Here is a 57671-nt window from a genome sequence, read left to right on the forward strand (position 1 = left end):
GCTTCGCTGCCAGGTTGAACGGCTGGAAGCGGAAATCGCCTACTTAAAAAAATTGCGGGACTTGAGGAACCAGGGACACGCCTAAAAGCCCAGGCGATCGTCATCCTCAAGTCACACCACCGCTTGGAGTACCTCCTGGATGCGGCCGACATGGCACGCTCGACTTTCTTCTACCACCAGAAACGACTCACCGCACCGGATAAACATGCCGAGCTCAAACAGGCGATCCGGGACAGTTTTAAGCGCAACAAACACCGCTACGGCTACCGGCGGGTACTGCTCGACCTTCGGAACCAAGGTTGGATAGTCAACCACAAACTTGTCTTAAAGCTCATGCGCGAGATGGGCTTGAAGGCCAAGATCCGCCTGCGCAGGCCCTACGTCTCCTACGCAGGCACAACCAGTCACATCGCCGAGAACACACTCGAGCGCAACTTCACCCCGGATAAGCCCAACTCTGTTTTCGTCAGCGACGTCACCGAGTTCAAGGTCGCCGGCCGCAAGGTGTATCTCTCACCGGTGATGGACCTGTTCGACCGCTCAATCGTCGCCCACACAGTGGCCACATCGCCGACTACAGCGTTGACCTCGGCCTCGTTGGCGCAGGCGATCGAAGCGTGTGCTCCAGAGCCGGGCTGGATGATCCACACCGATCAAGGATTTGTCAAGCCCCGAGTTTTGTAGAGGGTTTTATTGTTGTCGATTAGGCCGCTTGGGTGTTCGCGGCGGTGTATTCCTGATGGGCCTGGCGGGGCGGGCGGTACCCTAGCGCCGAGTGCACACGACGGTTGTTGTACCAGCCGACCCATGTCGACGTCGCGACGAGAACATCTCGCAGCCCCGGCCAGGTCCTACGGTCGATGAGTTCAGCGCTTCTGCCATTGCGTTGTCTCAGGAGTCTCCCTGCGAGCCAACCGAGGCGATAACCTGCGACTGGGCCAAGGTCTCTCCGTAGACGACCGACCTGTACTGCACGCCCCTGTCTAAAGTGATGGATCAGACCGGAGACATCTTCACCGGCGCGCAGGCGCGCTGACAAGGCCATGTCAAGTGCGTCTTTAGCCAGCGATGTGCGCATGTGGTTGGTGATCTGCCAGCCAACAATCTCCCGGGTATACGCGTCGAGGACGAACGAGGCGTACACCCACCCGACACGCGTGGGGATGTATGTGATATCCGCGACCCACAGCCGGTTCGGCGCATCGACACAAAAGTCGCGTGTGACCACATCGGATGGGCAGTTATCGGGGGCAGCGCTCACGGGTGGAGGGCTTTTTCTTCCGGCGCCGGATACCACGGATGCCTTCGAGTGCCATGAGGCGCTCAACGGTGCACCGGGCGAGGTGACCGAAGTCGCCTCGGCGATTGACCTCGGCCCATAGTTTGCGCGCTCCATAGCAGGAGTAGTTGTCGTCGTAGATGGCACGCAAAGCTTTGCGTAGTTGTCGGTCGCGGATAGATCGAGATGATTCAGGCCGGGATTTGTGGGCGTAGTAGGTGCTCAGGGCGATTGTCGCGTTGGTTGCTGAAAGGGCGCGAATAATCGGCTCGACCCCGAATTCCTCCCGGTTGTCGTCGATGAACCGGACGACTGCGTGTGTGGGCGCTCGCACGCGGGCGCGAAAAAAGCTGATGCTCTTTTCAAAATCTCGTTGGCGCGCTTCGCTTCAATCAGTTCAGCTCGCAGTCTGCGGTTTTCTGCTGCAAGATCCATAGATTCAGCCGGGGTTGCCGCGCCGGATTGTTTATGAGCGCGGACCCAGCCGCGCAGAGTTTCCTTGCTCATTCCGAGCTCGACAGCGATGCGGGATATCGCACCACGAGACGTGTCAGGGTCAGCTTGCGCGTGCAGCACCAGTTCGATGGCGCGCTGCCTCAACTCAGGCGTGTACTTCGAGGGCATGTGTAGGGCTCCTTTTCCAAATTCCTACCCTCCATTAAACCCGGGGCGAACCATGTGCACGCCTGACCGCAACATCAACCCCGAGCAAGTCAGCAGACTCGCTCACGGACAATGGTGCCACCTGGGCCAAAACATCGTCATCCTGGGCAAATCCTCAGTTGGTAAAACCTACCTCGCCCAAGCACTCATCACCGCAGCATGCCGCAACGACTACTCCGCACGGTTCTACCGCACCGACATGCTCGCCGCCGAACTGGCAGTCCTCCAACCCGATAACCCCACACGGCTGAAGTTCATCCAGCAACTCCACGACGTCGATGTCCTAGTCCTGGATGACTTTCTCACCACACCTGTTGATGCCGCGACCGCGCACCAGCTACTCAATATCCTCGCCGGGCGGGAACGCAAAGTCTCAACCATTGTGACCTCACAGTTCACCCCACACGAGTGGTACAAGTCCATCCCCGACGCCGTGATCTCCGAGTCAATCCTCAACCGACTCGTCTCCGGCGCCGAAATCATCACACTCGAAGGACCAAACATGCGCCTGACCACCAACGCATAACAACCGGAAACGCCTGAGTGAGATACCGCTACCGGGTACCCACTCAGGCGCTACCAGATACTCACCACACCGCTACCATTTCGGTCTTCTGAACAGTTGGCGTTTACGAATGCGCCGAAAGCGGTGTGGACGAAGGTGTGGTCAAACAACCCCACCGAAAGGCTCAACCGGGAGATCAGACGCCGCACCGACGTCGTGGGGATTGTCCCCAACCGCGACGCCGTCGTGCGTCTGGTCGGGGCGGTACTCGCCGAGCAACACGAGTGAGAGGGATCCAACAGAAACGCTACATGTCGCTCACCAGCCTGGAACAGACCAAGACGATGATGACAGCCACCGTCATTGATGCCGGCGAATCCACTCAGGAGGTTGCATGAGCCCACGCCAGCACAGAGCTCGTGACGGCCCCTGACACCGTCACCCTGCTTGTTCTTATCGAAAGGCAGATACACCACCACCGTGGACTTGACCCTCGAAGCCGCACGCCAGACGGGACGTCTTCGCCTGGTGTGTGCGCTACAACCAGAAACGCAGACACTCATGGTGCGATTATCTCTCGCCCATCGAGTACGAAAACCGCACCTGCGGTAAACTCACCCTGACCGCATAAGTTCAATTCCCTGTGTCCACTTTCCAGGGGTCGGGCCCCCTGGGCTTGACACGAAGGACCAAACATGCGCCTGACCACCAACGCATAACAACCGGAAACGCCTGAGTGAGATACCGCTACCGCGTACCCACTCAGGCGCTACCAGATACTCACCACACCGCTACCATTTCGGTCTTCTGAACACACCAACAAGGGCTCAGGTCCGACCGGGCATCGTTGCTGCCAGCACGATCGATACCGCCCCAGCAAAAGGAAACGAAACCGCCGCATGATCGCACCCCACCCCAGCCCCGAGACGGGCCCTGACAACAAGCCCCCCAGAACAGAACCGAAATTCGAAACCAGATACACCGCCACCCAGGACTTGACCTAGGGGGCAAAAATATCATCGACTCTCGTGACCAAAAGTTCCTAGTACCACTCGTTCCAAGCCGAGCGCGTTCTTATTCGGGCACGGAAATTAAAGGGATTAAGTTGAAAAGGCCGAGGTGCCAAAACGAAATCCCGAAAACCTTCCAATTGACTAGGTGGAAAACAAGACCGGCTGTCGAAACCCCTTTCAGCCCCAAACGGCCAGACCACGCAAGAGGTAACGCAAAGACTTCAAAAAGTAAACATAAACGAGAAAGAATAGACGCATAACGTTTGATAAAGCGCGCGTAGTTCGTTGACTCGCCGTAAAGATCGACGGCATTACGCAGTATATGTCCCCTAGTTAGCCAGTCCCTTGAATCTCGTAGCTTGGACAACCCACTGGCACTGTAAATGGAAGCTGGCACAAATTGAAGGTAGCGCGACGTCCTATCTGAATGCAGTGCGGCGAATGAATAGCAACCAGTTAGGAAATATAAATGCTGGTAAAAAGGGTTAAAACCGTAAACGGCGTTGGATAATAAACAATCTGTATACCAGAACGTAAGAACAGTAAAAGAAGAAAGGCGACGTCTTTTTAAATCGCGAAGAAGTAAACAAAAGGACGCGCCTTTTGCTCTTTCATACCCGTTCATCTGCTGGTCGCGGTCTTCGAACTCTTGGCACGTGCTAACCCCTTCTAGCCCCACTACCCAGGAGGGGGGAAATTGGATGAATCGCGTGCACAGCGCTGCTAAAGAAACAATTTGTCCCACCACTGCAGGGTCTCTAGAGCACCTCAAGGCAATCACTTTCTCTTATCTCGAAGGAGACAGAAGCGATAGGGGAACCACTTAAAGAGCGAAGAGACGACGGTACCTGATAGAAACCGCGCCAACCTCGCCTATGGGCGTGGATTAGAGAGCGGGCAAGGCGGTCAGAATGGCCACGCCGCATGGCTTCTAGAACAACCGAACCGTTCCGCGGGAATTCTAGGGGTAGAATTCGATGCGCGGGAAGTTCCGTGCAGCTGCCATCGTGTAGTTTCACTACAGCTACTACTCGCCGGGGTGGGCGAGGTACAGGACGAGCAAACATGTCGTAGCGCGGTATCCGCTTTCCTAGCTGAGGGAACAAAGCTGAGAATAGAACCAATGCGCAGAAGAACAGCGCTGTAAAGTCGATAGCTCTTACAGTCGATTTACCATGTTTCTTACTCATTTACTGCCCCCTGTTCCCACTGCACCTTTTCACCCGACAGGGAAATAGATTGCGCAGCAAGAATTAGAATCATCTGCGAAAGCAGGTGAGTAGAAAGAATATTCTCAGACGGGTAAAAAGCTTGAGCGTTTTCCTCGAAAAGAAAAAATGACAGAAAGTTATAATACTTCCCACTCTTTGTAATGTCCATGGCGTCTAACTGATCCATTAAAACTTCGGTGTATTCTAATCCAAGCGCTGTTGCCCAACTTGGATCGCGAACTACGTCTAGAAAAATCTGTCTCTCCCGGTTTCTGCGCTGATTGCCCTTTATGCCTACGGATCCAGGGAATTCGTTACGTCGAAGTAAGAAGCGCTGCTTGTCCCCCTGGTTAATTACATAGAACTCCCCCGTCATACGGGGGGAACTCCCACTCCCTTCTGCCCGGTCTTGGACGCTGCCCATGGTTGGACTTTCGTGGATGGATGAAACACTTAGAATCAACGTCTTTACCCTATCGTAGGTTATCTTTACATTTATTGTAGTATCGTACTCGGTATTGGTTGAAGCTGGGAATTCGTCTAGTGGAAGGTCTGTATCAAACACGCTATTATTGCAGGTGGCTCGCGAGAAACGCTGCAATAGATACTCTCGGCAAGAACGGGCCAACGCGGAGACTTCGATCGAATTGACTCGATCCCAGTCGTGGATACCACTAAGCCATGCGGCCACGTCCACGGGATGGTAAGTGGAATGGTTCAGTCCGCCGTAGCCATGGCAAAAGGGATGGTTTTCCTGATATAGGACACCGTCGATGTCTCGGACTTCGCCATCGGCATAAAAGACTGTAATAAATGTGACCTCTTGCCTGCTATCTTTTCTGCACCGATCAATTTCCTTTTTTAGGATCCCGAATTCTTCGTTGTATCTGCGCGAAGAATTAACTGTGATCATGGCGGATGAAGCTTCTCTCGTGGCAAAGCCAATGAAATCTTCTAGCGCTCGTTTCGGCACCTGACTATCAACACTAATCTGAGGTCGGCAAACTATGGGCTTGTCGACCAAAATGGGAACCTTCAAATTAGAAAAAATCTTTAGATATGCCAGGTGTGAACTTGGTTCAGAAGCAATAATGACTCGGTTGATATTAAGCTCTTCCGCCTTGCGCAAGAGCTGGATCTCGTAATTTTCAAGGTCGGTTCCCATCTCAATCCCTTTGAAGGAGATGATGTTCGGATTTTCCTTTCGCAGTCGAGGCACTTGGCGATCTAACACCTCCGGAAGATCGACCACAAGATCGAGTGACCAATCCATCCCTGCAGTTTGGGCAGCCAGCTTAATCATGGGCATATGGAAGTCCCGAAACTGTTTGCCCAAGCCAATAACGCAAACGTGAAAGTGCATCTTATTTACCTTCCTGTCGAAATGTGTCGGGCATTGACCCATAGCGAGATAACAGATAGAGGAGAAAAGACAAGCCAATTATGATCCACATTGCTGCCGGAATCGGCACGCCAGATAACCGATAGTTTGAAATCATTGAAGCCGAGATCACTAAACCGCCAAGGCTGTTAGCGACCTGGAGCGAAGAAGACGAAAGGATATCGGTAAACGTATAGAAGGCCAAGCGATGGTCTTTGCGGATAACGTCCACGGAGAAATGAGAAACCATAATTGAATAAAGCGCTTTAGCCCCGAACATTAGCGGCACCAAGATGACGGGAGCTAAGTTCCTGGCCAACTGATTTAATGTACCGCCAGAAAAGAGCGTAAGAACCAGCCATCCGGTTAGAGATACCGCTACTAGTGAACCGGAAATTAGGATTGTTCTAACCAGCTGCAGCTCCGCTCCCTTTTTAGCGACGAAAATCATCACTAAAATGGAGGTGACGGGTTGCAATAGTAATGCAAGCGAAACAAACCTAAGTTCGGTGCCGATTAGTTGGGTCATAAAGACTGCAATTAGAGGAACACCGATAAAGAGTTGGACAGAGGAATCTAGGGCCAACGTTCGATACCGGGGATTCGCGGTCGACGTCCTAATATCGCGAAGTATGCTTATCAGGGTTGAAGATAAATTTGTATGCGCCTCCCGCTGCTCCTTTACCGCCGGTAGGCCCTTAACCGCCATCAGTGAGCTAACCACGTACAGAATAGTGGTTAAGGTCACTAGCGAGTAAAAAACCTTAGATACGTGGCCATGGAAGACGGTGGCCTGAAGCGCAAAAGCTAGAATCATGGAACTTTGGGAAAGGATCCTGGTCAATGCCATTAGTGTTGGCCGCGTTTGCCGGGGGACAATCTCACTAACCCAGGTGCTCCACACTGTGCCGAACGAAAGGGAATAAGCAATTTCCACTGTCACCGCGCAGATCCCTAGCAAGAGCAGTTGGCTTATCCTCGCCGTGACGAACCATACGGAAAAGAGAATGATTATGAGACAAACGAGCATAGCGGCGATGCCGGTGGTCATCATGTTCCTGTAGCCGACTCGCCGTGCGAGGCTCGGCCCAAGCAATTGAATGGGTATACTGGTTAGCATAAAAAAATAGATGATTGATAGTTTTGCACTGTCCCAACCCAATTCGTTTACTATAAAAAGATTGAATAGATCACCCGAGAGACCGCCAGTTAAACTGCCCAAGAGCATAGTTCCGCTCGCGGGCAATATAACTCGCCAGTAATTGAACCAATTCTGGCCCAGCTCCATCACCCGTTTCGTTGCCTCGGATCCTGCCCAAACGTTTCTGCATATCTTTCCAGCATCGTTTCAAAAGCGTCAGTCAAGCGCGCTTGTTCTTCCGGTGAATCGCCTCCAAAATAGGGATTATGGTGGAGATAGTAGCCGAAAATGTGCTCACATGCCTCATGGTATGCATAAGTATCTAACACGTGCGCATGCCACATCATGTCAATCTCTGGATTGGGTGGGAGGATTTCGCCTTCATATTTGCGCTGAAGGTACAACCACCTCCTATACTCAAATTCGCATAGTTTGGCATGCGGATCCGTGATCGGGGTCTGATTGGGAATTAGCGGCTCGACCAGCGACCCTCGGACCCGTGAGAGGTCCAGGGAAGAAATGTATCCCGCGACCTGTTCTAAAGGCTCGATGCGCTTCTTGCTCGGCTGAATTTGTCGAGTTTCACCGCGGCTATTCTTTAGGCGAATCATAAATCTTTCCGGTTAGAAGTGGAACCTTGGCGGATGACAGTCAGCCGCCAAGGTATTCGGTTACTAGCACGAGCAACGCATCGGCTCCCAGTTTGCTTCTTCAAGCTCCTGCGGTTCTGCGAAGATATCCATTTTCCCTCCTTTCGAATTGCTTGGGTTGGGTCACAGTATATGCGCAGTTGTTCGGTTTGTCTTCAAAAGCTAACAAATATTTCGGTTGCTTCTGTCAGCGTGGTGTATCTGTGACTGACGACGAGGGCCTTATGATTGTGTGAGGCGGCCACCGCAATACCTTTGTTAGCGACGGTCGAAAAATAGCCCACCAACAAGATTGGATGGGTGATTTCCGTGGAAGAGTGGGCCGAGATAAGGTATCTGCGTCGGAAGGGCCTGTCGATCAGGAGAATCCCGGCCGAAATAGGCTGCGCGAATAAGACGGTGGAAAGGGCGCTGGCCTTAGATGTGGTGTGGGCTGAGGATTGGGACCGTGTGGCTTGAGTGGCTGCGGTGGTGTTTTCTTTCCTCCATTGCGCCGCGAGTCGATTCGGGCTCATGTAGCCCAGCGATGAATGAGGATGGGTGTCATTGTACCGCTTCGACCAGAACCCGATGATCTGCCGGGCCTGCTCGACGTCATCGAACAGATTGTCTTCCAAGACCTCGTCGCGCATCCGGTTGTGAAGCGATTCCACAAAACCGTTATGCCACGGCTGACTAGGAGGAATGAATGCCTGCGCACACTTGTGCTCTTCGGCCCAATCTTGCAGTTTAGGAGCAATAAATTCAGGACAATTGTCCATCCTGAGCACTTTCGGCGCCCCGCGGTCAAGCACGGCAAGATCCAACAGCTCCACCACGGATGCCGCATCAATGAACCTGTCCACCGCGAAAGTCACATGTTGCGCGGTCGTATCTAGTAACACCGTGGTGAGCATCGAGTAACGCATTGGTGAGTATCCAGTAACAGTTCGGGGGAGGATTCTGGTGACCGCGTGACTTCAGGGCACGCGGCGTTACCAGAGGGGTCGGGCCCAACCAATTTTCCGCGCTGAAACGGGCCAAAACAGGCCGACAACACGGCCTACTTCCCAAGCCGAACCGGACCAACTGAGGGTGTCAGGTGTTTTGTGTGTGAGGCTCTGATCCAGAAGGAGTTTCACTGATAATGACTACCGTGTCACCGAAGAAAGGCCATGACCCGAGCAGGGTCAACGAGATCAGCGCGAAGCTGATGGAAAACCCGGAAATCGCCGCACTGATCGGCGAGCTATCGACCTCCGTCGACGATGCCAGCGACCTGGTCAAAGGTCTTTTGCAAGCCTCGATCAACGCAGTGTTGCGACCGGCTATTTGGTAGCAGCGTCGTGACTTTCCGGTAGCGCTTCAGTGAGTATCCGGTAGCAGCTCACAGCGCTCAAGGTGATACTTCCGGTAGCCGCACCACTCGGGTGCGGCTCGTACTGGAAGGAGTCCGCTTATGACGGATTACCGTGCGGTGATGACGCTGCTGATTCGGCAGCGTTCTTACCGCCAGATTGAACACCAGCTCGGATGCTCGCACCGCGCGATTTCACGAGCGAACCAAGCACTGCGAAGCCTTGGTCTGACCACTGTTGAACAGGTCGCGGCGTTGACTGCCGTTTCCGTGTAGTAGGTAGGGGCAATCCGCGTAGTTGGTAGGTGGTTTGCCCCAGGTTTAATGGAGGGTGGGAATGTGGAAAAGGAGCCCTACACATGCCCTCGAAGTACACGCCTTAAGTTGAAGCAGCGCGCCATCGAACTGGTGCTGCACGCGCAAGCTGACCCTGACACGTCTCGCGGTACGATCACCCGCATCGCTGTCGAGCTCGGATTCAGTCAAGGAAACTCTGCGCGGCTGGGTCCGCGCTCATAAACAATCCGGCGCGGCAACCCCGGCTGAATCGGTGGATTGTGCAGCGGAGAACCGCAGACTGCGAGCTGAACTGATTGAAGCGAAGCGCGCCAACGAGATTTTGAAAAGAGCATCAGCTTTTTTCGCGCCCGCGTGCGAGCGCCCACACACGTAGTCGTCCGGTTCATCGACGACAACCGGGAGGAGTTCGGGGTCGAGCCGATTATTCGCGCCTTGGCGGCAACCGAAGCGAAAATCGCCCTGAGCACCTACTACGCCTACAAATCCCGGCCTGAATCATCTCGATCTATCCGCGACCGACAACTACGCAAAGCGTTGCGTGCCATCTACGACGACAACTACTCCTGCTATGGAGCGCGCAAACTATGGGCTGAGATCAATCGCCGAGGCGACGTCGGTCACGTCGCCCGGTGCACCGTTGAGCGCCTCATGGCACTCGAAGGCATCCGTGGTATCCGGCGCCGGAAGAAAAAGCCCTCCACCCGTGAGCGCTGCCCCCGATAACTGCCCATCCGATGTGGTCACACGCGACTTTTGTGTCGATGCGCCGAACCGGCTGTGGGTCGCGGATATCACATACATCCCCACGCGTGTCGGGTGGGTGTACGCCTCGTTCGTCCTCGACGCGTATACCCGGGAGATTGTTGGCTGGCAGATCACCAACCACATGCGCACATCGCTGGCTAAAGACGCACTTGACATGGCCTTGTCAGCGCGCCTGCGCGCCGGTGAAGATGTCTCCGGTCTGATCCATCACTTTAGACAGGGGCGTGCAGTACAGGTCGGTCGTCTACGGAGAGACCTTGGCCCAGTCGCAGGTTATCGCCTCGGTTGGCTCGCAGGGAGACTCCTGAGACAACGCAATGGCAGAAGCGCTGAACTCATCGACCGTAGGACCTGGCCGGGGCTGCGAGATGTTCTCGTCGCGACGTCGACATGGGTCGGCTGGCACAACAACCGTCGTGTGCACTCGGCGCTAGGGTACCGCCCGCCCCGCCAGGCCCATCAGGAATACACCGCCGCGAACACCCAAGCGGCCTAATCGACAACAATAGGACCCTCTACAAAACTCGGGGCTTGACAAAGCCAAACATGCGCCTGACCACCATCGCATAACAACCGGCAACGCCTGAGTGAGATACCGCTACCGGGTACCCACTCAGGCGCTACCAGATACTCACCACACCGCTACCATTTCGGTCTTCTGAACAGATGACGGTCAGAACCATGCTGGGCCATGAACTTGGGCGTCTCAACCCTCTAATCCACCTTAACCCTCAGCAACTGGGAGCCCGCGCGCGTCAACACCGCAAAAATGGGCGCTCTGTGCACGAGATCTGGCGTGAGAAGTTCAAGAATGCAGTGAAAAACTCCAAGGAAGATTTCGTCGCGCATCACCAACGCAAGTACGGCGGTGCTATGCCGATCTGGGCTGCCGTGGAAGTCATGGACTGGGGAATGCTGTCCTACTTGTATGGGATGTCACCGACCCCGGCACGGAACCGCATCGCCGACCAATGCGCGCTGAGCGCTCCTCAACTTGAGTCCTGGCTAAAGTCACTGAATATTCTGCGCAACCTTGCCGCTCACCATGCCCGCATGTTCAATCGTGTCTATGACATCAAACCCAAACTCAATAATGATCCCCGGCTCGTTGCTGTGGCGGGGCAGATGAATCGCGCTTTCGGTCAACTCTCGCTCGTCCAATACCTTCACCGCCAACTGGGATTATCCCCAGCCGATAAGCTACCCACGCTGTTCGACACGTACCCGCACAATCCCATCGTTCCGCTCTTGCGCACCGGAGCACCCGCTGACTGGCAAGACCTTGATCTCTGGCGAAGCTAACTCACGCGCTACGAGGCCAGTGATCACGTCGACGCAGATGGTCGTGTGTCCGTAGGGGGTTGAAGTTCCGCCGGGACGGTTCCCCTTTACCCAGGGTTTGTGGCGGGCGTCCCGCGGCGGCACCTACTGGGGCTGGGAACGATCGTTGATCGCAACCTTGTGGATAGGGTATAGGTTCTCTCCTGCCACAGGTGTGCGGTGGTTGGCCGCGTCCTGCTTCGCGGCAACGACCATCCACGCCAAGGCCTGGAGGGATGTGTCGAGGTTGTCCGGATCGGCGGTGACGGCTGTGGCGTAGTCGGCCCCGCAGACGCTGTCTGCTTGGGTGGACAAGGATCTGGTTGATGAAGTCCTGCAGCATCTGACGCATCAGTTCCGGGGATGTGTGGGCGAGCAGCTCATCAAGGTAGGCGGTCGGGTCGATATGATTGGGTCCAGCGCCCACTCGCGTTGGTTCCTTTCGAGGATAGGTACGAATTGATTCGAAAGGTACTGCGGTGGCCGCCTCACACGTTCATGAGGTCCCTCACCGACAGTCACAGGTACACCACGCTAGCGGACGCAACCAATTTTCCGCGCTGAAACGGGCCAAAACAGGCCGCCAACACGGCCTACTTCCCAAGCCGAACCGGACCAACTACATCAGATCAGACACATCACTTATGAGGCGCAAGCCATCAGGGTCTCATATAACGCCGGAATCCACGACTCCGCTCCGGCACCAGCGGTAGCTCAGTGAATGACACGAGAAGGGTGAACCCCGTTTCGACCCCCACATACGCCAGAAATGCGGGAAGGAGTAAAGCGAGGGAAAAGCTGACGTCAACGCAATTGTTGGTCTGAGCCGAAAAGGTGTAAAACGTACAGCACCCTGTCAGATAGCTGCTTAGTCTGAGAGTGCACTGCACAAAGGCGTTGTGTTTGCTACACTGTGTTATAACGGAGCCGCTCATAACGTGGAAAAACCCACGAACTCTCAGTGGTACGGGTGTTTCTACGCTGTACCCGCAACAGGTTGACCCGGCTTCGTTCGTTCAGGTTTAGTTTCGATAGGGTATGGAGGAAAAGTGATTAATACCCGCAGAGTTTTTGGTTCTTTGGCTACCGCTTCACTTATTGTGTCGTCTCTTTTCACCCCGGCGTTTGCACAAGCAGAGTCCGAAGTGGCTGGACAAACAGCAGAAGGCAGCACGGTTGCCGACGGCACGGAAGCAGATTTTTGGTTTAGATCTGCAGAAGGAACGCGCACGTTCGATGTTGAGAAGAATGTGCTTGTCCCCCATCTGTTGGAGGGAGATACCGTCAAAATTGAGGGAGATGTGATCAACGCGTACAACGCGAAGGGCGAGCTCGTCGCCAGTATCAAGGCGAACCTGCCGCAAGGGATCACTCTTGAATATGACGGCGAGGTCATCTCCGCCTCATCGGCTGACGGCGTTGCGAACCGGTGCATCGAGAATAAGTGGGTGAGCCTTGGAATCAACGTGGCCGCTGACGTGCTTGTTTGCGGGCCTGTCGGACTGGCAACAGGCGGGGTCGGCGGCGCGGCTTGCGGCGCGGCAACCGGTCTAGGCGTAACCGCCGCCAGCTGCTAAAGGAGTACACTACACACGAGCCCAAAAGGATGTGATGCTAAATGAGTTCCTCATCCTCACGCAACGTAGTGAGCGTTACTGAGGGGTGGAGAATCCCTATTGTCGTCTACGCCGTCTATATGGCCTCGGTCATTACCGCGGCGTCGGCACTCGTTAGCTGGTCATTAGAAATTCCGTGGTGGGGTTGGCTGGGCGAGTGGGTCGTGCTCGTTGTCGGCAGCTACGCGTGGATCAAGGTCGCGTCGGAGCCCGGAGACGACGGAACACTCTTCCTCAAGAAGAAGACACTCATCACCTCTGCAGCTATCTTTGCGGCTTTGCTCGTCGCGCTGGTTATCCTCTGGGTTGTGTAGGCGCCGAGGGCGACGTACTGGCAGCATAATGTGGGTGGACCCGAAGTCACGGGCCCACCCACATTTTAGTGTGAAGAATAAAAGATGAATGTGGTGCGGGAGACGCAGAAGCTCTCCACGCTGCTGCTCGCCGGCCGGTTTCCTCGTGCAACAGTGCGCGAAGAAGATTCTGGCCTTTTTCTCCCGCCTCCCTTCGTCCGTTGTGCTAGCGCGCGCGGGCTTCGACCGCTTGCTTTCCGTAGGGGGAGGGAATGGAGGTCTAGGTTGTGGCGGTGTTTTCGTGGGCCAGGAAGTGGTGGTTCTCATTGACAGCATCAACGAAAAAACGCGGGTGAAACGCGTAGCGGACATGAATGCGCACATCGGAGTCTCCCGAGATGAAAGTCATGGTAGAGCCGCCGATGCGCCTAGATGGTGTACTGCCGGCGAACATTCAGTTTGCCGACTGGGTCGCGGCATACGTTACCAGGGCTATTGGGCGGCAGCTGATTGAAGATTCGAGGTATAGGTGGATCTCGTCGGGCCAGCTGAATGAAACCGTCTATGGGTCGTTTACCCATGAGTCCAAGCTCCACTCCCACAGCCGATCTGTCCCAGATCTTCCCCACAGCGAAATCTGTACCCTTCCCAGTCTGGTGTGTCTCTACAGAAACGTAGTGCGCCGGATCAAAGCTGCTGCGGGCCGTCACCACGGGGGCGGAAACCGAGAGTGGTGATTCGAAACGGTGTAACGAGGCGGCATGGACCGTTTCAATTACCCGGCTCGCCGAGGGATTTCTATCCCGGGAGTAAGACCGATACTCCGGCGAGAAATTCGTCTGCGATCGCGTGACAAGCCCGTTCCACGGAATGTGCCAGAGGGTCAGCTGACGCGAAAGGATGCGGCCCAGCGCGAGCCCCATGCTTGCGCGTATGACGTGCAGGCTTTTCGACGCTCGTTCTTGCCGTAACCGCAGCTAAATGCGCAGCATTTCCCACGAACCTCACTCCCCGCCAAAAAACTTCCCCGCCACCCGCCGCGCGGCGGCAGACAGCCGCTCCACCACCTCGGCGCGCTGCGCGTCGTCGCGGCTGCCGGCCTCGAAGGTGGCGGCAAGCGCTGCGGCGGGCCGGCCCAGGTGGTCGACGAGCGCCACGGCGAGCGATTCCTGGCCGCGCGAGACCTCCTCGCGCTCCTCCTCCCACCCGCGCTCGCGGGCCAGCGCGAGGCGCCCGGTGAGGGCGCGGTAGGAACGCTGCTCGCCGGAGGTGGAGAAGATCGCCTTGACCTCCGGTTCCGGCAGGTGGGCGACCATGACGCGCCCTGAGGCCGTCGATAAGGCGGGGAGGCGAACGCCGACCTCGGTGACCAGCGAGACGGCGCGGGGCGCGCGGGCCTCGTGGAGGTAGACGACCTCGGAGCCCGCCAGGCGCGACAGGTGCGTGGAGCCGCCCACGAGAACGGCGATGGTCTCGAGGTCCTTCGCCGCGAAGCGCACGAGCGGCTGCTGCGTGGTGTAGGCGCTGGCCATGCGGTAGGCGGCCAGGCCGAGGCCGTAGGTGCCGGGGCCGGGCAGGTGCACCACAAAGCCGGAGTCTTGCAGCTCCGCGAGCAGGTGGTACGTGGATGAGCGAGGCAGGTCGAGCGCGCGCTGGATACGCGCGGCGGACAGGGGCGCGTCGCTGGAGGAGAGCAGCGTGAGGATGCGCAGGACGTTGTGCGCGGCGGGGACCTGGGGAGTGCTCACACCCTCCCTTGTACATCCCCGGGGCGGCGGTGTGTGAGACTTAGCCGTGTGACACACGGAAGGATGGACAGACGTTGAGTACCGCACGCACGCCCCGCCGCACCGGTTTTTCGGCCCGCCACCTGCACTTTATCGCGCTCGGGTCGGCGATTGGCACGGGCCTGTTCTACGGCTCCGCGGGCGCGATCCAGGCGGCGGGGCCCTCGGTGCTGCTGGTCTACCTGCTCGGCGGGGCGGTGGTGTACTTCATGCTGCGCGCGCTCGGCGAGATGGCGGTGCGCCACCCCGTCACCGGTTCCTTCGCCGAGTACACGCGCGCTCATCTCGGCGGGGCGGCCGGCTACCTGACGGGTTGGATGTTCGCCTTCGAGATGGTCATCGTCGCGCTGGCGGACCTCACCGCCATCGGCATCTACATGGGGTTCTGGTTCCCCGACGTCTCGCGGTGGGTGTGGGTCGTGGTCGCGCTGCTCATCGTGGGCGCGGCCAATCTGGCGTCGACACGCGTGTTCGGCGAGCTGGAGTTCTGGTTCACCATCGTGAAGGTCGGCGCGGTGATCGCGATGATCGTCGCCGGCGCCGCCGTGCTCGTTTTCGGGCTGGCGGGCACGGAGAGCACCGGCCCGCAGAACCTGGTCAACGACGGCGGCTTCTTCCCCAACGGCGTCGGCGGCATGGTCTCGGCGTTCATCCTCGTGCTTTTCGCCTTCGGCGGCACCGAGATCATCGGCGTGGCGGGCGCGGAGGCGCAGGACCCGGACCGCGCGATCCCCAAGGCGATCAACACCGTGCCCGTGCGCATCCTGCTCTTCTACGTGCTCGCGATCCTGGTGATCCTCATGATCAACCCGTGGCGCACCATCACGGGCGAGGAGTCGCCCTTCGTGCAAATCTTCTCCGCCCTCGGCGTGAACTGGGCCGCCGGCCTGCTCAACGTCGTGGTGATCACCGCGGCGCTGTCCGCCATCAACGCCGACACCTTCGGCGCCGGGCGCGTGCTCACCGGCCTGGCCCGGCAGCAGCTCGCCCCGCGGGTCATGGCCACGACGGTGCGCGGCGTGCCGGTGATGACCACCGTTATCCTGCTCGCCGTCATGGCCATCGGCGTCGTGCTCAACGCGCTCATCCCCGAGTCGGTTTTTGCCATCGTCGCCTCGCTGGCCACCTTCGCCACGATCTTCGTCTGGCTCATGATCCTGCTCGCGCACCTTGCTTCTCGACGCCACATGGGCCGCGCCGAAGCCTCCGAGCTGACCTACCGCGTCCCGTTGTGGCCCTGGGGCCAGTACTTCTCCGTCGCCTTCATCCTGTTCACCTTCGGCATCATGGCGTGGCTGCCCGAATACCGCCTCTCCCTCGCGGTGGGGGTGGCCTTCAGCGTGATTTGCGTGGCGGCCTACTACGCCACCGGCCGCCACCGCATCGACGGGATCAACGACCCGACCCCGGGTGCGCGGGCGGAGGTACTCTAGCGCCATGGCAGAACTCTTTACCCCCGCCACCGCCTGGTCGGGCCGCGACGACGGCCCCGGCCCACAGCACGCGAGGTGGCACAGCGTCATCGACACATCGAATGCCGGGCGCTGGCGCGACGCCGTCGCGCTGCTCGGCTTCGCGAGCGACGAGGGCGTGGCCCGCAACGGCGGCCGCCCGGGCGCGGCGGCCGGACCGGAGGCGCTGCGCGCGGCGCTCGGCGGGCTCGCGGTCCACCACCCCTGGCCGCTTGTCGACGCCGGCACGGTGACCACCCAGGGCGAGGACCTCGAGGGCGCGCAGGCCGAGGTGAGCGCCCGGGTGCGCGAACTCGCGGTCGGCGGCAACCTCGTAGTCGTGCTCGGTGGCGGGCACGAGACCTCCTTTGCCACCCACCGCGGCGTTGTCGAGGCCCTCGGGCCGCTGCAGGTGATCAACTTCGACGCGCATTTCGACCTGCGCCAGGCGGACCGGCCGACCTCGGGCACGCCGTTTCGCCAGATCGCGGAGCTGGTGGGGGACGACTTCGACTACTCCGTCTTCGGCATCTCCGAGCCGAACAACACGCCCGTGCTGTTCGACGCCGCCCGCGACCTCGGCGTGCGCACTGTCCTCGACGTGGAGCTCGCCGAGCTGAGCCCCCGCGAGTGCGCCCGCGCCGCCGCCTCCGCGGTGGCGGGCAGCGCGCCGATCCACCTGAGCATCGACCTCGACGTGCTCCCCGCCGCGGTCGCGCCGGGGGTTTCAGCCCCGGCGGGTTTTGGCGTCGCGGCGGAAAAGCTGCGCGCCATGGTCACCGCCGTCGCCGCCACGGGCCGGGTCGCGCTCGTCGACGTCGTCGAGCTCAACCCGCAGTACGACGTGGACAACCGCACGGCGAAAGTGGCGGCGCGCCTCATCCACGACATCGTCGACGCGCATGTGAGGGCAGTGGCTGCCGGCTAGGTCTGTGATGGCGGGCACAAAATTTGTGCCGAAAACGCCCCGGCGGCCTGGGCGGAAGAATATATTGAGGGGCAATCTTCCAGCGATTGCCCCTTTCCCTTCCCCTAAGGAGGTCCCGTGGACGGGATTCTTTCTACCCTCAACGACCTGATCTGGTCGAACTGGCTGGTGTACTTGTGCCTCGGCGCGGGCGCGTACTTCACCCTCGCTACTGTCTTCCTGCAGATCCGCTGCCTGCCCGACATGATCAAGCAACTCGCGCAGGGCGAGAAGTCCGAGTCGGGCATCTCCTCCTTCCAGTCGCTCATGATCTCGCTCGCCGGCCGCGTCGGCGTGGGCAACATCGCGGGCGTGGCCACGGCCATCGCCTTCGGCGGGCCCGGCGCCGTGTTCTGGATGTGGCTCGTGGCGCTGCTCGGCTCGTCGACCTCCTTCGTCGAGTGCACCCTGGCGCAGATTTACAAGGAGAGGGACCAGGACACCGGCGAGTACCGCGGCGGGCCCGCCTACTACATTGAGAAGGCCTACCGCCACACCGCGGCGCGCCCCTTCGCTGTGGTCTACGCGATCGTCTTCGCCGTGGCGATGATCCTGGCCACCTCCTACTTCCTGCCGGGCATCCAGGCCAACGGCGTCTCCGCCGCGCTGACGAACGCTTGGTCAGTGCCCGCGTGGGTGTCCGCGACCGTCATGGCCGTGCTGCTCGGCGTCATCATCGTCGGCGGCGTCAAGCGCATTGCTACCTTCGCCTCGTTGGTGGTCCCGTTCATGGCGCTGATCTACATCATCGTCGCCATCGTCGTCCTCTTCGCCAACGCCTCCCAGATCCCGGAGGTCTTCGGGCTGATCTTCAACGCCGCCTTCGACCGCGAGGCCGTCTTCTCCGGCATGCTCGGCGTGGCCATCATGTGGGGCGTCAAGCGCGGCATCTACTCCAACGAGGCAGGCCAGGGCACCGGCCCGCAGTCCGCCGCCGCCGAGGTCTCGCACCCGGCGAAGCAGGGCTTCGTTCAGGCCTTCGCGGTCTACGTGGACACCCTCTTCGTCTGCTCCGCGACCGCCTTCATCATCATCTCCACCGACATGTACAAGGTCTTCGAGGGCGAGTCTGAGGACGGAGCTGTGCGCTACGCCGGTTCGCTTCCCGACGGCATCCCCGTCGGCCCGGGCTTCGTCCAGGCGGGCCTGGACTCCTTCGCCTCGGGTATCGGTCCCTCCTTCGTGGCCCTGGCCATCATGTTCTTCGCCTTCACCACCGTGCTGGCCTACTACTACATGGCCGAGGTGAACTTCACGTACCTCAACCGGTGGGTGCGCAACGAGACGGCGCGTCGCGTGCTCATCTGGGCGCTGCGCGTGCTCATCGTGGTCTCCGTGTTCGTCGGCGCGACGAGCACCCCGGGCGCGGCCTGGATGCTCGGCGACATCGGCGTCGGCTCCACCGCGTGGCTGAACATCGTGGCCATCCTGGTCCTCCAGGTCCCTGCCCTGAAGTGCCTGTGGGACTACCGCCGGCAGAAGAAGGCGGGCCTGGACCCGCAGTTCGACCCGGAGGCGCTGGGCATCAAGAACGCCGACTTCTGGGTGGCGCGCAAGGCCGAGATGGTCGCCAACGGCACCTGGCCCACCGCGGGTGATCCCACTGTGAAGGAAGCCGTCTAGCGCAGCGCGCTAAACAGCGCCTCAGCGGCAGCGTCGTCCCACAGGATGACGCTGCCGACTTCTGTGTCGGCGAAGCCGCCGACGGGCACCGTCTCGGTGGTCAGCCCGCCGCGCAGCGCGAGGGGGATGCGCGCGAGGTTCCAGATGTGGTCGTCGGTATTGACGGTGACCACCCGCGGCGCCGCCGAGACCAGCCGCACGAGGTGGAGCGGGTTGAGCAGGACGGCGGGGGAGAACACCCGGTCGATCAGCGCCGCCATGAACTCGCGCTGGCGCTGCACCCGGTCGAGGTCGCCGAGCGCGGTGGCGCGGGTGCGCACGTAGCCAAGCGCGGTGGGCCCGTCCATGCGCTGGCAGCCCGGCTGGAGGGAGATGTTGGCCAGCGGGTCGTCGATCGGCTCGGCGACGCAGATGTCGACCCCGCCGACGGCGTCGACCACCCCGGCGAGCCCGCCCATGCCGATCTCCGCGTAGCGGTCGACGCGCAGGCCCGTGGCCTGCTCGACCGTGGCGGTGAGCAGCGCCGGACCGCCGTAGGAAAACGCGGCGTTGATCTTGTCGTAGCCGTAGCCGGGGACCTCGACGTAGGAGTCGCGCGGGATGGACACGAGCGTCGGCTGGCCGCGCAACGGCAGGTGCAGCAGCATGATCGTGTCGGTGCGGGTGCTGCCGATGTCGCCGCCGGTGCCCAGGCGTGCGGCGTCCTCCTCGCTGAGGCCCACGCGCGAGTCCGAGCCGACGAGCAGCCAGTTCGTCCCCGCGGTGTTGGCGATGCGCTCCTGCGGTAGCGCGTTGACGCGGGTGAGGCGGGCGTCGGTCAGCAACACCCCGGCGACGATGAGCGCGAGGATGAGCGCGAGGGAGGCGACGCACCCCGGCAGGGCGCTGCGGCGGCGCCGCGGCCGCCTGCGCGGCGGGGGAGGCGCGGCCGGCCGGGAGCGGGCCACCCGCATGGGCGCCTCGGGGGGCCGGCGCGGCTCGTAGCGGGTCTGCTCTGGCGGCATGTGCTGCTGGGGCCGGCGCCGGGGTTCCGGCCGGGGCGCGCTTTCCCGGCGGCGCACCGGCCGGCCGTAGCGGTCGACGACGGGCCGGCCGTCCTTACCCACGACGTAGTCCCCGAGGTTGTCCCGGGGGTCGTTGGAGCGGGGCGTATGTGACATGCGCTTAGCCTAAACCACCCCTCACAACCCGAGCCAGGACAGGTCGAGCAGTTGGTAGCCGAGGTAGGCGACGGCGTCGATGAGGAAGTGGCCGAGCACGAGCGGCCAGATCCGGCCGGTTTTCTGGAAGTAGGCGGCGTAGACGACGCCCATGACGATGTTGCCGAGCCCGGCGGATACGCCCTGGTAGAGGTGGTAGCTGCCGCGCAGCACCGCGGACGCCGCGATGGCTCCAGCGGGCGCCCACCCGAGCTGTTTCAGCCGCGTCACCAGCCACAGCACCACCACGACCTCCTCGCTGAAGGCGTTGGCCGCCGACCAGAGCAGAAGGGTGGGCAGCTGAGCGGCGTCGGTGGCGACGACAACCTCGCGCGTCCACCCGAACTGCAGCGCGGCGACGTACAGGGCGAGCCCGGGCAGCCCGATCACCGCCGCCAGGGCGGCCCCGCGGGGCCAGTCGCGTAGCGACGGCACACCGATCCGCCTTTTCAGTAAGTAAAGCGCGAGCGCTCCCCAGGCGGCGAGGGTGATCGCGCTCGTGGCCTGGAGGGCGAGGTCGAGCCAGGAAACGCTCGATTGGGCGTCGTTGAGCGTGACGGCCTGCTCGTTGAGAGGGGCGGGGGCGAGGAGGCCGTCGATAAGCCGCAGCGCGGCGCGTAGGCCGGAGGTGCCGAAGGTGATCGCGAGGACGATGAGGATCTCGATGATGATCTCTGCGCGCAGCCGGCGGTCGGTGGTCATGCGCTAACTTTAAGCCATGACGCGGATCAGCTACCTGGGGCCAGCGGGGACGTTCACGGAGCAGGCGGTGTGGGCCTTCGGCATCGCAGACGCGGAGGCGGTACCCGTGGACTCGCCCGCCGCGGCGCTGGACGCTGTGCGCTCCGGCGCGTCGGAGTACGCCGTCGCCGCCATCGAAAGCTCGGTCGACGGCACGGTGACCACCACCTCGGATGCGCTTGTCGCGGCGCCGGGGGTGCAGATCTACGCGGAGACGGAGCTCGACATCGCCTTCGCCATCATGACCCGCCCCGGCGAGCCGCTCGGCGCGGCGCGGCGCCTGGCCTCGCACCCCGTGGCGTACCAGCAGGTCAAGGGCTGGGTCGCCGAACACATCCCCGGGGTGGAGTTCCTTCCGGCGCCCTCGAACGGGGCCGGGGCGCGCATGGTCGCCGACGGCGAGGCCGACGTGGCGGCGGCGCCGCGCCGGGCCGCCGAGCTGCTCGGGCTGAAGGTGCACGCCGACGGCGTCGCCGACCTCGAGACGGCGCGCACCCGCTTCCTGCTCGCGGGCCGGCCCGGGGCGCCCGCCGCGCGCACGGGAAACGACCGCACCAGCATTGTCGTGCAGATGCCCAACGAGCCGGGCACCCTCGTTGCGGTCTTGCAGGAGTTCGCCTCCCGGGGCGTGGACTTAAGCCGCATCGAATCGCGACCGACCCGGAAGGTGCGCAACACCTACGACTTCCACGTGGACATCGTGGGCCACATCGACGACGAGCCGGTCGCGGAGGCGCTGCGGGCGGTGTACCTTCGGGCCTCGAAGATTGTGTACCTCGGGTCCTGGCCCCGAGCCAGCGGCGCCGGGACGCCGGTTGACCAGCGCCGCCTCGACGACGCCCGCGCGTGGGTCGAGCGCGCGCGGAAGGGACAATAGATGCTTATCCTGCTGCGCCACGGCCAGACCTTTTCCAACGTGGACCGCAAGCTCGACACGCTCGTGCCCGGGGCCGAGCTCACCGAGCTGGGCCGCGAGCAGGCGCGCGCCGCCGGGGCGGAGATCCTCCGGGAGTACGCCGTGGACCGCGTGATCACCTCCGAGGCGCTGCGCGCGCGGCAGACCGGGGCCATCGGCTTCGGCGAGGCCTTCGCCGACATCCCCGCGGTGCCCGGCCTGCAGGAGGTCCACGCCGGGCGCTGGGAAATGATGAACACCCGGGAGGCCCACGAGGCCTACCACGGCGCCTTCCGCGGGTTCTACCGCCGCGAGATGAGCTCGCTGATCGACGACGGCGATTCCCTCGATTCCTTCCTCACCCGCTACCGGGCCGGCCTGGAGCCGTGGGTGGACCGTGACACCACCACCGTGGTGGTCAGCCACGGCGGAGCCATCCGCGCGTTCGCGGCCAACGCCGCCACGATCGACCCGGGCTTCGCCGAGGAGTCCTACCTGCCGAACTGCACCTACGTGGTGCTCGACCCGGTGGGGGAGTTCGGCTCCTGGCGGGTGGACAAGTGGGCGGAGTACCCGCTGGGGTAGCGCTAGCCCCACCCCAGCTCGTGGAGGGCGTCCTCCTCCATGCCGAAGTAATGCCCGACCTCGTGGAACACCGTGACTTTCACCTGCTCGCGCAGCTCCTCGGCGTCGCGGCACATGGCCTCGAGGGCGTCCTTGTAGATGAACACGGCGCTGGGCAAAAAGCCGGCGTGGTTCGCGTGCTGCTCGGGCAGCGGCACGCCCTCGAAAAGGCCAAGCAGCGAGGGGACCTCCTCGTTGGCCGGGCGGGCCAACACGACCAGGTTGGTCATGGCGCTGGCGAAGGGCTCGGGGATCTCGTCGAGGGCGTCGTCGATGAAACCCTCGAACTCCGCGTCGCTGACCGGCCGCATCACGGCGCGGGCTCCGTCGACGGCGCGGGAGACGGCAACGGCGAGGCGTCCGAGTCGGAGCGCAGGGGGCGGCGCTCGGGCCGTTCGGGTGGCGGGTTGCCGTCGATACGCAGCGTCTCGCGCCCGCCCTGGGCGGAGCCGGTGAGCGTGGCAAACTCCCCGTCGCGGGAGAACACGAGAGCGCAGTTCACGCTGCGGGAGCCGCCTTCCCAACTGGCGGCCGTCAGCGTCGTCCAAAACGGCTGCAAGGCGACCTGGTACAGGTTCTCCTCCCCACCGAGGTAGTCGTGCGCGGCGTCCGTGCAGACGTCGCCGAGGTAGGTATCTTGCTCCTCGACGCTCGGCGTGTGGTCGGGGAAGACCTCGTTGAGGCTGGCCACGGAGGTGATCTCCAGGTGGTGCGGCTCGGCACAGTCGACCGGGGCGACGGAGTTCGAGGCGTCGATCGCGGCGCACTGCCCGGCGGGAAGGACGCGGGCCTGGTCCTGGGCGGCGGCGTTGCCGCTCGTCAGCAACGGCGCGCCGGAGGCGTCGGGCACCTGCAGGCCGCACAGCATCGTGCGGTCCCCGTCCGCCCAGGAATCGGCCGGGGGCAGGATCGAGGCGATGGTGTAGCGCCCGTTCGGGTCGTAGACGCCGTCGAGGTAGCGCACCGTGGCCGCCCCGCAGAGCTCCTCGCGCAGCTGCGCCTGCCGCGTCGGGTTCGGCGGCTCTGCCTCGGGGCCGAACTCGGAGGAGGGGAAGGTGGCCAGATCCTCGCGGGCGGAGACCTCGAAGCGGTGCTCGCTGGCGCACGGGGTCTGTTCGAAGCCCGTGATGCTGCCGTCCTCGGCGACGCCCCAGGTCAGGCACGTTCCGGCGTCGGCGGTGGTGAAAGGCGCAGCCGGCTGCACGCCCGACGACGGAGGAGCTGATTCTTGTGCTGGTCCTGTCGCGCCTGGCTCGGCGGGCGAGTCGGACACGGCGGCATAAGAAGCCGCCCCCACGGCCCCCGCGAGGAGGGCGAGGAGGGCGGCCCGGGCACCGGTCGTTGCAGAAGCCATGCGCCCATTCTGCCTTACGGCCTGCCCACCCGGGCGTTGAGGCGGTAGCGGTCGGTGCGGTAGACGGAGGCGCACAGCTCGATGTTGTGGGGGCCGCTGCGGGCGTGGCGCAGGATGTGTAAGAGGGCGGCGCCGGGGGGGACGTCGAGAAGCGGCGCGTCGGACTCGCCGGCGTTGACGGCGGTCACGGTCTGGTCGGCCTCGGTGACGCCCAGCCCGTAGTCCTGCTCAAGGAGCGTGTACACGGAGGTGTCCACGTCGTGGTCCAGCAGGTCGGGCACGAGCGTGGCGTTGTACCAGGCGTCGTCGATGGCGTAGGGCTCGCCGTCGCCCAGGCGCAGCCGCCGCAGGTGGATGTGCGGCGTGCCGGGGTCGGTGCCAAAGAAGTCCGAGACCTGCGCGGGCGCGGGCGCGCGCTCGGCGAGCAGGATCGTGGACGACGCCTGCACCTTCTGCGCCTCCATCTCGTCGGAGAAGCTGGCCAGGTGGAGGTGGCTGACCAGCGGGCTCGGGGCGACAAAGGTGCCTTTGCCGCGGATGCGACGCAGCTTGCCCGCGGCCACGAGGTCGCCGATGGCGCGGCGCACGGTGATGCGGCTGACACCGTAGGTCTCCTCCAGGGCGCGCTCGCCGGGGATGGGGTCGCCGGGGGAGAGCTCCTCGTCGCACATCTGCTCCAGGATGAGGCGCAGCTGGGCGTGCTTGGGCACAGGTCCGTCGGAGATCCGCATGGCCCCATCCTACTCCGGTGGTTATGACCAGCCCAGCGGGCGAGGGAACCGCTAGAGTGTGAAGGCGTGATTGATCTGAAGTTTCTGCGTGATAACCCCGACATCGTCCGCGACTCCCAGCGGGCGCGCGGCGAGGACCCGAACCTCGTCGATCAGCTGATTGCCGCGGACGAGGTGCGCCGCACCTCTATCCAGGCCGCGGACGAGCTGCGGGCGGAGCAGAAAGCCTTCGGCAAGAAGATCGGGCAGGCCGCCCCCGAAGACCGCCCCGCCCTGCTCGAGGGCTCCAACGAGCTGAAGGAGCGTGTCAAAGCCGCCGAGGCGGCGCGGGAGGAGGCCGAGGAGCAGGTCCGGCGCCTGCAGTACTCCCTTCCGAACGTGGTGGAGGGCGCCCCCGCCGGCGGCGAGGAGGACTTCGTCGTCCTCGAGCACGTCGGCGAGGTGCCCGAGTTCGACTTCGAGGTCAAGGACCACCTCGACCTCGGCGAGGCCCTCGGCATTATCGACGTCAAGCGCGGCACGAAGGTCGGAGGCGCGCGCTTTTACTACCTCGTCGGCGACGGGGCCTGGATGCAGCTGGGCATGCTCATGCTCGCCGCGCAGAAGGCCCGCGAGGCCGGGTTCACGGTGATGGTCCCGCCGGTGCTCGTGCGCCCGGAGATCATGCAGGGCACCGGCTTCCTCGACCAGCACGACGAGGAGATCTACTACCTCGAGCGCGACGATCTCTACCTCGTGGGCACCTCCGAGGTCGCGCTGGCCGGCTACCACCGCGACGAGATCATCGACCTGAGCGACGGGCCTATCCTCTACGCGGGGTGGTCCTCCTGCTTCCGCCGCGAGGCCGGCTCCTACGGCAAGGACACGAAGGGCATTTTGCGCGTGCACCAGTTCGACAAGCTGGAGATGTTCGTCTACTGCGAACCGCAGCAGGCGAAGGAGATGCACCAGAAGCTGCTCGGCCTCGAGCGCGAGATGCTCGACGCCATCCAGGTGCCGTACCGCATCATCGACATCGCCGCCGGCGACCTCGGCTCCTCCGCGGCCCGCAAGTTCGACACCGAGGCGTGGGTGCCCTCCCAGAACACCTACCGGGAGCTCACCTCCACCTCGAACTGCACGACGTTCCAGGGGCGCCGCTTAGCGACACGCTACCGCGACGCCGAGGGCAAGACCCAGCCCGTGGCCACCCTCAACGGCACCCTGGCTACGACGCGCTGGCTGGTGGCCATCCTGGAAAACAACCAGAACGCCGACGGCTCCGTCACGGTGCCCGAAGCGCTGCGCCCGTGGGTGGGCAAGGAAGTGTTGGTGCCCTGATGCCTCGCCGCGAAGGAATCTTCGTCGTCGACCCCGACTACGCGGCGGCGCCCGACCACCCCGTCGAGTCCACGGAGCGCTTCTACCAGCGCGTTGTCCGGGCCGCCAAGGCCGTCTTCCGCGCTCAGGGGACCACGACCACGCTGCACGGCACCGACAACCTCCCCCTCGAGGGTGGCGCCCTGCTGGCCATCAACCACACCGGCTGGTTCGATTTCATCTTCGCCGGGATGGGGCCGCACCTGCGGGGCCGGCGCCTCGTGCGCTTCATGGCGAAGGCCGAGGTCTTCCCCATGCCGGTGATCGGCTGGCTCATGCGCGGCATGAAGCACGTGCCGGTGGACCGCTCCGCGGGCGCGAGCGCTGTGGACGCGGCGGTGGAGTGCCTCGAGGACGGCGGCCTCGTGGGCATTTTCCCGGAGGGCACTATCTCGCGCTCCTTCGAGCTGTCCGACTTCAAAACAGGCGGCGCCCGCATCGCCCAGCGCGCGGGTGTCCCGCTCATCCCCTGCGTCATCTGGGGTTCCCAGCGGATTTGGACGAAGGACCTGCCCCGGCGCCTAGGCCGCACGCACACCCCGGTGATCGTGCGCTACGGCGCCCCGGTGTCCACCGAGGGCACGCCGGAGGAGGTCACCGCCCGACTCAAGCGGGCGATGAGCGAGCTGCTCGACGCCTCCCGCGAGGAGTACGCGCGGGAGTTTGGCCCCTTCCCGAGCGGCGAGCGGTGGATGCCGACCTCCCTCGGCGGCTCCGCCCCCACGCCCGAGGAGGCGGAAGAGATCTACGCCCGCGAGAAAGAAGCCCGCGCGAGCAAGAAAAAGAAGAAGGCGTGATGCACCCGTGGCCCCACGGCTGATCATCAGCGACATCGACGGCACGTTTCTCACCAGCAGCGGCCGCGTGACCCCGCGGCTGCGCGACGTGGTCACGCGCGCCGTGCGCGCGGGCGCCTATTTCGGGCTCGCCACGGGCCGACCGCACCGCTGGCTCATGCCGGTGCTGGACCAGCTTCCGTTGGCGCCGGTGTGCGTCTGCGCCAACGGCGCCGTGGTGTACGACCCGAGCTCGGACACGATCCTGCACTCGTTCGAGCTCGAGCCCGCGGTGATGCGCGATCTCGTGGACGCGGTCGACTCCGTCATGGACCCGCTGGGCCTGCCTCACGGCTACGCGGTCGAGCGCGTCGGCCAGTCCGCGCTCGACCCGGAGGAGGAGGTCTTTGTGGTGACCCCGAGCTACAACCCGAACTCGGAGAAGATCGGTTTCGGGGTCGCGCCCATCGCCGAGCTTATCGACGTCCCCGCGGCCAAACTCCTCGTCCGCTGCCCGCAGCTCTCCGCCGCGGAAATGTTCGACCTGCTCGCCCCGGTCATCGACCCGGAGGCGGCCCACCTCACTTACTCCATGAACGAGGGCCTCATCGAGCTGTCCTGCCCGGGAGTGACTAAGGCAACCGGCGTGTCCATCTTGGCCGCCCGCTACGGGGTGGAGGCGCACGAGGTGATCAGCTTCGGCGACATGCCCAACGACTGCGAGATGCTCGCCTGGTCCGGCATGGGTGTGGCGATGGGCAACGCCGCCCCCGCGGCGGTGGAGGCCGCCGACCACGTCACCGCCACCAATGACGAGGACGGCGTGGCGCAGGTGCTGGAGCGGTGGTTTTAGGGCGTCCCACGGGTCACCGACGCGGGGATGGTGCGGAAAAAGCGAGGGGTGCCTGCGCATAACTACTGAGTGGCTGCGTCTGAGTGGCTCCGTCGTGAGGTAACTCAGGTGAGCGAGAGCCGTCAAGGCTGGGCACAATGGACAGCGCCACATGAGGAAGCGAGAGGGTGACGGCGCAGCCCCCAGAAAACCGCGACAGATCCTGCGGCAGGTGTGTGAAAAATGTAGGACCGCGATTTCCGGATTGAGGAGTTGGGGCTAACGCGTCTGCGCACTTCGGCCATTGCAGCTCCATCAGGACGACAGGCTGCCCGCGCACAGGAGCCGGGGAGACCAACGCCTTTGCCCGTTTGGCCTCACCCCGGCACTCCCGAGGCGATCCAAACGAACGATTCGGGTCGATCACAAGATGTGCAGCCTCTCGCCAGTACTCGGGCGTGAACTTCTTTCGCGATCGACTCACAATAAATGTCCACTCCTTCGGCACGACATCTGCACAACCCGGGCGACCGCCAGACGTGGGCGACCCCGCTGATGAGTCTCGTCCCGTGTGGCTGCGACCGCGAGGCGTCCCTCTAACTCAGAGTGCCCCACTTGTACGTTTCCTCCAGCACCTGGCCGTATCTAATGTTATCTATCTGTTTCAGTCGGGTCATGCGCATAACGTCGTAGACACCTTCGTCGAAATGGCCCGCGTACAGGACAACAACGGAAAACCTCTTATCGATGACCATCTCATGCCATCGTCCAATACGGACGAAATCGTCATCGCTGTAACTGATGATGCGAAGGTAACGATCCTGCGCCACCGTGAACGAACGGGGATAGAAATACGAACGATGATCGTTCCAGCTTTCTCCCCAGAATTCCGGGAAGGAATCAGGAAGTAGAAGCGAGTGTGGATCTGTCGGCCCGGGAGTAAGTGCTCTTACAGGAACGATTCTGCCGTCCTCAACCGTGGGGCCGAGATGTCGCAGGAACACGCCATTGAGGTAGATCGAGTAGTCCGATTGTCCCGGGTGCGCTTCGACGTGGAAGCGTTCTGCGGGGTGATCCGGTGGATCTGTGTACACGCAGTCGAAGGAAACGATCGAACTCGTGTTTCTCGTAAGCAGAGTACGCAGGACTCCCTCTCTTAGAGGGTCGGCGTACTCGTGGAAAGATGAGATCTCTTGGCTGGTGCAAAAATCATCCCAAAATGGGCTATAGAACATGGACCCTTCCGTTCATCAAGGTCGGTCAATTTTAGTTTGGTCCTCTACTACTTCGGGGAAAGTACACAGGTCTGAAAAGTATGTGTACTGGGGACATTTGTAGCGACCCAAAGCGAATCTCAGGCCACCATACTGTCCCTCATGGGTTGCGTCCGTTGGCGTGGTGTATCTGTGACTGTCGGTGAGGGGCCTCATGAATGTGTGAGGCGGCCACCGCCGTACCTTTCGAATCAATTCCAATATCTCCTCGAAAGGAATAACCGCGAGTGGGCGCTGGACCCGATCATATCGACCCGACCGCTTACCTTGATGAGCTGCTCGCCCACACATCCCCGGATCTGATGCGTCAGATGCTGCAGGATGTCATCAACCAGATCCTTGTCCACCCAGGCCGACAGCGTCTGCGGGGCTGACTACGCCACCGTCAGCGACACCCGCACCAACCACCGAAACGGCTACCGCTACCGCGACCTGGACCTTCGTGTGGGCACCATCGACGCGAGAATTCCGAAACTTCGCCACGGATCATTCTTCCCTTCACTGGCTGCCCTCGCGCCGCTTAAGGGCAGAACGCGCCCTGGCCACCGTCTTAGCCACCTGCTACCTCACAGGGGTCTCTACCCAGGACTTGACCACGTCCTGCGGCCGGGGTTTCCTAAACTATCGGCTATGCCGTACATCGCCGCCATTGACCAGGGGACGACCACGACGCGGGTTGTCGTGACCACCACCGCGGGCCGGGTCGTCTCCCAGGCCCAGTTCGAGCACGCCCAGATCATGCCGCGGCGGGGCTGGGTGGAGCACGACCCAGTAGAAATCTGGCGCAACACCCGCCGCGCGCTCGCCCAAGCACTGGCGGACAAAGACATTGACGAAAGCGACATCGCCGCGCTCGGCATCACCAACCAGCGCGAAACGGCGGTTGTGTGGGACAAGGCGACCGGCACACCGGTCTACAACGCGATCGTCTGGCAGGACACCCGCACCAACCACGACGGCGACGTTACCCGCTACCTCAAGAAGACGGGCCTTTTGCACAACTCGTACCCGGCGGGCCCGAAGTGGGCGTGGATCTTGGACAACGTCGAGGGCGCGCGCGAGCGGGCGGAGCGCGGCGAGCTGCTCGCGGGCACGATCGACACCTGGCTGATCTGGAACCTCACCGGCGGGGCGAAGGAGCCGGACACGGCGGTGCACTTCACGGACGTGACCAACGCTAGCCGCACGCTGTTGATGGACCTGAACACCCTGGACTGGGACGAGGCGCTGTGCTCCGAGATTGGGGTGCCGCGGGCGATTCTGCCGGAGATTCGGGCGTCGATAGGCGAGTTCGCGCGCGTGCGTCACCGCGGCCCCTTCGCAAACACGCCGATCACGGGGGTGCTCGGCGACCAGCAGGCGGCGCTCTACGGGCAGGGGTGCCTGGGCGAGGGCGATGCGAAGATGACGTACGGAACGGGTCTGTTCATGCTGCTCAACACGGGTGGCGAGGTGCAGTACAGCGACAACGGGATGCTCAGCACCGTGGCCTACCAGCGCGCCGGTCAGGCGCCGGTGTACGCGTTGGAGGGCTCGGTGGCCGTGGGTGGCTCGCTCATCCAGTGGCTGCGCGACCAGCTGGGCATCCTGCGCACGGCGGCCGAGTCGGAGACGCTCTCCCGCCAGGTCGACGACAGCGCCGGGGTGGTCATCGTCCCGGCGTTTTCCGGCCTGTTCGCCCCGCGTTGGCGGCCGGACGCGCGCGGGGTCATCACCGGGCTGACGCGCTTTACCGACAGGCGCCACATCGCCCGCGCCGCGCTGGAGGCCACGTGCCTGCAAACGCTCGAGGTGGTCAGGGCGATGGAGCAGGACGCGGGGATGGGCATCGACGAGTTGCGCGTCGACGGCGGCATGACCGACAACGACCTGCTCATGCAGATGCAGGCGGACGTTCTCGGTGCGCTCGTGGTGCGCCCGGGAAACATCGAGACGACGGTGATGGGCGCGGCCTCGGCGGCGGGGGTTGGGGCATCGCTTATCGAGGCCCCCCTGCCCCTCGGGGAGTCCACCCGCTGGGAGCCCGCGATGGACGGCACCGAGCGCGATGGCCTCGTTGCGGCGTGGCAGGACGCGGTGCAGCGTTCTTACGGGTTGGGGTAGGCGATGCGGGCATACGACACGGTGATGGCGTGGGTGACGTCGCGCCTGCGCAGCGGTGAGCTCAGCATCGGCGACCACCTGCCCAGCGAGCGCGCGCTCGCTGAGGAGCTGGGCGTGTCGCGCAACTCTCTGCGCGAGGCGTTGCGCGTACTCGAGGCAATGGGGATGTTGCAGTCCGCCACCGGCTCCGGCCCGCGCTCGGGCACGGTGCTCACCGCCGCGCCGGAGCAGGCCCTCGGCCTCGCGCTGAGCCTGCAGCTGGCCAGCAGCCAGGTCGCGCCAGAGCACGTCTTCCGCGTCCGGCTGCTGCTCGAGTGCGCAGCGATGCGCAGCAGCGACCCCGCCACGCTCGACCTGGAGCATGTGCGGGGCATCCTCGAGCAGATGGATCAGCCCGACCTGAGCATCGAGGGCTTTTTGCTTCTCGACGCCCAGTTCCACGTCGCCCTCTCCCGCGCCGCCTCGAACCCCCTCCTGAGCGCACTCATGGGCGCGCTGCGCCGGGCGATTTCAGATCACACCGTGGAGCTCTCGCGCTCCCTGCCCGACTGGCCAGCGACGGCGCGACGGCTGCGCCGCGAGCACGCCGAGATTCTTGAGGCGCTGCTCTCCGCCGGCGGCGACGAGGCTGCTGGCCTCCTGGAACGCCACATCGTCGGCTACTACGAGGAGACTCACCGGCCCAGGCCGGAAATGTGACGGATCTCCCGTTGACTTTCTCGCCGACGGGAAGTATTGACAGCGAAACCTCCGTTCGCTACGTTCTGTGGTTCAACCACATGGTAGGGCCACATCGTGACGAGCGACACGCCCTGGCGTGTGGTGTCTTCGCCCCACTGATCCCGACACAAGGAGAATGCAATGGTGACAACTCACCCCACGCCTGCCTCGTCGCAGGCGGCCCCGCCGAAACTGAACTGGCGCGTCATCGTTGGCAGCCTCAGCGGCAGCACCGTGGAATGGTTCGACTTCCTCGTCTACGGAACCGTGGCCGTCCTGGTGTTCAACCACACCTTTTTCGTGACCGACAGCGAGTTCCTTTCCACCATGTTCTCCATGGCATCGTTCGCGCTCACCTTCTTCTTCCGCCCCATCGGCGGCATGATCTTCGCCCACATCGGCGACCACATCGGACGAAAGAAAACCCTCTTCATCACCCTCATGCTCATGGGCGGCGGCACGGTCCTCATCGGCCTGACTCCCGATTACAACAGCATCGGTATCGCTGCCCCGCTCCTGCTCATCTTCTTCCGCATCCTGCAGGGCATTGGCATCGGCGGCGAGTGGGGCGGCGCGCTGCTGCTGGCCTACGAGTACGCGCCGAAGAAGCACCGCGGCCTCTACGGCGCCATCCCCCAGATGGGCATCAGCCTGGGTATGCTGCTCTCCGCCGGGTTCGTCGCCCTGCTCGCCCTGATGCCCACCGAGGCCTTTATGAGCTGGGGGTGGCGCATCCCCTTCGTCAGCAGCGTCGTCCTCGTCGGCATCGGCATGTTCGTGCGCAGCAAACTGGAGGAAACACCCGACTTTCAGAAGGTGAAGGACTCGGGGGCTGTGGTCAGGCTGCCCATCGCTGTGGTCATGCGCGACCACTGGCGCGCCGTGCTCGTCTCCATCGGCGCCAAGGCCGCCGAGACTGGGCCGTTCTACATCTTTGGCACGTACATCATCGCCTACGCCACCGGCGTGCTCGACGCCCGCCGCGACATCGTGCTCAACGCGGTCGCCGCTGCCGCGCTCGTGGCCACGATCTGGATGCCCATCTTCGGGGAGATCTCCGATCGCGTTCCCCGCGCCACCCTGTACCGCATCGTCACTGTGCTCACCATCCTTTACGCATTCCCCTACTACATCGTGCTGAACAGCGGCACCACCACCGCGCTGTTTACCACCACCATCGTCGGCTTCGGCCTGTTGTGGGGCAGCGTCAACGCCATCCTCGGCACCATGATCGCCGAGAGCTTCAGCCCTGAGATCCGTTACTCGGGCGCCACCCTCGGCTACCAGCTCGGCGCCGCGGTCTTCGGCGGCACCGCGCCGCTCATCGCCACGGCGCTCAAAGAATGGTCCGGCGGCGAGTGGTGGCCCATCAGCGTCTACGTCATCGCCTGTGCAACCCTGGGGTTCATCGCCTCCTTCTTTGTTACCCGTGTCGCGCACGTGGAGGAGCGCGCCGAGGCGTAGCGCCCGCGCGGCTTCGCACTAAAAACGGAACTCCCAATAACCACGATTTCCCGCGAGCGGGGTGGTTATTGGGAGTTCTGTTTTTAGGGTGTGGCGGGGCCGCGCCTACTCCACGTCGATGTTGACGGTGTTTTCCTGTGGGTCGTAGGAGATGTGCCCGCCCTGGAAGTCCACGCGCACGATGTCGCTGAAGGGCGAGTACTCGTCGGAGGTGGGCAGGCCGAGGGGGCCGCCGTCGGCACCCTGCTGCAGCCAGGCGTCCGCGATCTTGCCGGCGAGGGTGCGGATGGTGCCCTGGCTGTCCTTGATACCGATGCCGTTTTCGAAGAAGGCGTAGCTGCTCCCGCCGACGCCGGCGGTGCCGGTGAGGTTGCCCAAAAGCGGCTGGAAGCGCTCCCAGGTCTCGGCGGCTTCGCCGTTGCCGGTGAACTCAAGGATGGGCCCGATGAAGGGGGTGATCTTGTCGACGGTCAGGCCGGGCAGAAGCTCGATCCCGCCGACGGTCTCCGAGGAGCTGGGCAGCAGGGCGTACTGCGCTGCAAAGAGGATGAGCACGCCCGCGAGGGTGCCGGCCGCGAGGGCGATGGCGACAGGGTCGCCGTTGGCCAGGCCGGTGAGGTCGAGCTGCTTCAGGGCGGGAGCCCCGGAGCTCGTGACGTTTGTGGTGCCCCCGTCGGGGTTGGTAATGCTCCCGGACTGGCGGCCCGGTGCCGAGGCGCCGGGTTGTACGGCGTTGGCTTTCTCCGCGGCGATGGTGCGGATGGTGCCCATCTCGTTGTAGAGGAAGTCACCGGGGCAGGCGTTGAAGTGGAAGTCGCGGTGGGCGTTGATGTTGGCGAAGTAGGCCCCCTGCCCGGCGGCGTAGCGGCTGCCGCCGAAGTTGAACTCGGCGACGTGATAATCGCGGCCGAGCGGGTCGAAGCCCGCGGTAGCGGCCTTCCAGCCGATGATCTCGCCCATGGCGCGTACACCCTCGACGGTCGGGGAGACCTTGTCGTAGTTGCCCAGCATGGATACGCCCCAGGTGTTCTGGTTGAAGCCGCCGACGTGGGCGCCTTGAACCGCCCTATCGAGGCCGCCGGTTCGGCCCTCGTAGATGTTGCCGTACTTATCCACGAGCGCGTTATAGCCCACGTCGCCCCAGCCGAGCTTGTTGGCGTGGTAGTCCCAGATGCCGCGGACGATGCCGGGAGCCTGGGCCTCGGTGTAGTTGTTGGAACCCGCGGTGTGGTGCACGGTCGCGGCGGTCACGGGCTCGGTGTAGGTGGGGGTGTTGCTGTAGCCGGCGCCCCACGCGGCGCGCGAGATGACCGGGGGCATGCCCTGGGTGTAGGTCTCGGCGACGGGCTCGATCGCGCCCTGGGCGGTGCCTTCGCCGCCGTCGAGGAAGACGGCCTCGATGTCGTTGGCGGTGGTGGGGGCGTCGGAGTCCGTGCGCCCCCCGTCGAGGAGGTCGACGTTGGCGGTGGAGACCTGGATGCGGGTGGTGGGTTCGACGTAGATCGGCTCGGTGCCGAACTTCGGGCTGGTGGGCACGGAGTCCGCGTGATCCATCTCGAACCACTCGGACCACGTGCCGTCGGCGCGCTCGGAGCGGACGAAGGCCGCGATGTCGCGCTCGCCTTCCCAGGTGAGGCCGACCATGCTAAAGGGGGTCTCGCTGGTGAACTCCTTCACCACGCGGCGTTCTTCCGCGACCCCGCCCTGGGTCTGGATGGCGGCGTCGTCGATGGTCACGTCGGCGCCGTCAGCGAAGGACGTGGTGGAGGAGGCAACCTCGATCGCGCCCTGCCCTTCGGACTGGACGTGGAGGATGCGGGTGCCGCCGATAGCTGTGACGGCAACGAGGGCTGCCGAAACGAGGGCAGCAATGACGGGGTTCGCCCGCCGGGGGGAGCTAGCAAGTCGTCGTCGTTGATGCACGGTAAATCTCCTGTGGCGCCTGTGAAGATAGTTGATCTGTGTGCAGTCTAGGGGAGAAAGAAGTCTAAAGCGAACATTGAGACTATCTGGGTGTGTCGCTCGGCGGGGCGTCGTGAAGCGAATGTGCGAAGATGGGCGCATGACTTACGACCTCATCGTTGTTGGATCCGGTTTCTTCGGCCTCACGGTCGCGGAGCGCACCGCGAGCGAGCTGGGAAAGCGTGTCCTTGTCGTCGAAAAGCGAGAGCACATCGGCGGGAATGCCTACTCCGAAAAGGAGCCCGAAACCGGCATCGAGGTGCACAAGTACGGCGCGCACCTGTTCCACACCTCCAACGAGCGCGTCTGGGAGTACGTCAACCGCTTCACGGACTTCACGGACTACCAACACCGCGTCTTCGCCATGCACAACGGCACGGCGTACCAGTTCCCGATGGGGCTCGGCCTGATCAACCAGTTCTTCGGCCGCTACTACTCGCCGGACGAGGCGAAGGCGCTCATCGAGCAGCAGCGCGAGGGCCGCGACCCGGCCGAAGCGCAGAACCTGGAGGAACGCGGCATCGCGCTCATCGGCAAGCCGCTCTACGAGGCCTTTGTCAAGCACTACACCGCCAAGCAGTGGCAGACCGACCCCACCGACCTGCCGCCCGAGATCATCTCGCGCCTGCCGGTGCGCTACACCTTCAACAACCGCTACTTCAACGACACCCACGAGGGCCTCCCCGTCGACGGCTACGCCGCCTGGCTCGAGAACATGGCGTCGCACGAGCTCATTGACGTGACGCTGGACACCGACTGGTTCGAGGTGCGCGAGAAGTACGAGGGCATCCCCGTGGTCTACACCGGCCCCCTCGACCGCTACTTCGACTACTCCGAGGGCCGCCTCGGCTGGCGCACCCTCGACTTCGAGCAGGAGGTCCTCGCCACCGGCGACTTCCAGGGCACCCCCGTGATGAACTACAACGACGCCGACGTGCCCTACACCCGCATCCACGAGTTCCGCCACTTCCACCCAGAGCGCAGCTACCCCACCGACAAAACCGTCATTGTCAAGGAGTACTCCCGCTTCGCCGGCGAGGACGACGAGGTCTACTACCCGATCAACACACCCGAGGACCGCGAGAAGCTCCTCGCTTATCGACGCCTCGCCGCCGCCGAATCCCGCGACAAAGGCGTGCTCTTCGGCGGGCGCCTGGGCACCTACCAGTACCTGGACATGCACATGGCGATCGGATCGGCGCTGTCACTGTTCGACAACCACCTGCGCCCCCACTTCGTCGACGGCGCGCCGCTGGAGCAGCCGCGCGGCCACTAGGGGGTGGAATCGGTGAAACCCGACTATCCAGCTGGGTATCCGTCTGCATGGGGAGCCTATACGGACTATGTAGATTTGGTTCGGCCTGATTGGCATGAGCGTGCGCGACGCCATCGACACCGTTGGCACGCACATCTGGCAGGCGGTGAAGGTGGGCGTGGTCCTGTCCGTCGTCGCGTTCGCGGTGCGCTTTGTCTGAATGTGGGTGCTGTACAAGATCAACCAGAAAAAGCACCACACAAACGTCTCCCCGCTGCGCCTGCAGGAGGTCTTGCTCATGGCGTGGGCGGGCATGCGCGGGCTGGTCACGCTGGCGCTCGTGCTGGCGATCCCGGCGTCGGCGACGAGCTACCACCACGAGCTCTCTGTCATCGCGTTGACCGTGCTCACCTGCACGATGGTGGTGCCGGGGCTGTTGCTGCCGTGGCTCGTCGATAAGCTTGACCTGCAAAACGGCCCCGCCGGCGACAAGGCGCTCGGGGAGCTGAACCAGCGCGCCTTCGACGCGGCGCGCAAGGCGGTCCGCGAGCACGGCGAGGAGTACGCGCCGGAGGCGTACGCGATGATGCAGGAGCGCCTCGACTCGATCGCGGAGCAGCGCCTGCAGGACCCCGAGGGTTCGGAGGAACGCAAGGCTGCCTTCGACCGTGCCCGCGCGGGGGCTGCGCGGTTGCAGGAGGTCGCGTTGCGCGCTGCCAGCCGCGAACTGCAGCAGGCGCGCCGCGAGCGCAAGTATAACCCCGCGGACGTCGATGCGGTGATCGCGGACCTGGACCGCCTCATCCTCGCGCGCGACCGCAAGGCCCTCACCGCACCGAGTTCGATGCGGGAGAAGTAAGGGGCCTTTGCCTATCGACGAGCCTCTGGCCCGACCCGTTTCCCAAATGCCAAGTAAACCGCTTTCAAAACGCCAAGTGGTCTGTTTTCAAAACGCCAAGCAAGCCCCTTTCAAAACGCCATGTAGGTGCTCGTAGCTGCTACTATGCTGCCATATGGTGAACGGGTATATTCCTCGATTGGCGGATGCCGAATTGGAGCGATCGCTCCGCAGACAGGGTGGTGTCCTTATACAGGGGCCGAAAGGCTGTGGGAAAACAGAGACGGCGAAACAGCAAGCAGCGAGTTTTCTTGATGTAGAGACTGATCCCGGAGTCACCCTCGCTATGGATAATGACCCGCGGCTACTGCTTGAAGGTGCCACACCGCGACTCATCGACGAATGGCAGTTGCAGCCGAGATTGTGGGATTTCGCGCGGCACGTTATTGATGAACGTCAGGCGAAGGGGCAGTTCATCTTCACCGGGTCCACGGCCCCTGGGGCGGACGCGACGAGCCACTCGGGTGCGGGCCGGTTCGCGCGAATGACGATGTCGACTATGACCCTCTTTGAAACCGGGGAATCGGATGGGTCGGTTTCACTTGCCGCTGCGGTTGCAGGTGACCCATTGCCGTTTTCGACACCGGACTTAACACTGCCTCAATTGGCGGAACGCGTGTGCCGGGGCGGCCTTCCTTACAACGTTGGTCTCCCGACTGATGATTCGTTGGAGAACGTCCGGGAATACGTGCAAACCGTTGCGGACGTGGACATCCACACAGTTGGCGGCGTGAATCGTGATTCAGAGCGAGTGCGGAGAATGATCCGTTCGTTAGCTCGTGGTGTGGGCACCGAACTGGAGCTGCAAACCATCGCCACAGATTCAGATACCTCACGGGAAACAACACGCGACTATCTCGACGCTCTTGCGAGGATCTTCGTCTCCGTGGATCAGCCTGCTTGGTTCACGCACTTACGTTCCAAGGCGACGTTGAGGAAGGCACCGAAACGCCATCTCGCTGATCCCTGCTTTGCTATGGCAGCGTTGGACCGAGGGCCTGAGCATCTACTTCGGGATCCCGCTTACTTCGGCCAACTCTTTGAGTCATTAGTGGTGCACGAACTTCGTGCGCTAACTGGAAGAACGGTGTACCACGCTCGGCTAAACACGAAACTAGAGGTCGACGCTGTCGCGAACGTTGGCGGCCGAGACGTGCTTGTTGAAGTGAAGTTGGGCTACACCCCGGAGGTGATTGAGCATGCAGCCGGCACACTCAAGCGGTTTGCAGGGCACCTTGAGGACGACCCAGCCGTGGTGGTCATCACCTCGGGAGGACCCGCACTACGCCGGAGCGACGGGGTTGCAGTAATTCCTATTGGGGCTTTGGGTCCGTAGCAAAAACGCACGGCGCACCGCACGTTAGAAGGGAGGTAACCCAAGTGTGGCCTTTAGCTGCCGCAGCTGCTCAGCTTCCTCAGCATTTCGGTGTTCAATCTGCTGTTGGAAGGCTGCATCCAGGCGTTGTCTCGTGACGAGGTCGTCCCATGCTCGTTCGGGGTGAAGGGGTACCGAGGCTTTACACGCTTCTACTGTTTCTTTCACGAGTTCCTCGATGTCTGGGATGGGATCAATGACCCGCAGGCTGGCCAGAATCGAGGATGGATCTGCATGAAGATTGCCGAATTTGTCGGTGTAAAGACCTTGAAAGACACCCTCGCGATAACCGACTGGCCAGTCCTTGATTGAGTCGGATCTCGCACAATCTTCGACACCATCGCCCCAAACTACGAACGTTCCCTGCATGCCGCGTCTTGCGACCGCAAGTCCAATCTCTCTCTGCTGCTGTGGCCCGAGCTTGTCGAGGTTGGCGTCCAACAGCCGATTGACCAGCAGCCCACGGGTGAAAGTGTTGTTTATCACTATCAAATCCCTGATAAGAACATCAGGCCGACCTTCTGCGAATTTGTCGATACGTGGAAGCGCCCAGTGAATCCATGAAAAGGCAATTGCGGAAAGAACCTCAACTGTGTCGGGCTTAATGTCGGGCAAGATAGTTCGGCCGTGCCCAGAGCCAGATTGGTTTCGTATCTCGTCTAAGGAAAGAAACATCTTCCTTGCCTGCTCAAGGACATTTCTGGAGGGCCCCTTAACGTTGTGCCCCTCAATCGATTGATCGAGCAGTTTGGCGTGCGCTGATTGAAAAACTACAGGAAATGTCGTTTTGTTGTTCGGGGATTCCCCTCCTAGTTCCAGAACTGTTTTGGAGATGCTTTCAATCATCGTCTTGAGAGATCCGACTACATCCCCTAAATCCTCCGCTAGAACTGATCTATCGAACCGTTGCCGTTCCAAAAGCAGTCCCTCCTAATTGCTATCGTCGAAATGCTGAGGGCGTTCGAAATCGACTTCGCGATACTTGAGCAGCATTGTTGTCATTACGCTGCCTCCGACCACCGTGGTGCAAAACGCTCCATTTGCTCGAGCACGAGCACGACGGCTTCGTTGCGCTGTTCCGGCGGGTACTTGTGCTTGCGCAAGAGGGTTTTGATGGAGCGGCGCAGCTTGGCGCGCACGTCGTCGCGTACCGTCCAGTCCGTTTTCGCGTCGCGTCGAAGGGCAGCCACCAGTTCGCGCGCGATCTGCGCTAGAACGTCGTCTTCGAGCGCTTCGCCGGCAGACCCGTTGGTGGCCATCACGTCGTAGAACGCGAGCTCGTCGTTGCTTAAGGGTGGGCTGAACTGCTCGCCGCGGTTGCTCTCCGCGACGATCTCCTTGGACAGCTCGATAAGTTCGGCGATCACTTCCGCCGAGGTGAGTTGCTGGTTGGTGTACCGGTTCATCAGCTCGCGGATGCGCTCGGAGAACTGCTTGGCTCGTACCTCGTTATTTCCGGTGGCGTTGCGGGATTCTTGGAGGAGGTCGCGCCGGAGGGCGTCGATAAGCAATGCGGTCTCGGATTCGTCCCTGGACTTGAGATTGAGTGCCTCGATGTTCAACTCCTGCAGGTTAGGCAGTTCCCGGCCTACTTCGTCGTAGACGTCGATCACCTGCGAGGACGCTGTGGAATCGACAACGAGTTGGCTCAGTAGGGTGAGGATCTCGTCGCTCAGCGGCTCCCCGTTTGCACGACGATCCGCTGCCTCCATCTTGATCAGCTGGTTGCGCACGTCTGAGTAGAAGCGGACGTCACTGCGCACGTCAGTGGCGTTCGGGCTGCCAGATGCCAGCGCCCACGCCCTGGCAAGCTTGCCCGCATTCGCGTTGAACTCTTTCGCTAGCGGGTAGCGCCCGTTCTCATCCACCGTCTGCGGGTCGCGCAGCTTTGCCAACAACTGCAGGCGGGCCTTGCGCTGCTGGCCAGCGGCTTCGAGCTCGCGCCATTCTTCGCCAGCGAGGGCGTTGAGCTTATCGACGAATTCGCGGACGATCACCAACGCTTCCTCGATGTTCTGGCCGATCACCTTCTCATCCTCGCCCGACGAGCTCTTGGTGAATTCCGCGATAGCCGCCTGAAGATTGTCGATGAGCGGGGCGTACGCCACCAGCAGACCGCTTTCCTTTTGGCGGAACTTGCGGTTCACGCGGGCGAGCGTCTGCATGAGCAGCGCGCTTTTCAGTGGCCGGTCCAGATAGAGCGTGTGCAGCGGGGGAGCGTCGAACCCGGTGAGCATCATGCCTTGCACGATGGCGATTTCGAGTTCGTCACCGGCATCTTTCATCCGGTCCTTGATCGCATCCATCCGGCTTTGGTTGCGGACGTGCTTCTGCAGATGCGACGGGTCAGAGGCGGCACCTGAGTAGATGACCTTAAGCTTGCCTTTGAGATCGTCATCGTCGTGCCAATCCGGCCGTAGTTCGATGATCTTCTCGTACAGGTTGGCTGCTATGTCGCGGGTTTGCACCACGATCATCGCCTTACCGGGCCCGCCAATGAACTGACGCATGTTCTCTCGGCGGTCCTCCCAGTGGCGCACAAAATCCTGCGCAAGAGTGCTCAGGCGCTGGTCAGAACCGTAGACGGTATTCAGCACCGCGACGGAGCGTTGCGCTTTCTCTCGATCTTCGTCGTCGATGTCCGCGAGAATGTTCGCAGCTGCGTCATCGATCTCGTCATCGGTGATCCCTTGGATGCGTTCAAGCGGGATCAACCGCGGCTCGAAGTAGACCGGAACCACCGCGCCGTCCGCCACCGCGCGGTTCATGTCGTAAACGTCGATCTCCCCGCCGAAGACCTCGCGGGTGTTCCGGTCCCACTCGTCAATCGGGGTGCCGGTGAACGCGATCATGGTGGCGTTTGGCAGCGCTTTGCGCAGGTGATGAGCGTAGCCGTCCGCGTTCGTGTCACCGAAGCCGTAGTGGGATCGGTGCGCTTCATCCGAAATCACCACGATGTTGTGGCGTTCTGAGAGCACCGGGTGTTGCAGCTCGCGTTCCTCCTTCGCACCCTGCAGACCAAATTTCTGCAGGGTGGCAAAGTAGATTCCACCGGATCGGCGCTGACTCAGCTGCTCGCGCAAGTCTTCTCGGCTTGAAATGTGAATTGGATCTTCGGGCAGCAGGGTTGAGACCGAAAATGTGTCAAAAAGCTGCTTGTCCAGCTCATTGCGGTCATTCAGCACAACAACGGTCGGTGAATCCAAGCGCGAGTCGCGCATGATCTTCGCGGTGTACATCTCCATTTCCATGGACTTACCGGAGCCGGTGGTGTGCCACACCACGCCTGCTTTTTTATCGCTGCGGGCGGCTTGGATGGTTCTGCCAGCAGCCTTGGTCACGGCGAAGTACTGGTGTGGTTTAGCAACACGCATGCGTAGTTCCCCGTCGATTTCATCGAACGCGGTGAAATCCACGAAGATCTGGCCGAAGCGCTCTACGTTGAACAGGCCCCACATGAGCATGTCGAACTCGGTCATCTGCTCGCCGTCAACGATGACGAGGGGACCTTGTTCAAATGGTTCCCCGTCATCGTCGACACGCCATGTGCTCATGTGCTCGCGCGGGGTGAATGGCGTGCCGTAGATGGCATCGATGCCATCGGAGGCTACGACGATGTTGGCGAAGCGGAACGCCATCGGGAATTCTTCAACGTAGGTTCGGAGCTGGTTGAACGCATTTTCGACGGTGGCCGTTGAACCGGACTGTTTCAACTCGATGATCGCTAGCGGCATCCCGTTGACATACAGCACAACGTCAAACCGTCGCTCCTTGTCCAGATTCCGGATGGTGATCTGGTTGGCTGCGATGTAGTCGTTTTTGGACGGGTCGCGGGAAAAGAAGGTGATGGTCGGGTTCTGACGCTTCCCGTTGGGGTCGTAATACTCGATGCCGCGGTACCCCTCGACCAAGATCTCGTGCAGACGGCGGTTCTCAGCGATAGCGCTCTGCGACTGCGCAGTAACCACCTCAGCCATCGCTTGCTGCAAATACTCGTCCGGTACGTCGGGGTTGAGGTTGCGCAGAGCGTTGAGGAGGCGACCACGCAGCACGATTTCGCGCCAACTGTCGCGCTCACCGCTGCCGGGAGCGAGTTCTTTGCCGTTGACTGGTTTCCACTCGAGATCGCCGAGCAAGTCGAGCGCGTCGACTTCGAATGCTGCCTCGCTGTAGACCATGGTGTTATGCCTCGCTCTCCTCACCTGCAATATCCGGGCCAGCAGCGGTGGCTTCCTGCTCCGCTTCCTTCACAGTGATCTTTCCACTCATGAGGAGCGGAAGCAGCTCATCGCGGGTTTTGGCGAGGATAAGGTTCTCTCTCTCGAGCGCGACAATCAAGTCCTCCAAAGTGTTGAGCTTTCGGTGGAGGGGCTGCGCGTGATCACTGAATACAGACGGAACTAAGGCTTCCTGTATTTGTGTTTTCGTAATTGTAGAGAAAACCGACCCGTGGGATTTGGCCCGCAATTCTTTAACCGCCGACATGACAGCTAGACGGAGTGCAGCATCGAATCCTGGCTTAGCCTCGAACCCGTAAGCCGATTGGTTGAATGATGTTGGACCTACTATCGAAACTACGCGTCCAACGGTGCCGCGAGCTGACAGCAAGACGGACCCTGCAGGCAAGGGCGAAAACCGCTTCTTTTTCGCAGCCACATCCGAAATCGTTTCGACAGTAGTCAGTAGGTGGGATCTTGGACTTGCGGTTATATCGGCAACGGAAGCCCACTTGTGACCCCCGTTCCAACTGGCTTCGTCTTTACGCGGCGGAGTGCCTCCCAAAACCGGTCCGGCCACTTCGACAAGCGGGATCAGATCTGCGTTCTCGGTGTGTGTTTGCCAAACCGCGAGTTGGAGCTGAAGGGCCATCTTAACTGTGTGAGAATTCGCCGCGATCTTGTCGTCGAGGACGCGAAGTAAGCGGCCAATGACGCTTTGTATTGGCATCGGGGGCAATCGAAACTCGAACTCCGAGATCGTGCTGGGGGAAGTGTGATGAACAGTTGTTCCGGTGGAGGTTGCGGCAATATAGTGCCGGTAATCTGCCATGCGCAACCTGTGATACAACCACGAGGGGTCGACGTTCTCGGATTTGACTACAAGCTTACCAAGCCGCTGGTTATGCAGATATTTCCATCGGTCGTGCTCCGGAACAATCATGGGCGACCCAAGGGTGTCTATGTTCCTACTCAAATCAGTCATCGAGATGAGAATCTCTCCTGGTTCGAGGACGAAGTCTGATCTGATCGGGCCGTCGAAGAACCGAGGTTTGCCCTCCTGAAAGCCACCGTTGGGCGAAAAATTCCCTGGAGTTAGTAGGTATGAACTGGCCCCCGAAAGTTGGACTGGTTTAATTCTAGGCGGTTAGGGTTTCAAGGGTCTGATTCCGGTATTGCATCGGGGTCAGGCCCTTGAGTCGTTGTTGGAGTCGTTGCGTGTTGTACCACTGGATGTACTCGTCGACCGCGGCGGTGAATTGCTCGATGGTGTCGAAGACTTCTCCGTGGAACATTTCGGTTTTCAGGTGGCCGAAGAAGTTCTCCATGACTGCGTTGTCGTAGCAATTGCCTTTGCGTGACATTGACTGGACTCCATGGTGCTGGCTAATCAGGGTGCGCCAGGATGAGTGCTGGTATTGGAATCCTTGATCGGTGTGGATCATCCAGCCCGGCTTTGGAGCACACGCTTCGATCGCCTGCGCCAACGAGGCCGAGGTCAAGGCTGTGGTTGGCGATGTGGCCACTGTGTGGGCGACGATTGCGCGGTCGAACAGGTCCATCACCGGTGAGAGATACACCTTGCGGCCGGCGACCTTGAACTCGGTGACGTCGCTGACGAAAACAGAGTTGGGTTTATCCGGGGTGAAGTTGCGCTCGAGTGTGTTCTCGGCGATGTGACTGGTTGTGCCTGTGTAGGAGATGTAGGGCCTGCGCTGGCGGATCTTGGCTTTCAAGCCCATCTCACGCATGAGCTTTAAGACAAGTTTGTGGTTGACTATCCAACCTTGGTTACGAAGGTCGAGCAGTACCCGCCGGTAGCCGTAGCGGTGTTTGTTGCGCTTAAAACTGTCCCGGATCGCCTGTTTGAGCTCGGCATGTTTATCCGGTGCGGTGAGTCGTTTCTGGTGGTAGAAGAATGTCGAGCGTGCCATACCGGCCGCATCCAGGAGGTACTCCAAGCGGTGGTGTGACTTGAGGATGACGATCGCCTGGGCTTTTAGGCGTGTCCCTGGTTCCTCAAGTCCCGCAATTTTTTTAAGTAGGCGATTTCCGCTTCCAGCCGTTCAACCTGGCAGCGAAGCTTTTCTTCCTCAGAAAGCACCTTCGGTTTGCCTGAACCTTTCGGCCTGCCCTTCGGCTTCGGGCGCAGAGCCTCGTCGCCGCCTTTGCGCCACTTAATCACCCAGTCCTTGACGAGTTGGTCGGATGAAAGATTGAACTTTCGGGCAAGATCCATCTTCGACTCACCGGCCAGATGACGTTCCACAACCTCCTTCTTCGTCTCGAAGGAGTAGCGCTGCTTGTTCGGTTTCTCCACGAGACATAGCCTGCCACGTAGTTGGAAACGGCGATAGAGGCAGCGCGCTGCATCCCTCGAGACACCGACAACACGAGAAGCGGCGTGGGAACCCATTCCCTGCTCGAAAAGGTCGACTAACTGCTCACGCTGAACTTCACTCAGCGAACTACGTGCTCTCAAAGAACATGCTCCCCACTAGTTGTTAGCAACTGATTTCTCAGTCCAACTAATGGGGAGCAGTTCAGTAATAGGGGGTTTCAGCGTCGACGAATCCTGAGCTGGGAAAAGCATATCCGTGATGAATTTCCGCGATCTCACCGATCTTAACCATTTCCACTATCCCAACCTCCCCAACTGTTCCCGAACGATCGCGTCGAGACGGGCCGATTCATCCAGCGCCGCAGTGAGCTCAGCAGTGAGCCGCGCGATCTTCTCGTCGATCGGTTCGTCGTCCTCCTCGGTTTCGGCGAAGCCGACGTAACGGCCCGGGGTGAGCGCGTAGTTTGCCTCGCGGATCTCTTCGAGCGATACCGATTTGCAGAAGCCGGGGACGTCTTCGTACTCACCTTCGGCAGATTCGCGTCCGCGCCAGGTGCGGAACGTGTTCGCGATCTTCTGGATGTCCTCGTCGGAGAAGGCGCGCTCGGTGCGGTCGATCATGTGGCCGAGGGTGCGGGCGTCGATAAGCAAGAACTGCCCGCGACGGTCCACGGAACCCTTCGAGCCTGCGCCCTTGTTCTTGGCAAAGAACCACACACACACCGGGATCTGCGTGCCGCGGAAGAGCTGGGAAGGCAGCGTGATCACGCAGGAGACAATGTCGTCTTCGAGCATGTTCTTGCGGATCTCGCCCTCGCCTGAGGTGTTCGAGGTCATGGTGCCGTTGGCCATCACCACACCCGCCTCGCCCCGTGGTCCGAGCTTGGAAATGATGTGCTGCATCCAGCCGAAGTTCGCGTTCTTCTCCGGTGGTACCCCGTAGACCCAACGCTTGTCGTCGGTGTTGCGGACCCAGTCCTTGATGTTGAACGGCGGGTTGGCCAGCACGTAGTCCATCTCCACGCCGGGGTGGATGTCACGGGCGAAGGTGTCGCCCCAGCGCTCACCAAGGCCCTTCGCGCTCAGTGCGTGGATAGCGAGGTTCATGCGGGCCATGCGCCACGTGCGCTCGTTGAGCTCCTGGCCGTATATCGCGATTGCGGACGGATCCTTGTCGTGCGCGTCCAGGAACTTCTCCGCCTGAACGAACATGCCGCCGGAACCGCAGCACGGGTCGTAGACGCGGCCCTCCGTCGGCTCGAGGATTTCCACGAGCGTGCGAACCACCGGGCGAGGGGTGTAGAACTCGCCGCCGCGCTTGCCTTCTGCGGAAGCGAAGCGAGCGAGGAAGTACTCGTAGACTTCCCCCAGCAGGTCGCGGGCCCGCTCCGGGCCTTCGGCCGTGAACCGGGTGGTGCTAAAGAGGTCGACGAGCTCGCCGAGGCGGCGCTGGTCCACGCTTTCGCTGTTGTAGTTGTGCGGCAGCGTGCCCTCGAGGGTGGGGTTGTCGGCCATGAGGGTTTCCGCGGCTTCGTCGATAAGCTTGCCTATCGCCCTGAACTCGCCGCCAGCCTCCTCGGTCTTGCCCTTGGAGTGGCGCTGCAGAAAGTCCCAGCGAGCAGCAGGCGCGACCCAGAAGACGTTCTTTTCCAGGTAGGCGTCGCGGTCCTCGAGCTCCTCTAGGATCTCCTCCTCGGTGGCACCTTCCTCTTCGAGCTCGGCTTGGAGCTCTTGGCGGCGTGCATCGAAGGCATCGGTGACGTACTTGAGAAACACGAGTCCGAGGACGATGTCTTTGTATTGCGAGGCATCCATGGAGCCGCGCAGCTTATCGGCGGCCTTCCACAAGGTGTCCTGGAACTCTTTGACGGGGGTGGGAGTCATAGTTGGGAGCCTACTTTCCGGAGAAGACGAGATTGAGCAGGGCGTCGCTCGCGTGTTCGGCTTCACACTCGAGCTGGCGCGCCGCCGTGCGGGCGTTGTCGAGGGATCGGTGAGTCTCCGTATCTACGGCGCGCTGCCCGCTATAGAGCCCCGGGATGGCAATGCGGGCAACCGGCAGGTGCCGCGGAACCCTGCCGACGGCATCGATGTTTACCGGAGCATTGAGCCACGCCACGTTGAAATCTGGGTCGTATTCATCCTAGGAGGGGTGGGAAACGAAGAGGGAGTCTGCTGGGACCCAGGTCTTGCCGTCGTCCTGGTGCGCCCGGGCTGGAAGCTCTCCGACTCGTGGCATTAGGATGCCGCCGGGGCGGAGAACATCGCTGGCTTCGTAGTTGTCTACGAATGCGGGAGCGGCGTCCCCGGCTGCGGCGGAGCCTGTATCTTCGGGGGCTTCGGCACTTTCTTGCCCGGTAGTGCACTCACATGCGCATACCGTTCTCCACTTGCCCTGCAAGGTTCTCGCAGCATCCGGAAACTGAAGAAGTCCTTTAGAAGCACACCTGTGGTGGACAGGTCGAAGGCGTCGACGCAGACCTCGCGCACGACGTTTTTCAGCTCATCCGGGGGACGGGACATTTAACGTGTTTCTGGTGGAGACTCCGTTTCGCAGTTGCTTATCGACGTGCCTCCGGCGCGCCGCCGGTGTCGCCCCCGCCGAACTCGCGGCGGAAATCCCCGTCCCAGTCGATCTCGCGGGCTAGGTATCCGGTGGACTCCGGCGGGCCGTAAAGGTCACGCTCGAGCGTGTCGAGGTGGCGGTCGTTGGCGGCCTGGATGCCCATGACCAGAAACACTGCGCCCGCGACCGCGGCGGCGACGCCGGTGAACACGGCCGTCGGCCCGGACAGGAACGCAAAGGACAGGACGGCCACCACGATCAACGCCACGGCGGCGGCGTAGTTGCGGCCCGAGGAATTGCCTGTGTTGTTCATGGGGCTGAGTATTCCAGAGACACGAAGGCGGTGGGGCCGAGGAAAACAAATGGGGGCACCGTAGCCGGGCCGAGATGGAGGTCGTTTAAGACGGTAAAACTCACAGAGCAGGAAGGTCGCCGCGGATCGTCGCAACGCTGCGGGCCACCATGTAAATGCCGACGATGGCGGCGATCCAGAGAAGCGTCACTTTTGCCTCGTACTCGAGGCGGGGGATAAGGCGCTCGAGCCGCGGGAAAAACTTCTGGCCGAACAGCAGTGCCAAGGTAGCGAGGAGAACTGTTGGCACGATCATAATGAGGCAGTAGATACCCACTGCCCCGGCCTTTGCCACGGATGGGATATCCCAGCTGCCGATGATGCCCATCGCTGCGATGTACGGCAGCATCGTCGCCGCCTCGGTAAGGGATGCGCCGAGGCCCAGGGCGACCATCCTTGGCAGACTGCTTGTGGCTCCGGTTGCGCGTTTCGGCAGCTGCCCGGGTTCGGGCTTTGTGGGGTCGGGGCCGAAGATGCCGAAGACCGCAAGGGCCGCGCCCAGCGTGAGCGTGATCCACGGGAAGATGTCGGTCTGCGTGACGCGTTCTGCGACCGAGCCGAGTCCTGCGAACCCGAGGAGCATCCCAAGTCCGAGGAGGAAGTAGACCAGCGCGACGGTGAACAAGTACGCGGTAAGTGCCGGTACTCGAACGGCACGCCAGTGGACGATGAGCGCAAGGGGAATAACTAGGGTGCCCAGGCTCAGGCTGTCGAGCAGCGCTAAGCCAATAACGGGGATGACCGAGCTCATAGGTTGCTCCAATTCTCTCGTACGGACGTACTACGTCTTACGAACGTACGGTACTCTAGACTGGCTTGCAACCATGAATGACTTTTCCCTGGACCATCAGTTTTCAGAATCGGCCGCGGCGATTGCCGACGCCACTATCCGCATCATTGCGTCGCGGGGGCTCGATGCCGTGAGCGTGCGGGAGGTGGCGAAGGAATCCGGGTTCGCCGCCGGCTCGGTGCAATATCACGCTCCGAACAAGGACACCCTGCTGGCGCACGCGTTCATCCGCTCCATCCAACGCCAGGGAGAGCGAGTAATGGCAGTTCCAGAACGGGGAGGCAGGCTTGAAACCTGGGTGGCGAGGCTTGCCGAGCTCCTCCCGATCGGAGGTGTGCGTTCCGAAGACGCCGCAATCTGGGTCACCTACGGCTCCGCCTCTGCGACCCGGGTCTGGATTGCGAAGCTCTATACGGAGGTGCTGGAAGACTTCCAGAACCGCATCGTCCTTGCGCTCGGTGGCGAGGAACGCGAGGAAGAAGCAAAACGCAAGGCACGCCTTGTTACCGCGCTCGTCAACGGCCTCGCCCTGGATAACCTGCGTGTTTCCGAAGCGGAGGCCGACCGCATCTTAGCCGACCTCCGCGAAGGCCTGCGCCTCCTCTTCGCCGGCTAACCCCACCCAACCGCGAGCCGGTCGAGGAATCCGTGTCCGAACCGTTACGCTTAATCACGAATGTTTCAGTGCCGGACCGAAAGAGCCGGAAACGGAAAGTGAGACTTGTGGAAAAGACCTCGAACGCCGCCCAGGCTGATCGTGCGCTTGCGCGTGTTTTGATGCCCCGCAAGGGCGAACCGCACGACGTCCGGATGCTCTACCTGATCGAGGCGGAGCAGAACAAGGAGCGTCTGCGCTGGTCGGAGCGCACCACGCTGACCGTGCCTGCGGGTGCGGAGGTGTCATTCCAGACGTACTTCAACGCCTTCCCGGCGTCCTACTGGCGTCGCTGGTCGCAGCTCGATCGCGTTGTCCTCGCCCTCGACGTCGAAGGCGCGGCCACGATTTCGGTGTACCGCTCGAAGCACGACGGCGTGCGCATCAGCGTGGTCAGCGTCGAAGCGGCCGATGAGCACGTGGAGATCCCACTGGAGCTGCGCAACTTCGAGGACGGCGGCTGGCTGTGGTTCGACGTCACCGCCGGCAGCGAGGTCACCGTGGATAACGCCGGCTGGTTCGCCGACCGCCTCCCGCAGGCGCAGATCATGCCCGACGGCACCGAGGTCCCCCCACAGCCGAAGCAGGTGGCCGTGGGCATCCCCACCTTCAACCGCCCGCGCGACGCGGTCAACGCGCTGCACGCCCTGTCCGAGGACCCTGTCGTGCTCGAGGCGATCACGCATGTGCTCATGCCCGACCAGGGCACCCAGCACCCGGCCGACGAACCGGACTTCGCCGAAGCCGAGGAGAAACTGGACGGTAAGCTGCAGATTTTCCAGCAGGGCAACCTGGGCGGCTCCGGCGGCTACTCCCGCATCATGTACGAGGGCGTGAACAACACGGACGCCCCGTTCATCCTGTTCATGGACGACGACATCGCCATCGAGCCCGACTCCATCCTGCGGGCCGTCCAGGCCGCCCGCTACGCGAAAAGCCCCATCCTCGTCGGCGGCCAGATGCTCAACCTGCAGGACCGCGCCCAGCTGCGCACGACCGGCGAAGCGGTCGACCCGCACACGTTCATGTGGGGCGCGGCCCCCACGCGGTCTACGACCATGACTTTGCCACGTACCCGCTCGGCTACCTGGGCACGCGCGAGGAGCAGCTCGACCCGCGCAAGACCACCTCGCGCGCGCTGCACCGCCGCGTCGACGTGGACTACAACGGCTGGTGGATGAACCTGTTCCCCCGCGTCGTCGCGGAGCAGCTGGGCTTGCCCCTGCCCCTGTTTATCAAGTGGGACGACACCGAGTACGCGCTGCGCGCCAAGGCCGCGGGCTTTCCCACGGTGACGTGGCCCGGCGTGGCCATTTGGCACATGGCCTGGGCGGACAAGGACGACGCCATCGACTGGCAGGCCTACTTCCACCTGCGCAACCGCCTCATCGTCGCAGCGATGTACCACGAAGGCGAGGGCCCAGAGGGCATCCTCAAGAACATGCTGAAGTCCACCTACAAGCACATCATGTGCATGGAGTACTCCACCATGGCGATCCAGGTGGAGGCCATGAAGGACTTCCTGGCCGGCCCTGACCGGCTCTTCGACATCCTCGAGTCGAGCCTGCCGCGTATCCAGGAGGTGCGCAAGGACTTCTCGGACGCCCAGGTCATTCCCTCGGCGGCGGACCTGCCGGCGCCGACCGGCGCGCCGGGTGTGCCCACCGCCAACATCGGCGGGCGCCTGGCCAAGATCAAGAAGATCCCGTGGGCGATCAAGGCGCTGCGCCACCAGCTCACGGACGAGGACCGCGCCCACTGGCAGGCCCCGCAGCTCAACCTCACAGCCGACGAGGCCCGCTGGTTCACCCTCGCCCGCGTCGACTCCGCCACCGTCTCCACCGCCGGCGGCACGGGCGTGGCCTTCCGCAAGAGGGACAAGCAGCTTAGCGACGACCTCCTGGCGCAGACCAAGAAACTCCACGCCCAGATCAAGGAGCGCTGGCCCGAGCTGCAGGCCGCCTACCGTGCGGCGAAACCCGAGCTGACCAGCCACGACAACTGGGGAAGGATCTTCGATGAGCAAGCGTGAGAGTGACCTCCTCGTCGCGGTCCAGTCCACCCTGTTCACGCCCGCGGTGACGAAGGCGGCGCGCACCCTGAGCCACTTCGGCGAACACGACCTGGGCTGGTTGGCTGTGGGCGGCGCTGGGGTGGCCGTCGATAAGCAGCGGCGCCGGCAGTGGGCAGCCTTGGCGGCCGGGACCTTCGCGGCGCACGCGGCCTCCGTGGTGATCAAGCGCATAGTCCGCCGGCCCCGGCCCAACGACGAACGCGTGAAGGTAGGGGTGAAAACACCGTCCCAGCTGAGCTTTCCGTCCTCGCACGCGACGAATACCGCCGCCGCGGCGGTGCACCTGGCGGACATCACGGGCTCGAAGCTGCCGTACGTCGCTGTTCCGGTGATGATGCTGTCGCGTATGGTGCTTGGCGTGCATTACCCGACGGACACCCTCGCGGGCGCCCTCCTCGGCGCGGGTGTTGCCTCAGCAACGATCAAGGCGGAGAAGGAGACCAGGTGAGCGAACCGCACGAGCCACTGCTGAAGTCCGAACCCCACACCGAGGGCATCGACGACGTCCGCAAGCGTGTTCCGCCGAAGAACCTGCCGGACGCGATGGTCAAGGGGCTGCGCCCCAAGCAGTGGGTGAAAAACGTCCTCGTGCTGGCCGCCCCGCTCGCGGCCGGCGCCGAGGCCTTCACCGCCCGCACCGCGCTCGACGTCGCCCTGGCCTTCGTGGTGTTCTGCCTCGGCGCGTCGTCGATCTACCTGGTCAACGACGCCCGCGACGTCGAGTCGGACCGCCAGCACCCGACGAAGCGCTTCCGCCCGATCGCCTCGGGCATGCTGCCGATCAACGTGGCCTACACGATGGCCGTCGTGCTCATCCTCGCCGCGGTGGGGCTGTCGCTGCTGGCCACGGACGGTGTCTCGCTGGCCGTCGTCATCGGCGTGTACATCGCGCTGCAGCTCGGCTACTGCTTCGGCTGGAAGCACATCCCGGTCATCGACATCGCGCTGGTGTCCTCGGGCTTCATGCTGCGCACGATGGCCGGCGGCGTGGCGGCGGGCATCGACCTGTCGCAGTGGTTCCTGCTCGTCGCCGCGTTCGGCTCTCTGTTCATGGCCTCCGGCAAGCGCTACGCCGAGCTGTTGCTGGCGGAGGAAACGGGTGCGAAGATCCGCAAGGCTCTCGAGGGCTACACCGCGACCTACCTGCGGTTTGTGTGGACGCTGTCCGCCACCGCCGTCGTTATGTCCTACGCCCTGTGGGGCTTCCAGCAGTCCTCCCTCGTCGAGGGCCCGGCCGCGATCTGGTACCAGATTTCGATGGTGCCCTTCGTCATCGCTATCCTGCGCTACGCCGCGGAGGTCGACGGCGGCAAGGGCGGCGCCCCGGACGAGATCGCGCTCGAGGACCGCGTCCTGCAGGCGCTCGCCCTGTTGTGGGTGTTCTGCATCGTGATGGCTGTCTACATTGTTCCGACGCTGACCCAGTAAACTTCCCAGGGTGACACCAACGGGAACGGCCCCCAACGCCCGACTGTCGCTGCTTGTCGCGGCGGCGGCCGCGGGCCTTTTCGCGTTAGTCGGCGGGTGGCAGCGGCGCTGGATGAGCGACGACGGCCTCATCGTCCTGCGCACTGTGCGCAACCTCCTGGAGGGCAACGGCCCCGTGTTCAACGCGGGCGAGCGGGTGGAGGCAAACACCTCGACGCTGTGGCAGTACCTCATCACAGCCTTCGGCTGGCTCACGGGAGCGCGGCTCGAGGACGTGGCCATGTGGCTCGCGCTGCTGCTGTCGGTCGCCGCGGCGGTGGGGGCGACCCTCGCGGCGGGCCGCTTCTGGGGGAGCGCGACCGTCCTGCTGCCCTTCGGCGTCATCCTGTACTTCGCGCTGCCGCCGGCGCGCGATTTTGCCACCTCCGGCCTGGAATGGGGGCTTAGCCTCGCGTGGATCGCCGGGTGGTGGGCCCTGCTCGTGGCGTGGGCGATGCCCGGCGGGCGCCGCGCGAAGGCGCCGGTGGGCTACTGGCTCGCCTTCTGGTGCGGTCTGTCCTGGTTGGTGCGCCCTGAGCTCGCGCTCTACGGCGGCATCACCGGCCTCGTCCTGCTCGCGCACGCCCCGCGTAAGGCCCCGGGCATCCTCGCGGCCGCGCTCCCGATCCCGGCCGCCTACCAGGTCTTCCGCATGGGGTACTACGGCCTGCTCACCCCGCACACGGCGGTGGCGAAGTCCGCGTCCGACGCTGAGTGGGGCCAGGGCGCCGCCTACGTTTGGGACTTCATCGCGCCCTACGCGTTGTGGGCCCCGCTTCTGGTCGCCGTCGCCATCGGGGCATGGTTGCTTCACGACGCCCACGGCCGCCGCCTCACCATCGTCGCCCTCGTCGTCGGCTGCGCCCTCGTGCACGTCCTCTACGTCACGCGCGTCGGCGGCGACTTCATGCACGGGCGGATGCTGTTGCTGCCCCTGTTCGCCCTGCTGCTGCCGCTCATGGCGGTGCCCGCACGCCCGCTCACCGCCGCGGCGGCCGCGGCGGCCGTGGCGTGGGCGGGTGTGGTCATCGTCCGCGCCCACCCGCTGCCGGACGACCTGGAAGAGCGCACGGCCGACGAGCTCGGCGTGGTGGACGAGCGCGAGTTCTGGACCATGGCCGTGCAGCGCGACCCGGGAGACCCGCCGCTCTACGCCGAGGACTTCCTCTCCTCGAAACTCATGGGCAACTGGTCCGACGCGATCGAGGAGGCGCGCGCGAACGACGCCGCCCAGATGATCCTGGCCAGGACGAACGACGACCCCGAGACCTACGCCTGGTTCTTCCGGCCGCGCTTCCCGGGGCAGGACTCCGACTTGGAAGATCAGCCGCTCACCGTCTACCTCATCAACCTGGGCATGACCGGGATGAACGCCGGGCTCGACGTCCGCGTCCTCGACACCGTGGGCCTGGCCACGCCGCTGGGCGCGCGGATGCCGCGGGACCCAGACGGGCGCGTCGGCCACGACAAGCACCTGCCGCTGGAGTGGCAGGTGGCGGACACCGGCATGGACCTCGACACCCTGCCGGAGTGGGTGGATCGGACGACGGCGATGCAGGCCAGGGCGGCGCTGCGCTCGCCGGAGATCGCGGACCTTCTGGCGTCGTCACGCGAGCCGATGTCCGCGAAACGTTTTATGCACAACCTGCGATATGCCCTTCAGGGCGGTCGCACGCTCGAGCTCAGCGACGACCCGTCGGTGTACCTCGACGAGGCGACACTGCGGCGCATCGAATCCGGCGATGACGTCGGGCGCGAGGGAGCCCGCGTGGTGTGGCCGCGACACGCCGACTAGATTAAAAAGCAACGAATTGATAACGTCTACCAAGATTTCTTCTGCCAACAACCTTGAGGGGGCATTGTGAACGCGACAGGAACCATCAAGCGCGCGCTGATCGCCGCGCTTGTCACGCTGGGCATGGCGCTCGGCCTCGTCGCCACCGCGCCGAACGCCTCGGCGGCGCACCGCGACTGGCTGCGCCCGGACGCGACCGGCACCTGCATCTGGGACCCGGGCGTGGCCTACTGGGTCCAGCGCTGCGACGTCTGGTCGGAGGCGATGGGCCGCACCATCCCGGTCCAGATCCAGCCGGCGAAGCGCGGCGGTAACGCGGCGCTGTACATGCTCGACGGCCTGCGCGCTCAAGACACCACCAGCGCCTGGGTCAACGACGTCAACGCGGCCGCGACCTACGTCGACCACAACATCACCCTGGTCATGCCGGTCGGCGGCGCGAGCTCCTTCTACGCCGACTGGCAGGCGCCGGCGACCTACGACTTCGAGAACCCGGTCATCTACAAGTGGGAAACCTTCCTCACCGAGGAGCTGCCGGCGTACCTGGAGCGCCACTTCGGCGTGGCCCGCAACAACAACTCGATCCTCGGTCTGTCCATGGGCGCGACCGCCGCGATGAACCTGGCCGCCAAGCACAACGACCAGTTCCGCCAGGTGCTGTCCTTCTCCGGCTACCTGACCACGACGCTGCCCGGGGGCCAGACCGCACTGCGCCTCGCGCTTCTCGACGGCGGCCTGTACAACATCAACGCCATGTACGGCTCCGTGATCAACCCGCGCCGTTTCGAGAACGACCCCTTCCTTAACATGGAGGGCCTGCGCAACAGCGACGTGTACGTCTCCGCCGGCTCCGCCGTCCCGGGCCCGGCCGATCAGAAGTACAAGCCGGAGCACCAGGCGTCCGGGATCGCGCTCGAGGCCTACGCTAACCTCACCACCCGCGTGTGGGCGCTCAAGGCGCGCGCCACCGGCCTGAACTTCACCGAGGTGTACACGCCGACCGGCCTGCACAACTGGGACCAGTTCGGCGGCCAGATGGAGGCCACGAAGCCTCGCGTCCTGGACGTGATGAACGCCTGGTAATCGCGCCATGAAACCGCTCGCCGTCGTCACCGGTGCAACCTCAGGGATTGGCCGGGCGACGGCGTTGCGCTTGGCGGAGCACTTCACCGTCATTGGCACGACCCGCGACCCCGCCTCGCTTGCGGACCCGCTGCCGGGCGTGAGCTACGTGGCCCTGGATCTGGGCGACCCGGAGTCGATCAGGCGCTGCGCCGCCGAGATCCTCGCGCGTGGGGTGCCCGAGGTGCTGGTGAACAACGCCGGCGAGTCCCAGTCGGGGCCCTTCGAGGAGCTGCCGCGCGAGGCACTCGAGCGCCTCTTCCAGGTCAATGTCCTCGGGCACGTCGACCTCACGCAGCGGTTGGTGCCGGCGATGAGGGCGGCGGGGCGGGGGCGCATCGTCATGGTCGGCTCGATGCTCGGCAGCCTTCCGCTGGCCTACCGGTCGAGCTACGTCGCCTCCAAGGCGGCGATCAAGGGTTTTGGTCTTGCCGCGCGCCGCGAGCTCGCGCCGCACGGCGTGTGGGTCGCCGTGGTGGAGCCGGGTTCCATCGCGACGGGAATTTCGGCGAGGCGCACGGAATACGTCGATAAGCATGGGCCCTACGCGGCGGAGTTTGAGACGATGGTGACCCGCCTGAACGCCGCCGAAGAGGGCGGGATCAGTGCGGACCGGGTGGCGCGGGAGATCATGAAGCCGGTCCGGGCGGCGCGGCCGCGGGCCTTCTACGCGCGCGGTTCCTTCGCGCGGGTGGTGTTTCCGCTGGCGCGGCTGCTGCCGCGGGAGGCGATGCTGTGGATCGTTGCCAGGAAACATGGCCTAAAGGGCGTGTCGCGCGTTAAAGTCTCAAGTAAGACTTAATATATCGTGTAGTGTAACGACACGACGCTGTACGCCGATACGTCCGAACGTAGACCGGCCCCGGGAGAGGGGAACTCCCGGAGCCTGCATACGCAGGATGCTCAACGCGACCTCACAGAAAAGGCAGGATAACCATGCGAGATTACCGTTCCCCGCGTCGCACGTGGCTCGTCGCGGCTGCACTCCCGACGGCGATTGCCCTCGGCGTCGGTGCCGCCCCCGCGATGGCGCAGAGCGCCCTCCCCTTCAGCTCCCAGGGGGGCAGCCTCTCGGACAACATCCGGCCGAAGGACCCGCCGAAGCGGACCCCGATTGAGGTTGACGAGAACCCGCAGATCCCGGGCCTGCCCGAGGGGGTCTCCGTCGACCGCATCGAGTGGCTGACCAACCGCCGCGTCGCGGTGTTCGTTAAGTCCGCCGCCATGCCGGAGCAGCTCATGCAGGTGCAGATCCTGCTCGCCCGCGACTGGCACCAGAACCCGAAGGCGACGTTCCCGGAGGTGTGGGCCCTTGACGGCCTGCGCGCCCGAGACGACGAAAACGGCTGGACCATCGAGACCAACATCGAGCAGTTCTACGCGGATAAGAACGTCAACGTGGTTCTGCCCGTGGGCGGCGAGTCCTCCT

General features: G+C 62.8%; 49 protein-coding genes, 8 pseudogenes and 1 other annotated feature (2 of these 58 cut by a window edge). Of the genes and pseudogenes, 33 read left to right on the plus strand and 24 right to left on the minus strand.

The window, feature by feature from the left end; all coding sequences use genetic code 11:
* A pseudogene (locus BLT81_RS11600) lies at nucleotides 1-660 on the plus strand (IS3 family transposase); its annotated part reaches 316 nt to the left of the window's first position; the annotation flags it as partial.
* A 43-nt stretch (nucleotides 661-703) separates the two neighbouring features.
* Here the strand turns inward: BLT81_RS11600 and BLT81_RS11605 are convergent.
* The 3 genes from BLT81_RS11605 to BLT81_RS13225 are packed head-to-tail and all read right to left on the minus strand — an operon-like array spanning nucleotide 704 to nucleotide 1903.
* Nucleotides 704-1261, minus strand: coding sequence for a DDE-type integrase/transposase/recombinase (locus tag BLT81_RS11605; RefSeq protein WP_172812404.1), 558 nt, complete (start codon nucleotides 1259-1261; stop codon nucleotides 704-706).
* A complete protein-coding gene (locus BLT81_RS13145; protein ID WP_231908947.1) occupies nucleotides 1242-1613 on the minus strand; it encodes an IS3 family transposase in 372 nt (123 codons plus the stop codon). The genes BLT81_RS11605 and BLT81_RS13145 overlap by 20 nt, the downstream gene beginning before the upstream one ends.
* Complete coding sequence (locus tag BLT81_RS13225) at nucleotides 1502-1903, minus strand: transposase (RefSeq protein WP_081582992.1); 402 nt, start codon at nucleotides 1901-1903, stop codon at nucleotides 1502-1504. Before BLT81_RS13225 ends, BLT81_RS13145 begins: the two co-directional genes overlap by 112 nt.
* A gap of 52 nt (nucleotides 1904-1955) precedes the next feature.
* Between BLT81_RS13225 and BLT81_RS11620 the strand changes: the two genes are divergently transcribed.
* Nucleotides 1956-2468 (plus strand): ATP-binding protein, encoded by a 513-nt coding sequence (locus tag BLT81_RS11620; protein WP_019194849.1) that lies wholly within the window; start codon nucleotides 1956-1958, stop codon nucleotides 2466-2468.
* 96 nt (nucleotides 2469-2564) lie between these two features.
* A pseudogene (locus tag BLT81_RS13445) lies at nucleotides 2565-2726 on the plus strand (transposase); the annotation flags it as partial.
* A gap of 795 nt (nucleotides 2727-3521) precedes the next feature.
* Here BLT81_RS13445 and BLT81_RS12835 read toward each other — a convergent pair.
* From BLT81_RS12835 to BLT81_RS12845, 4 genes are all read right to left on the minus strand, one after another.
* Nucleotides 3522-4208 (minus strand): hypothetical protein, encoded by a 687-nt coding sequence (locus tag BLT81_RS12835; RefSeq protein WP_155860873.1) that lies wholly within the window; start codon nucleotides 4206-4208, stop codon nucleotides 3522-3524.
* Between the two features lie 434 nt (nucleotides 4209-4642).
* Nucleotides 4643-6034 (minus strand): hypothetical protein, encoded by a 1392-nt coding sequence (locus tag BLT81_RS12840; protein ID WP_155860872.1) that lies wholly within the window; start codon nucleotides 6032-6034, stop codon nucleotides 4643-4645.
* Nucleotide 6035: 1 nt separating this feature from the next.
* Nucleotides 6036-7103 (minus strand): MFS transporter, encoded by a 1068-nt coding sequence (locus BLT81_RS11635; RefSeq protein ID WP_155860871.1) that lies wholly within the window; start codon nucleotides 7101-7103, stop codon nucleotides 6036-6038.
* 895 nt (nucleotides 7104-7998) lie between these two features.
* Nucleotides 7999-8751: an integrase core domain-containing protein gene (locus BLT81_RS12845; RefSeq protein WP_019194845.1), complete on the minus strand. Its 753-nt coding sequence runs from the start codon at nucleotides 8749-8751 to the stop codon at nucleotides 7999-8001.
* A gap of 218 nt (nucleotides 8752-8969) precedes the next feature.
* Here BLT81_RS12845 and BLT81_RS11645 point away from each other — a divergent pair.
* From BLT81_RS11645 to BLT81_RS11660, 5 genes and pseudogenes are all read left to right on the plus strand, one after another.
* Nucleotides 8970-9143 (plus strand): annotated as a pseudogene (locus BLT81_RS11645) (IS256 family transposase); the annotation flags it as partial.
* A 138-nt stretch (nucleotides 9144-9281) separates the two neighbouring features.
* Nucleotides 9282-9455 (plus strand): hypothetical protein, encoded by a 174-nt coding sequence (locus BLT81_RS12850; RefSeq protein WP_019194843.1) that lies wholly within the window; start codon nucleotides 9282-9284, stop codon nucleotides 9453-9455.
* 357 nt (nucleotides 9456-9812) lie between these two features.
* Nucleotides 9813-9941 (plus strand) — a sequence feature (AL1L pseudoknot).
* The gene (locus BLT81_RS11650; protein WP_172812407.1) at nucleotides 9831-10202 is read left to right on the plus strand and encodes an IS3 family transposase; all 372 of its coding nucleotides are present in this window, start codon (nucleotides 9831-9833) and stop codon (nucleotides 10200-10202) included. Its footprint overlaps the feature before it by 111 nt.
* Nucleotides 10183-10740: a DDE-type integrase/transposase/recombinase gene (locus BLT81_RS11655; RefSeq protein WP_172812408.1), complete on the plus strand. Its 558-nt coding sequence runs from the start codon at nucleotides 10183-10185 to the stop codon at nucleotides 10738-10740. Before BLT81_RS11650 ends, BLT81_RS11655 begins: the two co-directional genes overlap by 20 nt.
* A 179-nt stretch (nucleotides 10741-10919) precedes the next feature.
* Nucleotides 10920-11546 (plus strand): annotated as a pseudogene (locus BLT81_RS11660) (Abi family protein); the annotation flags it as partial.
* A gap of 285 nt (nucleotides 11547-11831) precedes the next feature.
* On the opposite strand, the pseudogene BLT81_RS12855 reads toward BLT81_RS11660, so the two are convergent.
* Nucleotides 11832-11991, minus strand: a pseudogene (locus BLT81_RS12855) (IS256 family transposase); the annotation flags it as partial.
* Nucleotides 11992-12613: 622 nt separating this feature from the next.
* Here BLT81_RS12855 and BLT81_RS11670 point away from each other — a divergent pair.
* Both BLT81_RS11670 and BLT81_RS11675 read left to right on the plus strand, forming a co-directional pair.
* The gene (locus BLT81_RS11670) at nucleotides 12614-13141 is read left to right on the plus strand and encodes a hypothetical protein (protein WP_196794478.1); all 528 of its coding nucleotides are present in this window, start codon (nucleotides 12614-12616) and stop codon (nucleotides 13139-13141) included.
* 41 nt (nucleotides 13142-13182) lie between these two features.
* Nucleotides 13183-13494 (plus strand): hypothetical protein, encoded by a 312-nt coding sequence (locus BLT81_RS11675; RefSeq protein ID WP_019194839.1) that lies wholly within the window; start codon nucleotides 13183-13185, stop codon nucleotides 13492-13494.
* A 983-nt stretch (nucleotides 13495-14477) separates the two neighbouring features.
* On the opposite strand, the gene BLT81_RS11685 is transcribed toward BLT81_RS11675, so the two are convergent.
* On the minus strand, nucleotides 14478-15221 hold the full coding sequence (locus BLT81_RS11685) for an IclR family transcriptional regulator (protein ID WP_019194837.1): 744 nt from the start codon (nucleotides 15219-15221) through the stop codon (nucleotides 14478-14480).
* A 74-nt stretch (nucleotides 15222-15295) separates the two neighbouring features.
* Between BLT81_RS11685 and BLT81_RS11690 the strand changes: the two genes are divergently transcribed.
* The 3 genes from BLT81_RS11690 (at nucleotide 15296) to BLT81_RS11700 (ending at nucleotide 19301) form a co-directional block, all read left to right on the plus strand.
* Nucleotides 15296-16693 (plus strand): amino acid permease, encoded by a 1398-nt coding sequence (locus BLT81_RS11690; protein WP_019194836.1) that lies wholly within the window; start codon nucleotides 15296-15298, stop codon nucleotides 16691-16693.
* Between the two features lie 4 nt (nucleotides 16694-16697).
* On the plus strand, nucleotides 16698-17639 hold the full coding sequence (gene hutG, locus BLT81_RS11695; RefSeq protein WP_019194835.1) for a formimidoylglutamase: 942 nt from the start codon (nucleotides 16698-16700) through the stop codon (nucleotides 17637-17639).
* 117 nt (nucleotides 17640-17756) lie between these two features.
* A complete protein-coding gene (locus BLT81_RS11700; RefSeq protein WP_019194834.1) occupies nucleotides 17757-19301 on the plus strand; it encodes an alanine/glycine:cation symporter family protein in 1545 nt (514 codons plus the stop codon).
* On the opposite strand, the gene BLT81_RS11705 is transcribed toward BLT81_RS11700, so the two are convergent.
* Nucleotides 19298-20461 carry an LCP family protein gene (locus BLT81_RS11705; RefSeq protein ID WP_083337285.1) on the minus strand — a complete coding sequence of 388 codons (1164 nt, stop codon included), beginning with the start codon at nucleotides 20459-20461 and terminating at the stop codon, nucleotides 19298-19300. The genes BLT81_RS11700 and BLT81_RS11705 overlap by 4 nt on opposite strands.
* A 21-nt stretch (nucleotides 20462-20482) precedes the next feature.
* Complete coding sequence (locus BLT81_RS11710) at nucleotides 20483-21202, minus strand: CPBP family intramembrane glutamic endopeptidase (RefSeq protein WP_019194832.1); 720 nt, start codon at nucleotides 21200-21202, stop codon at nucleotides 20483-20485.
* A gap of 16 nt (nucleotides 21203-21218) precedes the next feature.
* Here BLT81_RS11710 and pheA point away from each other — a divergent pair, with 16 nt between their 5' ends.
* Complete coding sequence (gene pheA / locus BLT81_RS11715; protein WP_019194831.1) at nucleotides 21219-22118, plus strand: prephenate dehydratase; 900 nt, start codon at nucleotides 21219-21221, stop codon at nucleotides 22116-22118.
* Complete coding sequence (locus BLT81_RS11720; RefSeq protein WP_019194830.1) at nucleotides 22119-22721, plus strand: histidine phosphatase family protein; 603 nt, start codon at nucleotides 22119-22121, stop codon at nucleotides 22719-22721.
* Between the two features lie 2 nt (nucleotides 22722-22723).
* Here the strand turns inward: BLT81_RS11720 and BLT81_RS11725 are convergent, their stop codons facing one another.
* The 3 genes from BLT81_RS11725 to BLT81_RS11735 are packed head-to-tail and all read right to left on the minus strand — an operon-like array spanning nucleotide 22724 to nucleotide 24845.
* Complete coding sequence (locus tag BLT81_RS11725) at nucleotides 22724-23071, minus strand: metallopeptidase family protein (RefSeq protein WP_019194829.1); 348 nt, start codon at nucleotides 23069-23071, stop codon at nucleotides 22724-22726.
* Nucleotides 23071-24114, minus strand: a complete 1044-nt coding sequence (locus BLT81_RS11730) for a septum formation family protein (RefSeq protein ID WP_081582989.1) — start codon at nucleotides 24112-24114, stop codon at nucleotides 23071-23073. Before BLT81_RS11730 ends, BLT81_RS11725 begins: the two co-directional genes overlap by 1 nt.
* 14 nt (nucleotides 24115-24128) lie before the next feature.
* Nucleotides 24129-24845, minus strand: a complete 717-nt coding sequence (locus BLT81_RS11735) for a GntR family transcriptional regulator (protein WP_019194827.1) — start codon at nucleotides 24843-24845, stop codon at nucleotides 24129-24131.
* Nucleotides 24846-24911: 66 nt separating this feature from the next.
* Here BLT81_RS11735 and serS point away from each other — a divergent pair, with 66 nt between their 5' ends.
* Genes serS through BLT81_RS11750 form a run of 3 tightly spaced genes read left to right on the plus strand, consistent with a single transcriptional unit; the run spans nucleotide 24912 to nucleotide 27833 of the window.
* Nucleotides 24912-26165 (plus strand): serine--tRNA ligase, encoded by a 1254-nt coding sequence (gene serS, locus BLT81_RS11740; RefSeq protein WP_019194826.1) that lies wholly within the window; start codon nucleotides 24912-24914, stop codon nucleotides 26163-26165.
* The gene (locus BLT81_RS11745) at nucleotides 26165-27001 is read left to right on the plus strand and encodes a lysophospholipid acyltransferase family protein (RefSeq protein WP_019194825.1); all 837 of its coding nucleotides are present in this window, start codon (nucleotides 26165-26167) and stop codon (nucleotides 26999-27001) included. The genes serS and BLT81_RS11745 overlap by 1 nt, the downstream gene beginning before the upstream one ends.
* A gap of 7 nt (nucleotides 27002-27008) precedes the next feature.
* Entirely contained in the window at nucleotides 27009-27833 is an 825-nt protein-coding gene (locus BLT81_RS11750) for an HAD family hydrolase (protein WP_019194824.1), read from the plus strand.
* A 575-nt stretch (nucleotides 27834-28408) separates the two neighbouring features.
* Here the strand turns inward: BLT81_RS11750 and BLT81_RS12860 are convergent.
* Complete coding sequence (locus BLT81_RS12860; RefSeq protein WP_155860870.1) at nucleotides 28409-28906, minus strand: hypothetical protein; 498 nt, start codon at nucleotides 28904-28906, stop codon at nucleotides 28409-28411.
* 407 nt (nucleotides 28907-29313) lie between these two features.
* On the opposite strand from BLT81_RS12860, the pseudogene BLT81_RS12865 reads away from it, so the two are divergent.
* The 4 genes and pseudogenes from BLT81_RS12865 to BLT81_RS11775 all read left to right on the plus strand — a co-directional run.
* Nucleotides 29314-29693: pseudogene (locus tag BLT81_RS12865) on the plus strand (transposase); the annotation flags it as partial.
* 23 nt (nucleotides 29694-29716) lie between these two features.
* A complete protein-coding gene (gene glpK, locus BLT81_RS11765; RefSeq protein ID WP_019194822.1) occupies nucleotides 29717-31189 on the plus strand; it encodes a glycerol kinase GlpK in 1473 nt (490 codons plus the stop codon).
* A gap of 3 nt (nucleotides 31190-31192) precedes the next feature.
* Nucleotides 31193-31888: a FadR/GntR family transcriptional regulator gene (locus tag BLT81_RS11770; RefSeq protein ID WP_019194821.1), complete on the plus strand. Its 696-nt coding sequence runs from the start codon at nucleotides 31193-31195 to the stop codon at nucleotides 31886-31888.
* A 162-nt stretch (nucleotides 31889-32050) separates the two neighbouring features.
* Nucleotides 32051-33373: an MFS transporter gene (locus BLT81_RS11775; protein ID WP_019194820.1), complete on the plus strand. Its 1323-nt coding sequence runs from the start codon at nucleotides 32051-32053 to the stop codon at nucleotides 33371-33373.
* 105 nt (nucleotides 33374-33478) lie between these two features.
* Here BLT81_RS11775 and BLT81_RS11780 read toward each other — a convergent pair whose 3' ends face one another.
* The gene (locus BLT81_RS11780) at nucleotides 33479-35296 is read right to left on the minus strand and encodes an N-acetylmuramoyl-L-alanine amidase (RefSeq protein ID WP_019194819.1); all 1818 of its coding nucleotides are present in this window, start codon (nucleotides 35294-35296) and stop codon (nucleotides 33479-33481) included.
* A gap of 139 nt (nucleotides 35297-35435) precedes the next feature.
* Here BLT81_RS11780 and glf point away from each other — a divergent pair, with 139 nt between their 5' ends.
* From glf to BLT81_RS11795, 3 genes are all read left to right on the plus strand, one after another.
* Entirely contained in the window at nucleotides 35436-36611 is a 1176-nt protein-coding gene (glf, locus tag BLT81_RS11785; RefSeq protein ID WP_019194818.1) for a UDP-galactopyranose mutase, read from the plus strand.
* A 199-nt stretch (nucleotides 36612-36810) separates the two neighbouring features.
* On the plus strand, nucleotides 36811-37449 hold the full coding sequence (locus tag BLT81_RS11790; RefSeq protein ID WP_019194816.1) for a cation:proton antiporter: 639 nt from the start codon (nucleotides 36811-36813) through the stop codon (nucleotides 37447-37449).
* A gap of 178 nt (nucleotides 37450-37627) precedes the next feature.
* Nucleotides 37628-38824, plus strand: a complete 1197-nt coding sequence (locus tag BLT81_RS11795; RefSeq protein ID WP_231908949.1) for an ATP-binding protein — start codon at nucleotides 37628-37630, stop codon at nucleotides 38822-38824.
* 24 nt (nucleotides 38825-38848) lie between these two features.
* On the opposite strand, the gene BLT81_RS12870 is transcribed toward BLT81_RS11795, so the two are convergent.
* The 8 genes and pseudogenes from BLT81_RS12870 to BLT81_RS11835 form a co-directional block, all read right to left on the minus strand.
* Nucleotides 38849-39709 carry an abortive infection family protein gene (locus BLT81_RS12870; protein ID WP_155860869.1) on the minus strand — a complete coding sequence of 287 codons (861 nt, stop codon included), beginning with the start codon at nucleotides 39707-39709 and terminating at the stop codon, nucleotides 38849-38851.
* A gap of 155 nt (nucleotides 39710-39864) precedes the next feature.
* Nucleotides 39865-43041: a type I restriction endonuclease subunit R gene (locus tag BLT81_RS11805; RefSeq protein ID WP_019194814.1), complete on the minus strand. Its 3177-nt coding sequence runs from the start codon at nucleotides 43039-43041 to the stop codon at nucleotides 39865-39867.
* Between the two features lie 4 nt (nucleotides 43042-43045).
* Nucleotides 43046-44218, minus strand: coding sequence for a restriction endonuclease subunit S (locus BLT81_RS11810; RefSeq protein WP_331712322.1), 1173 nt, complete (start codon nucleotides 44216-44218; stop codon nucleotides 43046-43048).
* Between the two features lies 1 nt (nucleotide 44219).
* Nucleotides 44220-45474, minus strand: a pseudogene (locus BLT81_RS11815) (IS3 family transposase).
* A gap of 244 nt (nucleotides 45475-45718) precedes the next feature.
* Nucleotides 45719-47305, minus strand: coding sequence for a class I SAM-dependent DNA methyltransferase (locus BLT81_RS11820; protein WP_019194812.1), 1587 nt, complete (start codon nucleotides 47303-47305; stop codon nucleotides 45719-45721).
* Nucleotides 47306-47315: 10 nt separating this feature from the next.
* Nucleotides 47316-47540 carry a hypothetical protein gene (locus BLT81_RS12985; RefSeq protein ID WP_083337287.1) on the minus strand — a complete coding sequence of 75 codons (225 nt, stop codon included), beginning with the start codon at nucleotides 47538-47540 and terminating at the stop codon, nucleotides 47316-47318.
* A gap of 442 nt (nucleotides 47541-47982) precedes the next feature.
* Entirely contained in the window at nucleotides 47983-48300 is a 318-nt protein-coding gene (locus BLT81_RS11830) for a hypothetical protein (RefSeq protein ID WP_019194810.1), read from the minus strand.
* Between the two features lie 100 nt (nucleotides 48301-48400).
* The gene (locus BLT81_RS11835) at nucleotides 48401-49090 is read right to left on the minus strand and encodes a GAP family protein (RefSeq protein ID WP_019194809.1); all 690 of its coding nucleotides are present in this window, start codon (nucleotides 49088-49090) and stop codon (nucleotides 48401-48403) included.
* A 73-nt stretch (nucleotides 49091-49163) separates the two neighbouring features.
* Here BLT81_RS11835 and BLT81_RS11840 point away from each other — a divergent pair, with 73 nt between their 5' ends.
* The 8 genes and pseudogenes from BLT81_RS11840 to BLT81_RS11875 all read left to right on the plus strand — a co-directional run.
* The gene (locus BLT81_RS11840) at nucleotides 49164-49745 is read left to right on the plus strand and encodes a TetR/AcrR family transcriptional regulator (RefSeq protein WP_019194808.1); all 582 of its coding nucleotides are present in this window, start codon (nucleotides 49164-49166) and stop codon (nucleotides 49743-49745) included.
* A gap of 161 nt (nucleotides 49746-49906) precedes the next feature.
* Nucleotides 49907-51816, plus strand: a pseudogene (locus BLT81_RS11845) (glycosyltransferase).
* A complete protein-coding gene (locus BLT81_RS11850; RefSeq protein ID WP_019194806.1) occupies nucleotides 51803-52306 on the plus strand; it encodes a phosphatase PAP2 family protein in 504 nt (167 codons plus the stop codon). The pseudogene BLT81_RS11845 and the gene BLT81_RS11850 overlap by 14 nt, the downstream one beginning before the upstream one ends.
* Nucleotides 52303-53286, plus strand: a complete 984-nt coding sequence (locus BLT81_RS11855) for a decaprenyl-phosphate phosphoribosyltransferase (protein WP_019194805.1) — start codon at nucleotides 52303-52305, stop codon at nucleotides 53284-53286. Before BLT81_RS11850 ends, BLT81_RS11855 begins: the two co-directional genes overlap by 4 nt.
* A gap of 10 nt (nucleotides 53287-53296) precedes the next feature.
* Nucleotides 53297-55120 carry a hypothetical protein gene (locus BLT81_RS11860; protein WP_040421718.1) on the plus strand — a complete coding sequence of 608 codons (1824 nt, stop codon included), beginning with the start codon at nucleotides 53297-53299 and terminating at the stop codon, nucleotides 55118-55120.
* 123 nt (nucleotides 55121-55243) lie between these two features.
* Nucleotides 55244-56203, plus strand: a complete 960-nt coding sequence (locus BLT81_RS11865; RefSeq protein ID WP_081582999.1) for an alpha/beta hydrolase — start codon at nucleotides 55244-55246, stop codon at nucleotides 56201-56203.
* A gap of 7 nt (nucleotides 56204-56210) precedes the next feature.
* A complete protein-coding gene (locus tag BLT81_RS11870) occupies nucleotides 56211-57044 on the plus strand; it encodes an SDR family oxidoreductase (protein ID WP_019194802.1) in 834 nt (277 codons plus the stop codon).
* A gap of 134 nt (nucleotides 57045-57178) precedes the next feature.
* Nucleotides 57179-57671, plus strand: the 5' end (the start) of a protein-coding gene (locus BLT81_RS11875; RefSeq protein WP_019194801.1) for an alpha/beta hydrolase-fold protein. The gene runs 1439 nt beyond the window's last position; the window shows 493 of its 1932 coding nt (coding positions 1-493); it begins with the start codon at nucleotides 57179-57181; its stop codon lies beyond the right edge, outside the window.

This window comes from Corynebacterium timonense (genome assembly GCF_900105305.1).
GTDB lineage: Bacteria > Actinomycetota > Actinomycetes > Mycobacteriales > Mycobacteriaceae > Corynebacterium > Corynebacterium timonense.

Bases quoted from the DNA above. Each gene is read 5' to 3' on its own strand.
- BLT81_RS11675 (WP_019194839.1), top strand. From the start codon at position 13,183: ATGAGTTCCTCATCCTCACGCAACGTAGTGAGCGTTACTGAGGGGTGG.
- BLT81_RS11705 (WP_083337285.1), bottom strand. From the start codon at position 20,461: ATGTCACATACGCCCCGCTCCAACGACCCCCGGGACAACCTCGGGGAC.
- pheA (WP_019194831.1), top strand. From the start codon at position 21,219: ATGACGCGGATCAGCTACCTGGGGCCAGCGGGGACGTTCACGGAGCAG.
- BLT81_RS11710 (WP_019194832.1), bottom strand. From the start codon at position 21,202: ATGACCACCGACCGCCGGCTGCGCGCAGAGATCATCATCGAGATCCTC.
- BLT81_RS11840 (WP_019194808.1), top strand. From the start codon at position 49,164: ATGAATGACTTTTCCCTGGACCATCAGTTTTCAGAATCGGCCGCGGCG.
- BLT81_RS11820 (WP_019194812.1), bottom strand. From the start codon at position 47,305: ATGACTCCCACCCCCGTCAAAGAGTTCCAGGACACCTTGTGGAAGGCC.
- BLT81_RS13225 (WP_081582992.1), bottom strand. From the start codon at position 1,903: ATGCCCTCGAAGTACACGCCTGAGTTGAGGCAGCGCGCCATCGAACTG.
- BLT81_RS11770 (WP_019194821.1), top strand. From the start codon at position 31,193: ATGCGGGCATACGACACGGTGATGGCGTGGGTGACGTCGCGCCTGCGC.
- BLT81_RS12850 (WP_019194843.1), top strand. From the start codon at position 9,282: ATGACGGATTACCGTGCGGTGATGACGCTGCTGATTCGGCAGCGTTCT.
- BLT81_RS11775 (WP_019194820.1), top strand. From the start codon at position 32,051: ATGGTGACAACTCACCCCACGCCTGCCTCGTCGCAGGCGGCCCCGCCG.
- BLT81_RS11865 (WP_081582999.1), top strand. From the start codon at position 55,244: ATGGCGCTCGGCCTCGTCGCCACCGCGCCGAACGCCTCGGCGGCGCAC.
- BLT81_RS11830 (WP_019194810.1), bottom strand. From the start codon at position 48,300: ATGAACAACACAGGCAATTCCTCGGGCCGCAACTACGCCGCCGCCGTG.
- BLT81_RS12870 (WP_155860869.1), bottom strand. From the start codon at position 39,709: ATGATTGAAAGCATCTCCAAAACAGTTCTGGAACTAGGAGGGGAATCC.
- BLT81_RS11790 (WP_019194816.1), top strand. From the start codon at position 36,811: ATGTGGGTGCTGTACAAGATCAACCAGAAAAAGCACCACACAAACGTC.
- BLT81_RS11735 (WP_019194827.1), bottom strand. From the start codon at position 24,845: ATGCGGATCTCCGACGGACCTGTGCCCAAGCACGCCCAGCTGCGCCTC.
- BLT81_RS11850 (WP_019194806.1), top strand. From the start codon at position 51,803: ATGAGCAAGCGTGAGAGTGACCTCCTCGTCGCGGTCCAGTCCACCCTG.
- BLT81_RS12845 (WP_019194845.1), bottom strand. From the start codon at position 8,751: ATGCGTTACTCGATGCTCACCACGGTGTTACTAGATACGACCGCGCAA.
- BLT81_RS11620 (WP_019194849.1), top strand. From the start codon at position 1,956: ATGTGCACGCCTGACCGCAACATCAACCCCGAGCAAGTCAGCAGACTC.
- BLT81_RS11805 (WP_019194814.1), bottom strand. From the start codon at position 43,041: ATGGTCTACAGCGAGGCAGCATTCGAAGTCGACGCGCTCGACTTGCTC.
- BLT81_RS11870 (WP_019194802.1), top strand. From the start codon at position 56,211: ATGAAACCGCTCGCCGTCGTCACCGGTGCAACCTCAGGGATTGGCCGG.
- glpK (WP_019194822.1), top strand. From the start codon at position 29,717: ATGCCGTACATCGCCGCCATTGACCAGGGGACGACCACGACGCGGGTT.
- BLT81_RS11730 (WP_081582989.1), bottom strand. From the start codon at position 24,114: ATGGCTTCTGCAACGACCGGTGCCCGGGCCGCCCTCCTCGCCCTCCTC.
- BLT81_RS11835 (WP_019194809.1), bottom strand. From the start codon at position 49,090: ATGAGCTCGGTCATCCCCGTTATTGGCTTAGCGCTGCTCGACAGCCTG.
- glf (WP_019194818.1), top strand. From the start codon at position 35,436: ATGACTTACGACCTCATCGTTGTTGGATCCGGTTTCTTCGGCCTCACG.
- hutG (WP_019194835.1), top strand. From the start codon at position 16,698: ATGGCAGAACTCTTTACCCCCGCCACCGCCTGGTCGGGCCGCGACGAC.
- BLT81_RS11745 (WP_019194825.1), top strand. From the start codon at position 26,165: ATGCCTCGCCGCGAAGGAATCTTCGTCGTCGACCCCGACTACGCGGCG.
- BLT81_RS11725 (WP_019194829.1), bottom strand. From the start codon at position 23,071: ATGCGGCCGGTCAGCGACGCGGAGTTCGAGGGTTTCATCGACGACGCC.
- BLT81_RS11635 (WP_155860871.1), bottom strand. From the start codon at position 7,103: ATGACCACCGGCATCGCCGCTATGCTCGTTTGTCTCATAATCATTCTC.
- BLT81_RS12840 (WP_155860872.1), bottom strand. From the start codon at position 6,034: ATGCACTTTCACGTTTGCGTTATTGGCTTGGGCAAACAGTTTCGGGAC.
- BLT81_RS11720 (WP_019194830.1), top strand. From the start codon at position 22,119: ATGCTTATCCTGCTGCGCCACGGCCAGACCTTTTCCAACGTGGACCGC.